We start from the raw sequence: 55,333 nt of genomic DNA on the forward strand, positions 1-55,333 counted from the left end.
GACGAAGTTTGGGTATCCAAGCCACAAAAGCAGGAAGCCTGCCAGGGCGGAATCGCCGGCAGGCTTCTTGAACCGTTGGTGCAAGCAGGTGACGCTTCAGGCGGAAGCCTTGGCCTTCCTGCCCCTCTTGACCGGCTCGGCTTCCGCCTTGCGGCCGAGGCCGATCGACTTAGCCAATTGCGAACGCGAAGCCGCATAGTTGGGCGCGACCATCGGGTAGTCCACGGGGAGGCCCCATTTGGTGCGGTAGGCCTCGGGCGACAGCCCGAAATGCACGCCGATATGGCGCTTCAGCGATTTGAACTTCTTCCCGTCCTCGAGGCAGATGATGTAGTCCGGCGTCACCGAGCGGCGGGGGTTGACGGCGGGGACGGGCGGGGGTGCCGGCGGCACCAGCGGCTGGCTGAGCCCGCCGATCGAAGAGGCGACGCTGGCGATGAGCCCGCCCAGGTCCGAAGCGGGCAGCCGGTTCTTGGCGACATAGGCCGACACGATGTGAGCGGTGAGCTCGAGCAGGTCGACTTCTTCATTGGCTGTGTTGGTGTCCTCGTCCACGTAATTCCTCCTCTATGCCGCATGGCCGCGAAAATCGGGATGTATGAGCAACTGCCGCGTTCTTCGTACGCCGGGGGAGACGCATGGCGCGGCAGGCCGGCGAATTCCTAGTCGGCAAATGTGCAGGGCGCAACGATCAGTCGCGCGGGTACACGTTATTTTGAACAATTATACTGAAATGTAACAATATCAGACGACCAGCGCCTTGTCGCGCCACAGTCGAAATCCACCTTCGAAGGCGCGAGTGTTGTCGCCGCGCCTGGATTTCTCGGGCAATTCATCGAGCTTGTCGACATTGCCGCCACCGATGACCACATAATCGGGCTGCAAGGCGGCGCGAAGCCTGTTGACGACGTCGAAAACGTATTTGCGCCATTTTTTCTTCCCGTGCTTTTCCAAGCCGCGCTCGCCGACATAGTCCTCGAAGCTCAAGCCTTTCCGGTAGGGAAGGTGGGCAAGCTCCATCGGCTGCCCGACATTGTCGAGGATCATCGCGGCGCCCAGGCCGGTGCCCAGGCCGAGGAAGAGCATACGGCCGCCCTCGTAGCTGCCGATCGCCTGCATCAGCGCGTCGTTGACGAGTTTCACCGGTTTGCCGAAAGCGGCGCTGAAATCGTAGCCCTTCCAGCCTTTGCCGAGATTGAAGGGATCGAGCGAAGGCCTGTTGTCCCGCACCGGACCGGGATAGCCCATCGAGATGACGTCGTAGTTCAGCCCCTCGGCCAATTTCGTCACCGAAGCGACCACCTGCTGCGGCGTCAGGCCCGGTCCGGATTCGGCGCGGCGCATCTCACCGCCGGCGCTGGTGAGGATCTTCACATGCGAGCCGCCGACGTCGATGGTGAGCACGACCTGATCGCCCTTCGCCGCAGCCGGTTTTGCCGCCTTCGCCATTTCGTTGCCTCCGAAACTATTTCGTCGGGTTGATCCAGCCATTGGGCGGGCCGAAGCCGTTCATGGCATCGGCCGGCCCCCAGGTCTTCGGCGCATAGATCTGCGGCGGCGTGGTGTCGCCAAGCACCGGACCGACGATGCGCCAGGCCAGCTCGGCCGCATCCTGGCGGGTGAAGAGCTGGCCGTTGCCGTTCATCGCATCGCCGATCAATCGCTCATAGGGCGGCATGTCGCCCTTGGTGTCGTCGAGCGCGGTGAGCTCCACCTGCTCGCCGATCATGTCGTCGCCGGCGACCTTGCGCTGCGCGCCGATCGAGATCGCCACCTGCGGATCGATGCGGAAACGGACATAGTTGGCGTCGCCCGGCTTGATCGGGTCGAAGACGTCGAGCGGCGGCCGCTTCAGCCGCACGATCACTTCGGTGGCGTGCACCGGCATGTTCTTGCCGGCGCGGATGAAGAAGGGCACGTCCCGCCAGCGCCAGGTGTCGACGAAGAAGCGCACCGCTGCGAAGGTCTCGACCGGCGAGTTGGGCTTGACGCCCGGCTCCGCCAGATAGCCGTCGAACTGGCCGCGCACGACATCGTCCTTGGTAAGCGTGCGGATGGCGCGGAGCACCTGCACCTTCTCGTCGATCAGATCGTCGGCCGAGCGGCCGACCGGCGGCTCCATGGCTAAAAGCAACAGGATGTTGAGCAGATGGTTCTCGATGACGTCGCGGATGCAGCCGACGTCGTCATAGAAGCGGCCGCGGCCGTCGATGCCGAAGTCCTCGGCCATGGTGATCTGCACGCTCTCGACGAAGTTGCGGTTCCAGATCGGCTCGAGGAAGGCGTTGGCGAAGCGGAAATAGAGCAGGTTCTGGATCGCTTCCTTGCCGAGATAATGGTCGATGCGGAAGATCGACTGTTCGTCGAACACCAGGTGCAGCACCCGGTTCAGCCAGCGCGCCGACTGCAGGTCGTGGCCGAAGGGTTTTTCCACCATGAGCCGCGCGCCACGCGCGGTGCCGGACTGCTCCAACCCTTGCACGACGATCTCGAACATCGTGGGCGGCACGGCCATGTAGTGCAGCGGCCGCTGCGCCGAGCCGAGGGCCGTCTTCAGCTTCTCGAAGGTGGCCGGGTCGCGATAGTCGCCGCTGACATAGCGCAGCAACGAGGCAAGCTTGGCGAACACCTTGTCGTCAACGGCGCCCAGCGTATTGACGACGCCGTCGCGGGCACGGTCCACCAGCTTGCCGATGTCCCAGGGGTCGAAGGCGACGCCGATCACCGGCTCGGTCAACGTCCCTTTGGCGACCATATGGTACAGCGCCGGAAATATCTTCTTGTGGGCAAGGTCGCCGGTCGCCCCGAAAAGCACCAGCGTGTCGGACCTCTCCTGGCTCATGCCGTCTCTCCCCTCAGGCGCCGGTCTTCGGCTTCTCGACATGGCCGCCGAAGGCATAGCGCATGGCGGACAAAAGCTTGTCGGCGAAGGCGGATTCGCCTTGCGAGGAGAAGCGGTCGAACAGCGCCGAGGACAGCACCGGCGCCGGAACGCCGGTGTCGATCGCCGCTTTCAGGGTCCAGCGGCCTTCGCCCGAGTCCGACACCCGGCCGCCGAATTGCGTGAGCGCGGGGTCGTTCTTCAGCGCGCCGGCGGTGAGGTCGAGCAGCCAGGAGCCGATGACGCTGCCGTGCCGCCAGACCTCGGCCACTTGGGCGAGGTCGATATCGAATTGGTAATATTGCGGATTTTCCAGCGGGCTGGTCTCGGCATCCGCCGTGCGGCCGCGCTTGCCGGCATTGGCCGACTTCAGGATGTTGATGCCCTCGGCATAGGCGGCCATGACGCCGTATTCGATACCGTTATGCACCATCTTGACGAAATGGCCGGCGCCGCTCGGCCCGCAATGCAGATAGCCGAAAGCCGCGGTTCCGGCGTCCTTCGGCGGGTTGGAGCCCGGATCGGCGCCCGGCGCCAGCGTGGCGAAGACCGTATCGAGATGCTGCACGGCTTCATCGGGGCCGCCGATCATCAGGCAGTAGCCGCGCTCGAGACCCCAGACGCCGCCGCTGGTGCCGACATCGACAAAGTTGATGCCCTTGGTTGCGAGCTTCGCGGCCTGGTCGACGGCGTCGTGATAATAGGAATTGCCGCCGTCGATGATGACGTCGCCGGGCTCCATCAGTGCTGCCACCTGGTCGACGATCCTGCCGGTGATCGCCGCCGGCAGCATCAGCCAGGCGCAGCGCGGCTTGGCGAGCTTGGCGACGAATTCTTCCAGCGAGGCGGCGCCAATGGCGCCGTCCTTGACCATGCCGGCGACGCTTGCCGAATTGATGTCGTAGACGACGCATTCATGACCGTCGCGCATCAGGCGCCGCACCATGTTGGCGCCCATCCTGCCCAGTCCCATCATTCCGATCTGCATGGTGTCATCCCGATTGCTTGAGGAAAGAAAGAATCTACTGGCCCTGTCGTTTTGATCATGATCTTTTCCGAAAACCGGTCCCCACTTTTCGGGATCATGATTGAGCTTCAACGCCGACGGTGAAGTCGACATTCTCCCAACGGCTGGCTTCGGGCCAGAAAAAAGTGAAGACGATCGTCGATCCCGGCGGCAGGCCGGCAACAGCCAGATCGACCAGATGGACGCCGAAGGCGTTCTCGCTCGTCTTGTCGTCCTGCACCGTCAGCCATTTGTCGCTGCTCCAGTGAACCACACCGCGGGCCGTTAGTTCGACGCGCAGGACCTTGCCGGCGGGAATGGAGCGGATCTTGTCGTTGAAGCGCCATAGCCGGAAGGCCGAAACGGTCTTTCGCTTGACGTAGCGTTCGACGCCCTGCGGCGGCATGTCGAAGACCTTACCGTCGCGCAGCGAACGCAAGAGCTTGATGTGCTCGGCATGCGCCCAGACCAGCGGCATGGCGCTGCCGGACGGCGCGCCGAGCCGCAATTCGCGCTCCGGCACGTCAGGCCTGTCCCAGACCTGTTCCGGCAGAAGGCTGCCCACACCGGCGGAGCGCTCGAAGGTTTCCAGCAGTTCGGCTGCTTTCCCCGGCCGTCCCGCCGCCAGCTCGTAATGGGCGCGCTCGCCGGTGAGTAGGGGCCACGCACGACCCTTGCCGGTACCGTCGAAAGGCGAGCCGTCTTCGTGCTCGCCATAGCCGTCGCCACTATAGCGATACCAGACCGGTCCTTGCGGCAACTCACATCGCAGCTCGGCATCGATGGCTTTGATGGTGTTCAGGATGCGCGGATCGTCCGCGGCCCTCAGGCCAAAGCGCACCAGCGCCAGCGCGTCCGGGCTCACGATTGCTTCGGCCGGCCGGTTGGTGTCGGCGGGAGGCCGGTTCTTGATCGGCACGAAGCCGTCCTTCGGCGAAGCGGCGCCGGCTCCGTCCGGAGGCGCGATGCGGACATAATAGCCTTCGATGCCTTCCCTGGCGCAGAGTTCGGTGCCGGTGACATAGGTCCAGCGCTCGATCTCTCCGTTCCAGCAATCGGCGGTTTCGCGCAAATACTTTGCCGGCTCATTTTTGCCGCAGGCGTCCAGCATGTCGGCGGCGGCGAGCAGTCCCGCAATCTCGACGGCCAGGGTGAACGGGCTGTAGCCGGCATCCTCTTCCCAGCGGTCCTCGCCGGTGATGGGGCCGTTGCGCACCACATAAGAGGCCGCACTCTCGATCATGGCTAAGAAATCGTCGAGCTTCGCGCGCGGCAGATGGCCGGCGCGGCGGAGCGCATCGGCAAGCAGCAGCGGAAAGGCGCATTCGTCCATCTGGATGCCCGGCCAGTAAGGCGCTCCGCTCGACCAGCAATTTTGCGGCCAATGGCCGTCGGGCTGCTGGATCGAGCGCAGGTAGGTGAGGATCTGCAGCGCCTGCCTGGCGTCGCCGGTGGCGAGGAAACCGCCCGCCGTCTCGACCAGGTCGCGCGGCCAGACCAGGTGATAACCGCCAAGATCGTCATCGCCCTTGTTGAAGCCCCAAGGGATCGAGAGGCTGGCGACCGCGGCGCCCGGCCTGGCGACCGACAAATGCGAGGCGAGCACCGCAGTGCTGATGCGGTAGGTGTTCAGGCCAGAGGCAGCCTGCCGGTCGAGCTTCTCAAGCCCGGCCTGGAATTTCCGCCAGTTGGCGGCGTAGGTTTCGGCGGCCGCCTCGAAACCCTGCTTGAGACTGGCCAGCGCGACCTCCGCCGCCTCTCCCGGCCGGGCGCCGAAGCCAAGCGCCAGCAAGGCCGTGCTCTTGCCCGCCGAGAAGCCGATCTCGCCGGTCAGCGCAACATTGCCGTCCTCCGCGCGCCCAAAGGCAGGATCGAGCCGGCCGCCGTTGTGGAGCTGCTGCCAGCCGTCGGAGAAGCCGACGTAGCCGGCCGAGCAAGCGCCCCAGGGCAGGGAGCAGGCCAGCGCGACCGAGACGCCGCGACCCGATGCAAACAGCACGCGCTGCCCCTTGTGCTCGCCAACCCAGGCCGTGTTACCCATGCCGGCATTGACCAGATGCGGCGCGAGCAGCGCGTAGACGCGATAGTCCGAGCTTGAGCCCTTGAGCGCCGCGAATGTGATTTCCTGCAGCAGGACAGGCTGTTTCGGATCCGTAATGATGCGCTTTTCTATGCGGTAGGAACCATCGGCCGCCGTGTTGACCAGGCGGTAGGCCGGCACGCCGTCCTCGAACGGCTCGATCACGTGGGCGGCATCGCGCTTTTCTTCCGAGAAGGAGCCGCCGGGGCCGATAACGATCAGCCCGATGTCGCGCGTGCAGGCGCTGTCGAGGCGCGGATAATAGATCTCGTTCAATATGCCGTGGCTGACGGTGAACCAGAGCGGGCTTTTCGCCGAAAGCGCGGTGCCGACGCCGCTCTTGGCGCTTGACGTCCAGCGCGCCGGTATTCCCGGGGCGCCCTGTGCAACCGTCGGCGTCGCTGCCATGCATTGGTCTCCTGCCGCCGTTCCTAAAGCGCGTCGCGATCTTTCAGATTCGCTCCGTGCGCTTTAGGTTATTGATTTTACGCATGTCTTTGTCCCGAAACCGGCTCCCACTTTCGGGAGACATGCTTAGACCAGGAGCTGGCGGCTTTTCAATCGTCGCACCTGAAGTTGATCGCCCTGCCGCCGCTGGAGCCCTCGTTGACAGCGGCACCGTCAAGCGCTCACTATTTCGCCAGCAGGGAGGACTGCTGCAAACAAGGCTTGAAGCCGCGCCATAGGGTTGGCGTCGCACGTCTTTCTGCGGCGTTCATCCAGTGGCAAGGGAGGAGACATGTCGGAGGTATCTCCCCAGCTGATCGACCGGCTGCTCGCGATCTCGCGGGCTTTGGCCGGGCATATCGATCCGGGTTCGGCGTTCCGGGCGACAGCGATTGAGATCGGCACGCTCATCCCGCACGACCATATCGATCTGGCGGTGCTGTCGCTCGATGGGCGCATGCATGCCTGCTATGAGGCCGGCTTCCACACCAGCTGGAGCGACCTGGCGCAGCATCCGGTCGAGGGCAGCCCGATCCGCCGCGTGCTGTGGGGCGAGACGCCTTATCTCCTGACCGACAATGCGCTCGTCGACGATCGCTTCCACTTCGAGGGCGCGTTCGACGGGCCGATCTTCGCCGCCAAGCTGCGCAGCCGCATCATCGTGCCGCTGCGGGCACGCGGCAGCGTCATCGGCGCGCTCAACATCAGCCGGCACGAGGCCGGCTGCTACGACCAAGAGGACGTCGACGTCGCCCAGCAATGCGCCGATCTGATCGGGCCTTATATCTTCGCGCTGATCCAGACCGAGGAAGCGCGTCGCGCCATGCTCGCCGAGAGCGAGGCGCGCAACCGGGCGGAATTGCTCAGAGTCGGCGCCTCGCAGCTGACCGAAGGCATGGAGCGAGAGCGCCGCCGCATGGCCATGGACCTGCACGACCAGACGCTTGCCGACCTCGCCCGCATCGCGCGCCAGGTCTCGGCTTTCCGCAGCCGCGGCGTGGCGCGGACCGCGCAGCTTGCCGATCTCGAGCAGGAGGTGGCGGGTTGCCTGGCGGAGCTGCGCCACATCGTCGACGACATGCGGCCAAGCGTGCTCGAACTGTTCGGCCTGCGCGATGCCGTCGAGGCGCATCTCAACCGCAGCGTCGCCAGGGCCAAACCGCCGATCGCGGTGCGCATCGCCGACACCAGCGACGGCAGCGCCGACAGCCTGTCGGAAACGCTGCGCACGGCGCTCTACCGCATCGTGCAGGAAGCCATCAACAATGCCGTGCGCCATGCCGGACCGAGCCGTATCGAGGTGCAGCTGGCGTCGACCGAGAGCACGTTCAGCGTGACCGTGACCGATGACGGGCATGGCTGCGGCGCGGTCGACCCCGCGGCTCAAGGCGGCATCGGCCATATGCACACGCGTGCCGCCCTTGTCGGGGCGCGGCTGCGTTTCGAGCCGGCCAGCCGCAAGGGCGGCACGCGGGTCGTCATCGAGATCGATCGCGAGCCCGCGGCCGGCAAGGTTTTGGCACGCGGCACCGCGGAAGGTCAGCCGGTGGCGGAGGCGGTGTGATGTTGGTCATGATCGCGGAAAATGACGGCCTGCACCGCAGCTTCGCGCGGCGGACCGTCGAGCAATTGTGGCCGGGCGACGTCGAGGTGATCGAAGCCGGCGACGGCGAGGACGCCATCAACCTTGCCGCCGAACGGCAGCCGCCGCATGTCGTGCTCGACCTGCAGCTGCCCAAGGCGACCGGCATCGAGGTGGCCCGCGCCATCTGGAGCCGGCGCGCCGGCACGCATATCCTGTTCTGGTCGAACTTCGCCGACGAGGCCTATGTACGGGGCGTGGCGCGCATCGTGCCGCCGGGGTCGGTCTATGGCTATGTGCTGAAATCGGCGACGGAAGAAGGCATGCGCTCGGCGCTGCGCGGCGTGTTCCGCGAGGGGCATTGCATCATCGACCGCGAGATCCGCGGCATCCAGCACCGCGTCCAGGACCGGTTCGAGGGCATCACCGACGGCGAGTATGAAAGCCTGATCGACATTGCGCTCGGCCTGACCGACAGGGCGATCGCGGCGCGGCGCGGCCTGTCGATCCGCGGCGCGCAGAGCCGCATCAAGCATGTCTACGACAAGCTGGGCATCGTGCCGCCGGAAGACGGCGCCGGCGAAGCGTCGGTGTTCAATTCGCGCACCCGCGCCATCTACCTCGCCATGGCGCGCGGGCTGGTCAACATCGATGCCCTGCGGCGCGAGCAGGAACAGCTCGACGCCTGGCTCGCGCAGGCGACGCCGTTGCAGGATCAATAACCCTTGGCGCCTGCCGACTGTGCAAAACCACAGTCGGTGCTGCGCTTAGACCCGTATCGCCCGGTCGGCGTCCCGATTACGCTTTTGTCCTACAAAAAAGATGCCGGGGAAGCGCCATGCCGTTCGTCAGCATTCGGATACTCGAAGGCCATTCGCAAAAGCGCAAGAACGAGATCTCGCGCCGTGTCACCGAAGCGATCAGCGAGGTCGCCGAGTTGCCCATGGACGCGATCTGGGTGGTGATCGAGGATGTGCCAGGCAGCGACTGGTTCGTCGCCGGCAAGCCGGTGCGGGAGCCAAAGGTCTCGTAATGTCGAACCCGGCGCGCGCCCGTCATTCCGGCTTTGACGATGTCGTCGGCAACGCGGCGATGGAGCGGCTCGCCACCGGCTACGGCTTCATCGAAGGGCCGGTGTGGCATCCTTACGAGAAATGGCTGGTCTTTTCCGACATTCCGCAAAGCCGCATGTATCGGCTCGGCACTTCGGGCGAGATCGAGCTGTTCCGCGATCCCAGCCAGATGGCCAATGGCAACACGCTCGACCGCCGGGGCCGGCTGCTGACCTGCGAGCATGCGACCAGCCGCGTCACCCGCGCCGAACCGAATGGCACGACGACGGTTCTCGCCACCCATCATCAGGGCAAGCAGCTCAACAGCCCGAACGACATCGTCGTCGCCACCGGAGGATCGATCTATTTCACCGACCCGACATACGGACGGGCGGAATTCTATGGCGTGCCGAGGGCGCAGGAGCTGCCGTTCCAGGGCGTCTACCGCATCGATGGCGACGGCGCGCGGCTGACGCTGTTGGCCGACGACTTCGTCCAGCCCAATGGGCTCTGCTTCTCGCTCGATGAATCGAGGCTGTTCGTCAATGACACCAAGCGCGGCCACATCCGCGTGTTTGGCGTGGAAGCCGACGGCGACCTCAATGGCGGCGCGGTTTGGGCGGTGACGGAAGGCGACGCGCCGGGGTCCCCCGACGGGATGAAGATCGACAGCCGCGGCAACCTCTATTGCACCGGCCCCGGCGGCATCCATGTCTTCGATGCTTCAGGCGATCTTCTCGGCGTCATTGCGACGCCGGAAGATTGTGCCAATTTCACCTTCGGCGATGAGGATCTGAGAAGCCTCTACATCACCGCCTCGACGTCGCTTTACCGGCTGAGGGTGCGGGTGCCGGGGCTGAGGCTGTTTTGAGCGTGAGCGCTCGGATCGGATTGGAGTGAAACCGGCTCGGAGGAGCCGATAGAAGTGCAACAGTCAACACATCGGGAGGATAATGACATGAAGAAACTACTCGTCTTGAGCGCTTTTGCGGCCATGCTCGCCTCGGGCACGGCGCTTGCCGACACAAGCGGCAAGAAGATCGCCTTCTCCAACAATTACGCCGGCAATTCGTGGCGCCAGGCGATGCTCGACAGCTACGGCATCGTCACCAAAAAAGCGGTCGACGACAAGGTGGTGGCGGCGGCGGATGTCTTCACCACAGCCGACAAGGAAGTGCCGACGCAGGCAGCGCAGGTGCAGAATCTGATCCTGCAGGGCTATGACGCCATCGTCATCAACGCCGCCTCGCCGGATGCGCTCAACGGCGCCATCAAGCAGGCCTGCGACGCCAACATCGTCGTCGTCTCCTTCGACGGCACCGTCACCGAGCCTTGCGCTTACCGCGTCGTTGTCGACTTCAAGGACATGGGCAAGCAGGAAGTCGAGCAGATGGCCAAGTTCCAGCCGAAGGGCGGCAACCTGCTGGAGATCCGCGGCCTTGCCGGCACTTCGATTGACGATGCCATCCATGCAGGCATCCTCGAAGGCGTCGCCGCCCATCCCGAGTTCAAGATCGTCGGCTCGGTAACCGGCGACTGGGATCAGACCACGGCGCAGAAGGCGGTGGCGACCATCCTGCCGTCGCTGCCCGATGTCATCGGCATCGTTGACCAGGGCGGTGACGGCTATGGCGCCGCGCAAGCCTTCGCCGCCGCCGGCAAGCCGCGCCCGACCATCATCATGGGCAACCGCCAGGACGAGCTGAAGTGGTGGAAGGAGCAGAAGGAGAAGGACGGCTACACGACCTGGTCGGCCTCGATCGCCCCCGGCGTGTCGACGCTTGCCTTCTGGGTGGCGCAGCAGGTGCTCGACGGCCGCAAGGATATTCCGCACGATCTCCTGGTGCCCTATCTCGCCTTCACCCAGGACGATTTCGAGGCAGCGCTGCCGAAGATCAAGGAAGGCGGCGTCGCCACCCACGAATACACCCAGGACGACGCCATCGCGGCCATCAAGGCCAACATCAAGCAGTAGCGGCGTGACGTTGCCAGCCGCATCGCCAACCGGATAAAAGTTGAGGATGCTCCAGGCTATTGCAGACATCGTCAGGCTGGACGGCGCCGAAAAACATTTCGGCGCCGTCCGGGCGCTCAACGGCGTCGACTTTCATGTCGGCGCCGGCGAATGCGTCGGGCTGGTCGGGCACAACGGCGCCGGCAAGTCGACGCTGATGCATATGGTGGCGGGCACGCTGCGGCCCGATGGCGGGCAGATCGCCGTGCGCGGCAATCAGGAAGCGAGCTATTCCGTGGCGCGCGCGCTCGAGCTCGGCATACGTTGCGTCTTCCAGGAGCTGTCGCTCTGCCCCAACCTCAGCGTCGCCGAAAACACCCGCATCAATCATCCCTCGCTCGCCGGTTTCGGCTGGCGGCGCAAGGCAGCCGACCTCATCCAGACCAAGCTCGACGAGATCTTTCCCGACCACGGCATTGCGGCGGACGACATTGCCGGCGACCTCTCGATCGGACGGCGGCAGATGGTCGAGGTGGCGCGCGCCTTCACGCTGACACGCGAGCCGCTGCACCTGGTCATCCTCGACGAGCCGACCTCGTCGCTCGACGCGCATACGGCGGGCCAGCTGCTCGCTTTCGTGCGCCGCTTCGTCGAAGCGGGCGGCAGCTGCATCCTGATCTCGCATGTGCTGGGCGAGGTGCTGCAGAACGCCGACCGCATCGTGGTGATGCGCGACGGCAAGGTCGTCGCCGCTGACGCGGCAAGCGCGTTCGATCGCGACAAGCTGGTCGCCGCCATGGGCGGCGCCGAAGGGCACCAAAAGGCCGCCGCCGAGGCCCGGAAGATCGAGACTGGTGCTCTGCGGGTCAAAGCGCGTCCGGTACGGCAGCAGGACGGCAAGGAGCTTGTCGCCCGCGCGGGCGAGATCATCGGCCTTGCCGGTCTTGCCGGCCATGGCCAGACGGACCTGTTGCTCGCGATCTTCTCGGCGGCGTCCCGTGCCAAAACCGGCATCGAGGTGACCGCGCCGGTGGCGCTGGTTGCCGGCGACCGCCAGTCGGACGGCATCTTCGCGCAATGGTCGATCGCGCAGAACATCGGCGTCCGTTCGCTGGCGCGGCTGCGCAGCGGCCTGCTGATTTCTCCGCAGCAAGAGGCGGAGCTCGCCGAATTCTGGAAGCAGAAGATCGGCATCCGCACGCCCGACATGAACAACAACATCTATTCGCTGTCGGGCGGCAACCAGCAGAAGGCGCTGTTTGCCCGCGCGCTCGGCTCGGATGCCGAGATCGTGCTGATGGACGATCCGATGCGCGGGGTAGACATCGGCACCAAGCTGGAAGTCTACGACCTCGTGCGCGAGGAGGCCGCCAAGGGCCGGACCTTCCTCTGGTACACCACCGAAACCGAAGAGCTCGACAATTGCGACCACGTCTATGTCTTCAAGAATGGGCGGATCGTCGCCGATCTCGGCCGCGACGAGCTGACGGAAGAAAAGATCATCCAGTCCTCGTTCGGCGATGCGGCCTGAGATGACGGCGATCGCTCCAGGCACGCTCCCGAAATCCTCGCCGCGCGGCGGCGCGGCCAGGGCGCGCATGCTGCGCAGCCTTTTGCCGGCGCTGTCGCTGGCGCTGGTGCTGATGGCCATCGCCTGGCTCAACCCGCGCGCCATCAGCTATTTCGGCTTCAATTTGATGCTCAATCTGGCGATCCCGATCGCGCTGGCGACGATCGCGCAGATGTTCGTCATCGCCGGCAATGAGCTGGACCTCTCGATCGGCACTTTCGTCGGCTTCGTCGGCTGCGTCACCGCGACATGGCTGAGGGACGCGCCGCTCATCGGCATCGCGGTGCTTCTCGGCTCGATCGGCGTCTACGCGCTGCTCGGCGCGCTGATCCATCTGCGCAACCTGCCCTCGATCGTGGTGACGCTCGGCATGAGCTTCGTCTGGCAGGGGCTCGCCATCCTCATCCTGCCGAAGCCGGGCGGCAAGGCGCCGGACTGGCTGCTTTCGATCATGTCGTTCAAGCCGCCCTACATCCCGTTCCCGATCCTTGCGGCGCTGCTGATCGCGGCCGTGGTGCATTTCGGCCTGATGCGCACTTCCTATGGCGTCATCCTGCGCGGCTCCGGCGGCAATGCCGCGGCGCTCAGGCGCGCCGGCTGGTCGCTGCTCCGGACCAAGATCGTGCTCTTCGCGCTGACCGGCCTGTTCGGCGTGCTCTCCGGCATGGCGCTGATCGGCATCACCACCTCGGCCGACGCCAATATCGGCAACGGCTACACGCTGCTTTCGATCGCCGGCGTCATCCTCGGCGGCGGCGAGTTCGTCGGCGGCCGCGTGTCGCCGATCGGCGCCGTCATCGGCGCGCTGACCTTGGCGCTGGCCGCGTCGCCGCTTCTCACCTTCATGCGCATCCCGCCCGACTGGCAGGTGGCCGCCAACGGCGCGATCCTGATCATCGTGCTGGCGGCGCGGGTGCTGATCAGCCGCAGGGAGAGGTGAGCCATGACGTCTGTGCGGACGCTGCTCGAAAAACCCTGGCTCTGGTCCTTCGTCGGCGCGCTTGTGGTGTGGCTGGCGACGGTCGCCTTCACCGGCGGCTACGGCGCCGGCGGCATGGTCACGGCGGCACTTTCGCTGGCGGTCTTCACCGTCATCGTCGGCGTCGGGCAGATGTTCGTCATCACGCTCGGGCCCGGCAATGTCGACCTGTCGCTGCCGGCCAATATCGGACTCGCCAGCGCGGTGGCGATGAAAGTGATGGGCGGCAGCGATTCGATGATCGTCGTCGGGCTGCTTGCCGCGCTCGCCTGCGGCGCGGCCATCGGCGCGATCAACTATCTGCTGATCTGGGCGCTCAGGATCCCGCCGATCATCGCGACGCTGTCGGCGAGCTTCATCATCCAGTCGGTCGACATCAGCTATGGCCGCGGCCTGCAGATCAAGCCGCCGCCGGGTTTTGCCGATTTCACCAACTGGCAGGTCCTCGGCATTCCGGTGCTGGCGATGCTGACGGTGGTCTTCACAGTCGGCGCGGCACTGGCGCTTCAGCGCATGATCTATGGCCGCTCGGTGCTGGCGATCGGCCAGAACATCCGCGCCGCCTGGCTCGCCGGCGTCAATGTCGGCCGCATCCGCTTCCTCACCTACACGCTGTGCGGCGCGCTGGGCGGCATCGACGGCGCGCTGCTCGCCGGCTATTTCCGCGGCGCCAATGTCGACATCGGCAACGAATACCTGCTCGCCTCGATCGCGGTCGTCGTCATCGGCGGCACGTCGGTCGCCGGCGGCAAGGCCAATGTGCCCGGCGTCTGGGGCGCCGGCCTGTTCCTGGTACTGTTGCTCACCATGCTCAACACTTTTGGCGTCAGCGCCGGGGTGCGGCTGGTGCTGACCGGGCTGATCATCGTCGGGGTGATTACGGCGGCGGGTGGGGAGCAGGCAGTGCGGTAATCGTGAGAGGCTGGTGTGAAGGATCGCGACGTCTCCCGCTAAGCTTTCGGACAAGCATTGAGCCAGCGTCGGGCCGGGTTCCCATTCGCGCCGCGGCCTAGTAAACCCATCCGCGATCATGATCGGTCTCGGGAGGTTCCGCTTGTCCAATTTCGTCAGCGTCGCGAACGAGAACGGCGTCGCGGTTGTCACGATCGACAATCCGTCGGTCAATGCGCTGAGCTTTCATGTCCGCAAGCCGCTCTACGAGGCGTTTGCGGCCTTGCGCGACGATCCCTCCGCCAAGGCCATCGTTATCACCTGCGCCGGGCGGACCTTTGTCGCCGGCGCCGACATCACCGAATTCGGCAAGCCGGTCGAGCAGCCGGAGCTGCGCGCCATCGTTGCGCTGCTGGAAACCATCGCCAAGCCGACGGTCGCCGCTATACACGGCACGGCGCTTGGCGGCGGGCTGGAGCTGGCGCTCGGTTGCCATTTCCGCGTCGCCGATCGAGGCGCCAAGCTCGGCCTGCCGGAAGTGAAGCTCGGCCTGCTGCCGGGCGGCGGCGGCACGGTGCGCCTGCCGCGCCTTATCGGTGCCGCGAAGGCGCTCGGCATGATCGTTTCGGGAACGCCGATTTCGGCCGGCGAGGCCAAGGCGGCAGGCCTTGTCGATGCGACCTTCGATGGCGATCTGTTGGCGAACGCGGTTCGTTTCGCAAACGAAATGGTCGCCGACGGTGGACCATTCGTGCCCGTGCGCGATTGCAACGAGCGTCTTGCCGAAACCGATCTCGGCGCCTTCGACGTCCAGGCGGTTGAACTCGCCAAAAAGGCGCGTGGGCTGGAAGCGCCGCTTGCCTGTGCCGAGGCGGTGCGCAACGCGATCACACTGCCATTCGACGATGCGCTGGCCGCCGAGCGGCAGCTCTTCGCAAAACTCGTTTCCGGCGACCAGTCGCGGGCGCAGCGGCATCTGTTCTTCGCCGAGCGCGAGGCGGCGAAGGTGCCGGGCACGGATCTGCAAAAGCGCAAGATCGCCCGCGTCGGCATCATCGGCGCCGGCACGATGGGCGGCGGCATCGCCATGGCTTTCGCCAATGGCGGTTTTCCGGTGACCTTGCTGGAAACCGGCGAGGAAGCGCTGCAGCGCGGACTGGCGATGATCGAGAAGAATTATGCCGTCTCGGTCAGCCGTGGCTCGCTGACCGAGGAGGCGCAACGGCAACGGCTGGCGCTGTTCAAGGGCAGCACCGATTATGCCGATCTCGCGGACTGCGACCTGATCGTCGAAGCCGTGTTCGAGGACATGGCGGTCAAGAAAGAAGTGTTCGGCAAGCTGGATGCCGTCGCCAAGTCCGGCGCCATCCTGGCCACCAACACCTCCTATCTTGACGTCGACGCGATCGCAGCCTCGACCTCGCGGCCGCAGGACGTGCTCGGCATGCATTTCTTCTCGCCGGCCAACGTCATGAAGCTGCTTGAGATCGTGCGCGCCGACAAGACCTCGCCGGACGTTCTAGCGACAGTGGCCGATCTCGCCCGACGCATCGGCAAGGTGGCGGTCGTCGTCGGCGTCTGCCACGGTTTTGTGGGCAACCGCATGCTGTCCGCGCGGGGTGCGGAGAACGAAGCGTTGCTGCTGGAAGGCGCGACATCTGCCCAGGTCGACAAGGCGTTCACCGATTTCGGCTGGCCGATGGGACCGTTCCAGATGGGCGATCTCGCCGGCCTCGACATCGGCTGGCGCAACCGAAAGGCGCGCGGCCAGACGGCGGCGATTGCCGACACGCTGTGCGAAGAGGGGCGTTTCGGCCAGAAGACCGGGCGCGGCTGGTATCGCTATGAGAGCGGCTCGCGTGAGCCGCTTGCCGATCCGGAGGTAGAGACGCTCATCCGGGCCAAGGCAACCGAGCTGGGTATCGAGCCGCGTGTGATCGGCGCGGAAGAGATCATCGAGCGCACGCTCTATCCGCTGATCAATGAGGGCGCGAAGATTCTCGAGGAAGGCATCGCGGCGCGCGCTTCCGATATCGATGTCGTCTGGGTCAATGGCTACGGCTTCCCGGTCGGCAAGGGCGGGCCGATGTTCTGGGCTGGGCTTGAAGGGGCTGGCAGGATCGTCGAGCGGTTGGAGTATTGGCACGAGCACGCCGGTCGGGCGATCTTTGAGCCGGCGCCGGCGCTGAGGCGATTTGCTGAGACGAGGCGCTGGGAGGTTGTGGGCGGATAGTGCGGTTACGCCGAGTTCCTTCGCGCCCCCCTCTGTCCTGCCGGCGCCTCCAATTTCCGAGCCGCCAACCAAATTTGACCATGTGGACAAATCTCGGGCGCCGTTCCATAGTCCTGGTGTCTGACATTTTTTGAACGGCCGGCTCGACACGGCCGTCGAACCGAGGGGAACTTCAATGGAAAACGAACGTAGCAAAACCCATCGCGCCAGCCTGTCGCGGCGCAACGTGCTGGAACTCGGCGCGCTCGGCCTCGCGGCGGCGGCGCTGCCGAGCGTGGCCTTCGCCAAGGACAAGAAGCTGAAGGTGGCGGCGATCTTCGCCACGCCGATCGAGGAGCCGTGGGACAACCAGATCCACGTCGCCCTGCAGAAGGCCGACAAGGAACTGGGCATCGAATACAAATGGTCGGAAAAGGTGCAGACCGCCGACTTCAGCCGCGTCATGCGCGAATACGCGCAGGGCGGCTACCAGCTGGTGCTGGGCGACGCCTTCGCCGCCGAGCGCGAATCGCGCCGCACGGCAAAACAGTTCCCGAAGACAGCCTGGCTGTTCGGCTCGGGCGCCGGCCCGGCGGAACCCAATTTTGGCGTCTTCGACAACTGGATCCACGAGCCCGCCTATCTCTCCGGCATGATCGCCGGCAAGATGTCGAAGTCGGGCACGGTCGGCGCCGTCGCGGCGATGGGCATTCCGGAAGTGAACCGGCTGGTCAACGCCTTCTTTGCCGGCGCCAAGGAGGTCAACCCGAACGTCAAGAAGAAGGTCGCCTTCATCGGCTCCTTCTTCGATCCGCCGAAGGCCAAGGAAGCGGCGGTGGCGCAGATCGATGCCGGCGTCGACGTCATCTACGCCGAGCGTTTCGGCGTCATCGAGGCGGCGGTCGAGAAGAAGATTCTTGCCATCTCCAACATGTCCGACCAGTCGAGCCTCGGTCCCGACACGGTCATCACCGGCCCGGTTTGGGACATGTACCCGACCGTCGAGCAGGCGATCAAGCTGGTCAAGGCTGGCGTGTTCACCGCGCAGGACTATGGCGACTTCTCGCGCATGGCCAAGGGCGGCTCGTATCTGGCGCCCTACCACAAGTTTGACAAGACGCTGCCGGCCGAGGTGAAGGATCTGGTCGAGAAGAAGAAGGCCGAGATCCTGGAAGGCAATTTCCGTGTCGACGTCGACGAGAACACGCCGGTTTCGGATTAGGCGCGGCATAACCCCTCCCCCTTGAGGGGAGGGTGGCCCGCAGGGCCGGGAGGGGTCGCCCGCGACGCGCTCCGTCTTCCAACGTCAACGTCGAGGCGGTTGAGGTGACCCCTCCCGCCTCGCTTCGCTCGGCACCCTCCCCTCGAGGGGGAGGGGTATCAGCGCAGGAGCTATCTTGTCCGCCCCTCTGATCGAAATGCGCGGCATCACCAAGAGCTTCGGCGCCGTCAAGGCCAACGAGGCCGTCGATCTCAGCGTCGCCCCCGGCGAGATACTCGGCCTTTTGGGCGAGAACGGCGCCGGCAAGACGACGCTGATGAATGTGCTGTTCGGTGCCTATGCGCCCGATGCCGGCGAGATCCTGGTCGAGGGCAGGCCGGTCGCCATCCATAATTCCGCCGACGCCTTGGCCGCCGGCATCGGCATGGTGCACCAGCATTTCCATCTCGCGCCGCGGTTGACGGTGCTGGAAAACCTCCTGATCGGCATCCCGGGCAAATCCGGTCGCATCGATCGCGCGGGTGGGCTCGCCCGGCTCAAGGAGATCGGGCGCCAGCATGGGCTGAGCCTCGATCCAGACCTGCCGGTCGCGACGCTTTCGGTCGGCGAGCAGCAGCGGCTGGAAATCATCAAGGCACTGTTTCGCGGCGCGAAGCTCTTGATCCTCGATGAGCCGACGGCGGTGCTGGCGCCGAGCGAGGTCGACGGCCTGTTCGCCGCCTTACGCTCGATGGCGGGCCAGGGGCTCGGCATCATCTTCATCTCGCACAAGCTCAACGAAGTCCGGGCGCTCACCCATCGCTGCGTCGTGCTGCGCCACGGCAAAGTCGCCGGCCGCGTCGATCATCCCGCAAGCACGACCTCGGCCGAAATGGCCAAACTGATGTGCGGCCACGAGATCGTGCCGCCCACCAAGGAGGCCTCGACGCCCGGCGCCTGCGTGCTGACGCTCGACGGCATTTCCACCTCCGGCCATGCCGGCACGCCGCTGCGCGATGTCTCGCTTTTCGTCCGGGCGGGCGAGATACTGGGCATCGCCGGCGTCTCCGGCAACGGCCAGCGGGCACTCGCCGACGTCATCTCCGGCATGCTGTCGCCTCTGGCCGGAACAATGACGATAGCCGGCAAAGAGGTCGCGCAATTTTCGCCGCGCGCGCTGCAGGCGCTCGGGCTCGGGCGCATTCCCGAGGACCGGATGACGACCGGGTTGGTCACCAACCTGCCGCTTGCCGATTCCATGGTGCTGCCGCGCATCGGCACGGAGGCCTTCAGCCGCAAGGGACTGCTCAGTCCCGCCGCGATCCGCGCCTTCGCCGAAGAGCAGATCAAGGCTTACGACATACGCTGTCCCGGACCGATGGTGCGCGCCGGCGCGCTGTCCGGCGGCAATCTGCAAAAGGCATTGCTGGCACGCGAGCTCGCCTTCGATCCGAAGGTGTTGATCGTGTCGCAGCCGACGCGCGGCCTCGACATAGGTGCTGCCCGTTTCATCCACGAGAAGTTCCTCGCCATGCGCGCCAAAGGCTGCGGCATCATCGTTATCGGCGAGGACCTCGAGGAACTTTTGATGCTCTCGGACCGCATCGCGGTGATGTATGAGGGCCGTATCGCCGGCACGCTTTCCGGTGCCGGGGCCACCGTCGCAAGGCTTGGCCTGATGATGACCGGCGCGGAGGGGCACGCCTGATGTTTCGTCTCGAAGCCCGCACGTCGACGCCCGCCTGGTTCAATCTCGCGCTGCCGTTGTTGGCCATCGCCGTCGCGCTGGTGCTGTGCAGCGGGCTGATCGCGGTCGCCGGCGCCGGCGTGATCGACGCCTATGGCGTGATGCTCTCGGCCTCGCTCGGCGACAGCTACGCCATCACCGAGACATTGGTGCGCGCCGCGCCGATGATCTTCACCGGCCTCGCGGTGGCGATCGCCTTCCGCGCCAAATTCTGGAACATCGGCGCCGAGGGCCAGTTGCTGGCTGGCGCGGTGGCAAGCTGCGCCGTCGGCGCGATCCCGATGCCGGGTTACCTCGCCATGCTGTTGATGGCGCTGGCGGGCGCCGCCGCGGGTGCGGTCGTCGCGCTGGTGCCGGCGACGCTGCGCGTGAAGTTCAAGGTCGACGACGTGGTGAGCTCGCTGCTGCTCAACTCGGTCATCTACTATGCGCTGATGGCGCTGATCGAGGGGCCGTGGAAGGATACATTCAGCGGCTACCCGATCTCGCCGCCGATCGAGGATTCGGCCAATTTCCCGGTGCTGATCGAAGGCACGCGGCTGCATCTCGGCGTCATCGTGGCGCTGATCGCAGCACCCCTTTGCTGGTTCCTGATCGCGCGCACCACGCTCGGCTTCCGCATCCGCGTCACCGGCGAGAATCCGGAGGCGGCGCGCTATGGCGGCATCAATGTGCAGCGTGTGCTGCTTTCCACCGCGCTGCTCTCCGGCGCGCTGGCCGGGCTCGCCGGTGTCGGCGAGGTCGGCGGCGTCCATTTCCAGGTGATGAGCGACATCTCGCCGGGCTATGGCTATTCCGGCATCGTCGTCGCGATGCTCGCCCGGCTCAACCCGCTCGGCGTGGTGCCGGCGGCGATCTTCCTTGCCGCGGTCATGACCGGGGCCGAGGCAATGTCGCGCGCAACCGGCGTGCCGGCTTTCCTCAGTGATGTCATCCAGGGCACGGCGCTGCTTGCCATGCTGGTGGCGCTGCTCTTCACCGCCTACCGCATCCGCCATGTGGGAGCATCCTGATGAGCGCGGTGTTCGAGCAGATTTTCCAGGTCGGCTTCCTTGCCGCGATCATCCGCATCGCCACGCCTTTAGCCTTCGCCACGCTCGGCGAGATGTTTTCCGAACGCGCCGGCGTGCTCAATCTCGGCATCGAAGGCATCATGCTTTTGTCGGCCATGGCCGGCTTCACCGCCGCCAGCCTCAGCGGCAGCCTGTGGCTGGGCGTGCTGGTGGCCGTGCTCGTCGGCGCGCTGATGGGGGCGCTGCATGCGCTGTTTACCGTGGCGCTGGGCCTCAGCCAGCATGTCTGCGGCATCGGCGTGACTTTGTTCTCATCCGGCCTTGCCTATTTCCTCTACCGGCTGATCTTCGGCCAGCAATCGGTGCCGCCGAGCATCGATGGTTTCAAGCCGGCGCCGATCCCGCTGCTTTCGGAGATCCCGATCCTCGGCCCGGCGGTGTTCAACCAGTTCACGCTGGTTTACCTAGCGATCATCGCCATCCCGCTTGCCGCCTTCGTGCTCTACCGCACGCCATGGGGGCTTTCGGTGCGCATGGTCGGCGAGAACCCGCGTGCCGCCGACTCGGCCGGCGTCAGCGTGATCGCAACGCGCTTCCAGGCCGTCATCCTCGGCGGCGCGCTGATGGGGCTCGCCGGCGCCTTTCTCACCATGGCGCAGTTCAACGCCTTCACCTTCGGCGTGGTGTCGGGCCGCGGCTGGGTGGCGATCGCGCTGGTCGTGTTCGGCCGCTGGGATCCGTGGCGGTCCGCAGGGGCTGCGCTGCTCTTCGCCTTTGTCGATGCGCTGCAATTGCGCATGCAGGCCAGCGGACTCGGGCACATTCCTTACGAAGCGTTCCTGATGCTGCCCTTCATCTTCACCATCGTCGCCATGGCGTTCATGTCGCGCAACGCGGTGGCGCCGTCTGCGCTGCTGAAGCCGTTCCGGAGGGAAGAGCGGTAGCCTGGTGTTCTTTCCTCTCCCTCCGGAGGGCAGGGTAATCGCATATGGCGCTCCCCCACTCCGTCTCGGCTTCGCCGAGCCACCTCTCCCCCCACATTCGTGGAGGGAGAGGAAACGCCAACCGCGAAGGGGTCGCGGCCTTGAAAAGCTTGGGTTCCTCTCCCCCATGAACATGGGGGCGAGGTGGCCGCGCAGCGGACGGAGTGGGGGGCTGGCGCCGCCATATGCGATTACCCTGCTCCGGAGGGGGAGAGGTGGCGCTGCGAAGCAGCGACGGAGTGGGGGAACCACTTGGCAACCGTCGCCAACGAATATTGAAAGGGGACCAAGTCGCAAGAATCTTCCTGCGCCGCGCCGAGGGTCGACCCCCACACCGTCGAGCTGCGCTCGACACCTCTCCCCCGATCGACGGGGTAGAGGAAGGGTGACGCCTCAAATTGCCGTGAACGCGTTGTCGACAAACAGATGCGCGCCGTTGACGAAGCTCGATTCGTCGCTGGCGAGGAATAGCGCTGCCTTTGCCACTTCCTCCGGCTCGCCGATGCGGCCTTGCTGCGCGGCCATCGCCGCATCCGAAACGTCGACGCCGAGCTTGCCGAGGTCGGCGACCTCACGCATTCCGTGCGGCGTGCGGATGAAGCCAGGGCAGACGGCGTTGCAGCGGATGTTGCGGTCGCGGAACTCGACCGCGATGGCGCGCGCGAACATGTGGCAGGCGCCTTTGGTGGTGTCGTAGAGCACTTCGTTCGGCGTTGCCGCCACCGCCGAGATCGACGAGGTGCAGACGATCGAGCCGCCGCCGGCGGCGATCATGCCGGGCAGCACCGCGCGCGTCATCAGGAACATCGAGCGCACGTTGACGGCGTGCAGCCAGTCCCATTCCTTGAGCGTCGTTTCCAGGAAGGGCTTTATCACGATGGTGCCGGCGTGGTTGAACAGCACGGTCACCGGCCCGAACTTTTCGGCCGCCGCCTTCGCTGCCGCTTCGACTTGCGCCTCGTCGGAAACATCGGCGACGAAATGCTCGGCGACATGGCCGCGGGCGCGGATCGCCGCCGCCGTCGCGCCCGCCGCCTCGCCGTTGCGGTCGATGATCGCCACCTTGGCGCCTTCGGCGGCGAACAGCTCGGAAGCCGCTCCGCCCATGCCCGTCGCGCCGCCCGAAATGATGGCGACCTTGCCCGCCAGCCTTCCACCCATGTCTTTCTCCGTCCGATTCCGAGGGTTTCTGTTTGCTCGAAGCCGATGCTATCCCTGACGCTCCGGATGGCCAAGCGCTTGTCGAACAAAGGGCTTTTGGCTTTGAAAGGCCGCTTCGACCGAGTGATCGCAGCTCCGTTCAAAGTCAGCGTCGCATGCTTTGACGGCCGGAATCGCCCCTTCAGAAGGGTAAGAAAAACCATCAAACCCCAGACTCTGAGAATATCGTTTCAAAAACGTCTCAAAAATAGCAATCGACAAAGTCTACTAACTTTATAGATTAATGGCTGAGACGGAGGCTCGACCATGTCCTACATCCAGAACGCTCAGCGCAAGGGCCAAAGGCTGACCGCCGACCAGAGCTGGAGGCCCGCCTATGGCGGCACCTTCGCCTATCTCGTCTTCGCGCTGGCATTCGTGTTCACCGGCGCGGTGGTGCTGGGTCTCATTCCGTAATCGCATCGGGGCCTGAGCCCCGCTGCCCAAGAATCTGAGTTGAGTAGTCGGAGCAGATGACTGGCCGCGCGCCAGGGCGCTGTCGCGCGCCTTGTTCGCGGGTTTTTCAAGAGCGGGGCGATCCAACGTGATGGAGGAGATGGCAATGCCGATCGAGTTCACGCATGTTCCCGGTAAGCCTGCCAATGGCAGCTTCTTCTACGATTTTGCCGAGACCGCGACCAAGCTGTCGCTGATCGAGGATGCCGGTTTCCGCAAGCTGGTGGTCGACGACCCGGCCGGCCTGCTCACCAATATGGACATCGCCGCCCAGACGCTCGACCGCACGGCCTCGCTGGAAGTGGTGCTGACGCATTGGGCCGGCGTGATCGAGCCGACGGTGGCGGCAAGGCAGCTCGCGGCGCTCGATCGCAAAAGCGGCGGCCGCCTGTCGCTTCGCATGTTGAGCGAACCGCTGGAGGACAGCGATGCCGAGGCGCGGCCTGTCGGTCACAGCGTGGTCTGGCAGCGCATCGACGAATATCTGGTGCTGTTGAAGCGGCTGTGGTCGAACGACAAGCCTTTCGATCACGAAGGCGCCTTCTACAGCGTGAGAGGCGGCTATGTACCGCGCAAGGGCCCGCATGGCGCAGACCTCGCCATCCGCCTCGGCGGACAATCGGGCACAGCGCTGAAAGTCGCCGGCCGGCATGCCGATGTCTTCGAGCTGGCCGCCGGCGCGCCGGACGAGGTTGCGCAATTGATGCAGCGGGCGCGCAGCGCCGCCGCCGAGCATGGCCGCGCCCGCAGGCTGCGCTTCGCCCTGCCGGTCCGCATTCGCCCCGAGGGCTGGTCGGGCACCTTCGACCACAAGGCGGTTGACGTTTCCGGGCCACCGGCGCGGCTCGCCTTGACTCTTTTGCCCTATGCCACGCTCGGCATCGAGGAATTCATGATCAGCGGTATCGACCGGCCGAGCGAGATTGCCCGGATCGGGCGCGAGACGGTCACGCTGATCGCGAATTCGTTGGCGCGGCGCGAGGCCGAGGTTCCGCAGCCCAGAATGCTTGCGCCTCATTCCTTCGCCGAGATCCGCGCAGGCTGAGCGGGCCGGATCCGGTGGCAGTCCGCTTACGGGTCGGTGATTTCCAGGGAACTTCTGTTCGACGTTCCTCTATGGCTGGCAGGCAGTCGCATATGGCGCTCCCCCACTCCGTCTCGGCTTCGCCGAGCCACCTCTCCCCCATGAACATGGGGGAGAGGTGGCCGCGCAGCGGCCGGAGTGGGGGGCTGGCGCCGCCATATGCGATTATCCTGCTATGGCTGGGATGAGTAATCCACACCGTCCATGACATAGTCCGCGAACAGGAAATCGCGGATGCCGGCGATCCGGCCGTTCTGCCAATCGATGAGGATGAAGTAGCGCGGCGGCCCGTCCGGACGATCCGGGCTGGTGACCAGGATGGCGGGGCGGCCTTCGACGAGGCCGGTGGTGAAATGCCAATGCGTCTCGTCGGCATAACGGCCAAAATAATTGCCGACATAGTCCTTGCCTTCGGCGCGCAGCCGATTGACCAGTTCCAGCTTCACGTCGTCGGCAAGCAGGCCGCGCAAGGCGTCGAAATCCCGGGCATTGAAGGCGGCGACATAGTCGCCGAGGCGCCGCATGTCCTGTGGGTTGAGCGTCGGGCGTGGGGTTGCTGCCCGAGGTGCTGCCGCCAGCTTGCGCAGGCTCTCGCGGCCCCGCTGCAGCGCGCCCTTGATCGCCGTTTCGGTGGTTTCGAGGATATCGCCGATCTCTTCCAGGCTGTGGCCCAGCACGTCCTTCAGCACGACGGTGCATCTTTGCGCCGGCGGTAGCTGCATCAGCTCGGCAAGGCTCGCCTCGGCAGCGATACGCGCGTCGATGGGCGAGTCCCCGTCGGCGATCGTGTCGAGCTCGACGTCACTCTCACGTGCCTTGGAGCGGCTCCGCTTGCGCAGGAAATCGAGCGCTGAATTATGCGCGATGCGAAACAGCCAGGACTCGGTCTTGTCGGGCATGTCGCCATTCCTGATCGCCACGAAAGCTTTGGCCAAAGCCTCCTGGACGATGTCTTCGCCATCGATGACCGATCCCACCATGCGCGAGCAGTAGCGGTGCAGCTTGGCCCTCAGGCCTGCGGCTTCGCGCTCGAAGGCGCGAAGCCTGGTTTCGATCGTCGCAACATGCTCCGAGCCGGTCACGAAGCCTCGTTCCCTTTGTTTTGACGCAATTCCGGACGGGAAACCGTTTCACACTTTTCCTGGAATTGCTTCAGTTTTCCATTCCGCCGGTATGGGAATAGCTGGTGTGCCCCATCACGCTCTCGCCGGTTCCATGCTCCATGATCGTCTTCATATATTCGGCCAAGCGGGGATCGCTGCGGAAGGCGGCGATGTCTTCGGCCGAGCGCCATTGCGAGATGTTGACGACCTTGCTGCCGTCGCTACCGACGACCACGGATGACGCCAGCGAGCCCGGTTGCTTGCTGAAGAAGCTCCGCGTCCCTTCGGCAAGCACCTTGGCGAGGTCCTGCTGCTTGCCGGGCTTGGCGGTGAAGACATTGATCAAGGTCACTGCGGTCGACATGGCTTGGCTCCGTTTGTCCTAGAGCGTTTCACCGTTTCACGGAAACGGCGAACCGCTCTGTCTCTTTGTTTTGAGGCAATTCTGGACGGAAAACCGTTTCACACTTTTCCTGGAATTGCCCCAGTGGCGGAGGCCGCCTTGGCTTCCGCGATCGTCACGACCATCAAGACGAACGCGCTGCCGGGAACGGAACGGCGCATGCAAAAAAATTTGGCCCTCGACGAAGAGTGGCCAGCAAATGCCTGTCGATCGGCAATGCAGAGGTCATTTTCAGAAAAATTCCCTGCCTCCGTTCCGAAACGCGCCGGTCGTTCGTCCTGGTGGGTGCCGATGCTTCGACGCCGGCATCAACCAAGGGAGAGAAAAATGTCGATCCTGTCATCCATCAGGCGCCTGGCGACCGAATACGCCGCTGTCCATGCCCGCTACCGGGCGGCCAGAGCACTCTATTTGCTGCCGATGGATATCCGCAAGGATATCGGCTGGCCGGAGGTCGGCGATCCACGCGATCCCGAAATCGTCAGCTCGCCGCACCGGCGAGCCGTGACAGCGCGGTGATGACGGCCTCCGTATCCGCCAGCGCGCCGAAAACGCCATCCTCGACGGTCACCATGTGCAGGGCGGCTTCGTGCGCCTTCTGGTCGCCGCTGGCGCAGGCGTCGGAAATTGTCAGGCACTGGAAATTGCGGTCGCAGGCCTCACGCAAGGTGGTGTGCACGCAGACATCGGTGGTGCAGCCGGTGAAGAGCAGGTGGGTTATGTCCCGCGCGCGCAGCACGAGCTCCAGGTCGGTATAGGTGAAGGCGCCGTTGCAGGTCTTGTCGACGACGATGTCTTCGGGCCTGACTTCTATGTCGGCGACGATCTGGAAGCCCGGGCTGGAGCGCAGCAGGATGTCGGTACCCTCCAGTCCTGCCCGCTTGCGGCGCCATTTCTCGTAAGGCGTCATGTCGGCCATGTCGGCGCGATAGCCTTGCCTGGTGTGGATGATGGTCAGGCCGGCGGCGCGGGCGGCGGCAATCAGCCGGTTCACGGCCGGCAGGATCGCCCTCAGCGGCGAGGGGTCATAGCCTTTCCGGGCGAAGTATCCTGTCGGCGACAGGAAATCCTCCTGCAGGTCGATCACCAGCAGCGCGGTGTGTTGCGGCACCAGCCGGCCGTCATAGGGGAAGTCGAAAGGTCTCGCCGTGATCATCGCCTATCGCCTCGATTGCCGACCGGCATCGTGGCTCAGCGACGGCGTCGCCGTCCAGACCTCACAGCGCTCAGGCGTTGCACCAGAGCGACGTGTCGATTTGTTGATAAGAAAAATCACCTTTAGAGTTGACTAGTAAACTCATGTTTTCTAGTCAACCGGCGTTGGCCGCCTGGCGACAGCCCCGAGGCAGCGGCCGCTTGGGAGACGGATGTTGACCGGAGCAGATATCCAGACAGCTTTTCATGTCGAGGCGGTGCGCTTTGCCGTCGGCGAGCGCACGCTGCTTGGGCCGGTCTCGCTCGAGCTGCAACGCGCGCGCGTCTACGGGCTGATCGGCCACAATGGTTCGGGCAAGTCGACGCTGGTCAAGCTTCTGGCGCGCCAGCAGCCGGCAAGCTCAGGCGATATCCGCTTCGCCGAGCGCCCGCTTACCGGCTGGGGCGCGCGCGAGCTGGCGCGGGCGCTCGCCTATCTGCCGCAGACGACGCCGGCGGCGACCGGCCTCACCGTGCGCGAGCTGGCGGCGCTCGGGCGCTATCCCTGGCATGGCGCGCTCGGCCGTTTCGGGCTGCAGGACAAAAGCCATGTCGAGGAGGCGCTGGCGCTGACCGACATGAGCGCTTTCGCCGACCGGCTGGTGGACGAGCTTTCCGGCGGCGAGCGGCAGCGCGCCTGGCTCGCCATGCTGGTGGCGCAGAATGCCGGCGTCATGCTGCTCGACGAGCCGATCTCGGCGCTCGACCTCGCGCATCAGGTCGAGGTGCTCGGCTTGGTTCGAGAGCTCAGCCGCAAGCGCGGCCTTTGCGTCGTCGTGGTGCTGCACGACCCCAACATGGCGGCGCGCTACTGCGACGAGCTGATCGCACTGAAGCAAGGCCAGCTGCTGAGGCGCGGCACGCCCGCCGAGATCATGCGGGGCGACGTGCTCAAGGACATTTTCGGCGTCGAGATGGGCGTGCTCCAGCATCCCGTCAGCGGCCAGCCCATCGGTTACGTGCAATGAAGAAGCGAGGACGAGCCTTGTCCCGGAACAGTTTCTCTGCGGCGCTGGCCGCGTCCGTCATCCTTTCGGCCGGTATTGCCGTGGCGCAGGAGCCGCCGGCAACGCCGGCGCGTGCCGCACAGATGCCTGCCCAGCAACCGGCAGCATCGCCGGCAGCCGTGCAGGCACCCGTTGAGCCGGGCCCTGCGCCGCAGACGCCGGCCGCGACAGCGCAGACGCCCGCGGCCCAGCCACCAACCACTGCCGCGCCAACCGAGCAACGGGTTCAGCCGGCGCAGAACAGTGCCGAGGGCGAAGCCGCTATTGCGCTGACGCTGCCGCATGACCTCTCGCCCTGGGGCATGTTCATGGCGGCCGACATCGTGGTGAAGGCGGTCATGGTCGGGCTTGCCTTCGCCTCGCTGGTCACCTGGACGATCTGGCTCGCCAAGTCGCTGGAAATCCTCGGCGGCAAGCTGAGAGCCCGCCGTGCGGCACAGGCAATTGGCAATGCGGCAACGCTGATGCAGGCCGGACGCGCGCTTGGCCATGGCGGCGGTCCGGGCGCGCTTCTGGTGCGGGCGGCAGAAGAAGAGCGCGCGCTTTCGGCCGGCGCGCTGGACCATGCCTCGGGCGACGGCCTTAAGGAGCGCGTCACCTCCAGGCTTTCGCGTATCGAGACCGCCGCGTCGCGGCGCATGTCGCGCGGCACCGGCCTGCTCGCCACCATCGGCTCGACGGCGCCCTTCGTCGGCCTGTTCGGCACCGTCTGGGGCATCATGAACGCCTTCATCGGCATCTCGCAGGCGCAGACCACCAATCTGGCGGTGGTGGCGCCGGGCATTGCCGAAGCGCTGCTCGCCACCGCCATGGGCCTGGTCGCGGCCATTCCCGCGGTGGTCATCTACAACGTCTTCGCGCGATCGATAGCCGGCTACCGGCAGATCCTTGCCGACGCTTCCGCCGGCGTCGAGCGGCTGGTCAGCCGCGATCTCGACTTCCGCACGGTGCCGCCGGCGACGGCCATGGCGGCGGAGTAACAGCGATGGCGGCGCGGATCCGTGAAACGGCGGGCGAGGATCTCGAGGAAAGCCACGAGATCAACGTCACGCCGTTCATCGATGTCGTCCTGGTGCTGCTGATCATCTTCATGGTCGCGGCACCGCTGGCGACCGTCGACGTCAATGTCGACCTGCCTGGATCGACGGCGACGCCGGCGCCACGGCCCGAGACGCCGCTGTTTCTGACGCTGAAAAGCGATCTCACGCTGGCGATCGGCAATGACAGTGTGCCGCGTCCCGCCTTCGCCGCGGTGCTCGATAGCCGCACCAGGGGCGACAGGCAGACCCGTATCTTCCTGCGTGCCGACAAGACGGTCGGTTACGGCGAGCTGATGGAGGTGATGAACCTGCTACGCGCCGCCGGTTATCTCAAGGTCGCGCTGGTCGGGTTGGAGACAGCATCCGGTACCGAGGGCGTGGCCCCGGCAGGGGCTCCGGCCGCCGGAGCTGCGCCGCCGACAGCCGGGACGAGCCAATGACGACCGCCGCTCTGTCCCTCCAACCACGCCTAGGCATACGCGAAGCCGGCCTGTGGACGAGTGCTGCCGCGATCATTCTCGCCGCGCATGTCGCGGTCGCCTATGCGGTGCAGAATCTCAGCTTCGCCGAGATGCCGGACGGCGGCCCGCCGCCGGCGCTGGCGGTCGAAATGGCGCCGATGGTGATTGCACCTGCGGTGCCGGAAGACATAGCCATGCTGGACACGGTGACACCTGATCGGCCGGACTCGGTCGAGCAGACGGAAACACCCAGCGAAGTGAAGCCGGTGACCGACCCGGCGCCGGTCGTGGAAGAGACCGAGCCGGTCACCGAGCAGCCGGTCGAGGCCGACAAAGCGGAAGAGGCCGAGCCGACGGAGCCGACCGTGGCAGCGCTGAGCGAACAGCAGCCGTTGGAAGAGGTCGTGCCCGACCCCGTCGAGGCCGTGGCTCCCGACGTCGTCATTCCGTTGCCGCAGCCGAAACCGGTCGACACGGAAATCAAGGCGGACAAGCCGGTCGAGGCGAAGAAGAAAGCGGAAAAGAAGCCTGTCGAAAAGCCGAAGCAGCGGCCGAAGAAGGAAAAGCCGGCGCCTCCCAAGATGGTGACGACGGCCAGCATCGACGCCAAGACGGGAGCGAAGGCAGCAGCGCCGCAATCCTCCAACGCGGCGACGCGGTCCAGCGTCAGCCCGTCGCGGTGGAATGCCAGCCTTGCGGCATGGATCAGGCGGCACACCCGCTATCCGAGCGCGGCCAAACCCAGGCGGGCTGAGGGCAGCCCCAACGTCACCTTCACCGTGGACGCCTCCGGCAGGGTGGTCTCCGCCCGGCTGGCACGCTCGTCGGGCGACGGCGATCTCGACCGCGCCGCGCTCGGCGCGCTGCAGGGTGCGACGGTGCCCACCCCACCGGCGGAGCTCGGCGCGCGCGTCACCCGCACCGCGCCCTTCGTGTTCAGCTTGCGGGATTAGTTCCTAGCGCAGAAATTTGACCGGTCGGCTCTATTGGCCTTGGCAGGCGGCATGCCTTGGAGATTGGCCGAAACGCCCACCCCGTCGTCGTCCTTGGGCGGAGCGGGAAGCGAAGCTTACCGCGTAGACCCAAGGATCCATTCCGTGACTTCCGAGCGTTGCTGCGGTGCAGAATTCTGCTCCGCTGCATTCCGCGGCTCAGGTCACGGAATGGATCCCAGGGTCTCCGCGACGCCGCTTCGCGGCTGCTCCGCCCTGGGATGACGAGGTTGAGGGGCTTCCGCCAATCCCCAGCGTTTGCGCCGATTTCACGAAAATGAACGGTGAAAATTTTGCTGGATGGCGCGTCCGGCCATTCAACTTTCAGGCTTGACTGGCGGGCGCTACGGAATAGGGTAGCCCGCGAACATACCGGCCTCGGTTGCCGGACGGCAAGAATGCCTCGTATGCCTCGCCTGCTGGCGGTGGCTGCGAGGCTTTTTCATTTTTGGGGCATGGTTTGAAGCGGCGTATCGAGATCGGCGTCCTCTATTCGCGGTCCGGGAGCTACCAGCTCGTCTCGGATGCCTGCCGTACCGGCGCGATGCGGGCGATCGCCGACATCAATGCCGATCGCCAGCAGGGCATCGAGCTGGTGCCGGTCGAGCGCGATCCGCAAAGCAATGCCGACCGCTATGCCACCCTTTGCGAGGATATCTTCCGGACCAGCAGCGCCCGCCACGTGATCGGCTGCATCACCTCCTGGAGCCGCAAGGAGACGATCCCTGTGCTGGAGAAGGTTGGCGGCATGCTGTGGTATGCCTGCCCCTACGAGGGGTTCGAGGCGAATGAGCATGTCGTCTACATGCATGCCTGCCCGAACCAGCATCTGGTGCCGCTGATGGCCCATGTCGCGCCGCGTTTCGGCGCCAACGGCTTCCTGCTCGGGTCGAACTATATCTGGGGCTGGGAGATGAACCGCGTCGCGCGTGACCTGATCGCGGACGCCGGCGGCAAGGTGCTCGGCGAACGCTATCTGCGCATCGGCGATGCGGATGTCGCGCGCCTGATCGATGAAATCCGCGTCACGCGGCCGAATTTCATCCTCAACAACCTGATCGGCACCTCGTCCTATGCCTTCCTGGCGGCATATCGCGACCTGGGACGCGAGGATGCAGCCTTCAAGCCCGATGTCTGCCCGGTCATTTCCTGCAATCTCACCGAAGGCGAGCTGCCGGCGCTCGGCGAAACGGGCAAGGGCCATCTCTCGGCCGGACCGTACTTCGCGCCGCGCCCGGCCGCCTTCGCCTCGTCCCTCGAGGCGTCCGCCTATGCCTCGGTGCAGGTGATGGCGGATGTGCTTTCGAGCGATCCCGACGCCGGCCCGGCGGCGTTCTCGAAAGCCTTCGCCGAACGCCGCTTCGCGACGCGCCTCGGGCCGATCGCCATCGACCCGCATACGCAGCACGCGACCTTGCCGGTGATCATCGGACGCATTGCCGACGGCTTCTTCGAGGTGGTGAGCCGCGAGGAAGAGGTCGCACCCGATCCCTACCTTTCGCGCTACGATCCGGCGAAGGTTTTCGGCCGGCCGCGGCTGAGGGTGGTGTCGTGAGCAGGGCCGCGCGCATCCCCAATCTCGGCGGCGCCAGGGCCTTCGTCCTGCACCGTCCGCACACCACGGTGCAGGCGATCACCAGGCAGTTGTCGGCCATCGGTCTCGAGGCGGTCGAGTGCTGGCCGCAGCTGCCGGCGGAGGCGCTGGCGGCCGATTTCGTCTTCTTCGACGCCGACCTCGGTTTCGACGAGCAGTTCCCGTGGCAGCCGGGCGAGGCGCCGATGCCGCTGGTGGCGCTGATCGGCTCGGAAGCGCCGGGCCGTATCGAATGGACGCTCTCGCACAAGGCCGATGCGCAGTTGCTGAAGCCGGTCGGCACTGCCGGTGTCTACAGCGCGCTGCTGATCGCCAGGCAGAGTTTCGAGGCGCGCAAGCGGCTTGCCGGCGAGATCGCGTCGCTGCGCCAGCGGGTCGGCGAGCGCCAGACAATCGTGCGCGCGGTCGCGGCGTTGTCGAAAGGCAGCGACGACGACCGCGCCTATGCGCAGCTGAGATCGCTGGCGATGAGCTGGCAAATCAGCGTCGAGGAAGCGGCGCGGCGGATCGTGGCGATGACGGAAGACGAGGACGGCGATGGCCAATCCCATCGCGCCTGACCTTCCGGCGGTGGGCCGGATGCCAGCCAAGCCGCGCGCCGGCGTCTGGCGCCGGCTGGTCAAGCGGCCGCTGGCGCTGCTCGGCCTGGTCGTCGTCGCCGTCGTGCTCGCCGGCGCCATCCTGGCGCCGTGGCTGACGGGCTACGACCCGAACGAACAGATGTTCGACGGGCTGACGCTGGAAGGCGCGCCGTTGCCGCCCGACGCCAAGTTCTGGCTGGGCACCGACCTGCTCGGCCGGGATCTGTTGACCCGCATCCTGTTTGGCGCCCGCACCTCGCTGATCATCGGCATCGTCGCCAATGGCGTGGCGCTTTTGATCGGCACGCTGGTCGGCGTCACGGCCGGCTATTTCCGCGGCTGGGTCGGCGGCGCGCTGATGCGCTTCACCGACCTGATGATGGCCTTTCCGGCGCTGCTGCTGGCCATCTGCCTGGCGGCGGTGTTCCAGCCGAGCCTGTGGATCGTCGCCATGGTGATCGCACTGGTCAACTGGGTGCAGACCGCGCGCGTCATCTTCACCGAGACCTCCTCGCTGTCCGAGCGCGAGTTCATCGATGCCGAGCGCACGATAGGAGCGAGCGCCCCGCGCATCCTCATCCGCCACATCCTGCCGCATCTTTTGCCGACGATCATCGTCTGGGGCACGCTCGGCATCTCGACGACGGTGCTGCTCGAAGCCACGCTCAGCTATCTCGGCATCGGCGTGCAGCCGCCGACGGCGTCCTGGGGCAACATCATCTTCGAGAACCAGACCTATTTCCAGGCAGCGCCCTGGCTGGTGTTCTTCCCGGGCGCGGCGATCCTGGCGCTGGCGCTGGCCTTCAACCTGATCGGCGACGCGCTGCGCGACATCCTCGACCCGACGCAGCGAGGGCGGGAATAATGGGAGGCCGGTCATGATCGCCTATCTCGGCCGACGCCTCATCCAGTCGCTGCTCATCCTGATCGGTGTCTCGCTGATCACCTTCGCGCTGCTTTATCTGCTGCCCGCCGATCCGGTGCGCCAGATCGCCGGGCGGAGCGCGACGCCCGAGACCGTGGAAAACATCCGCCGGCAGCTCGGCCTCGACCAGCCCTTCATCGTCCAGTACTGGCACTACCTCACCAGGCTGGTCTCCGGCGATCTCGGCCGTTCCTACATCCAGCGCTCGGAAGTCACCGAGCTCATCGTTTCGCGGCTGCCGGCGAGCCTGCTGCTGATGGTCGGGGCAATCTTCTGCGAGCTGGCGATCGGGCTCACCATGGGGCTGATCGCCGCCGTCAAGCGCGGCAGCGCCACCGACCAGACGCTGATGGTCGCTTCCTTCGTCGGCGTCTCGGCGCCGCAATTCGTCGTCGGCCTGCTGCTGCTCTACGTCTTCGCGGTCAGGCTGGGCTGGTTCCCGATCGGCGGCTACGGCAGCTGGCGCCACCTCGTCCTGCCGTCGCTGACCATGGGCATTCTCGGCGCCGGCTGGTACGCGCGCATGATGCGCTCGTCGATGATCGACGTGCTGCGCCAGGACTATATGCGCACCGCCCGCGCCAAGGGCCTGGCGCGCGGCGCCATCCTGTTCCGCCATGCGCTGCCCAACGCCATCCTGCCGGTCGTCGCCATGATCGGCATCGACATCGGCGTGTTCATGGGTGGGATCGTGGTGGTCGAGAGCGTGTTCGGCTGGCCGGGTATCGGCCAGCTCGCCTGGCAGGCCATCCAGCGCGTCGACATCCCGATCATCATGGGCGTCACCCTGGTCTCGGCCTTCGCCATCGTGCTCGGCAACCTTCTCGCCGACATCATCGCGCCCTTCATCGATCCCCGAATCAAACTGAGATGAGCATCAAGCTCGGATGAAAACGGCAACAACCAGAGAAAGGGAACAGTGACATGAGACGATTCCTGGCATCCACCGTGGCGGCGTCGGCGCTTGCGCTGATGCTCGGCATGGCAAGCGCGCGCGCCGAAGACGCCGTCGACCCGAACGCCAAGCAGGGCGGCGCCATCACCATCACCTACAAGGACGACGTTGCGACCCTCGATCCCGCGATCGGCTACGACTGGCAGAACTGGTCGATGATCAAGAGCCTGTTCGACGGGCTGATGGACTATGAGCCCGGCACGACCAAGCTCAAGCCCGACCTTGCCGAGAGCTATGAGATCTCGCCGGATGGCAAGACCTTCACCTTCAAGCTGCGCCATGGCGTCAAATTCCACAACGGCCGCGAGATGACGGCCGACGACGTGAAGTACTCGCTCGACCGCGTCACCAATCCGAAGACGCAGAGCCCCGGCGCCGGCTTCTTCGGCTCGATCAAGGGCTATGACGACGTCGCCGCCGGCAAGGCCGAAAGCCTCGCCGGCGTCACTGTCGTCGACCCCCAAACGATCAAGTTCGAGCTGACCCGGCCGGACGCCACCTTCCTGCATGTCATGGCCATCAACTTCTCGCATGTGGTGCCGAAGGAGGAAGTCGAGAAATACGGCGCCGATTTCGGCAAGCATCCGGTCGGCACCGGCGCCTTCAAGCTTGCCGAGTGGACGCTCGGCCAGCGCATCGTCTTCGAGCGCAATCCCGACTATTGGCACAAGGGCCTGCCGCATCTCGACAAGATCACCTTCGAGATCGGCCAGGAGCCGATCGTGGCGCTGCTGCGCCTGCAGAAGGGCGAGATCGACGTGCCCGGCGACGGCATTCCGCCGGCCAAGTTCCAGGAGGTGATGAACGATCCGGAGCAGAAGGCGCGTGTCGTGGTGGGCGGGCAATTGCACACCGGCTACATCACCATGAACACCACCATGGCGCCTTTCGACAACGTGAAGGTGCGTCAGGCGGTCAACATGGCAATCAACAAGGACCGTATCGTCCAGATGATCAACAACCGCGCGGTGCCGGCCAACCAGCCGCTGCCGCCGTCGATGCCGGGCTACGACAAGGCCTTCAAGGGCTATGGCTATGACGTCGCCAAGGCCAGGGCCCTGCTTGCCGAGGCCGGCCACCCCGACGGCTTCGAGACGCAGCTCTTCGCTATGAACACCGACCCCAATCCGCGCATCGCGCAGGCGATCCAGCAGGATCTGGCGGCAATCGGCATCAAGGCCAGCATCCAATCGCTGGCGCAGGCCAATGTGATCGCCGCCGGCGGCGACAAGGCCGGCGCGCCGATGATCTGGTCGGGCGGCATGGCCTGGATCGCCGACTTCCCGGATCCGTCCAACTTCTACGGACCGATCCTGGGCTGCGCCGGCGCGGTGCCGGGCGGCTGGAACTGGTCCTGGTATTGCAGCAAGGATCTCGACGCCAAGGCGGCCGAGGCCGATTCCGTCGTCGATCCGGCCAAGTCCGCCGACCGCGAAAAGATGTGGAGCGCGATCTACGACAAGATCATGGGGGACGCGCCCTGGGCTCCGGTCTTCAACGAGCAGCGCTTCACGCTGAAATCGGCCCGCATGGGCGGCGCCGACAACCTCTATGTCGACCCGGTCCATATCCCGATCAACTACGACAATGTGTATGTGAAAGATGTGCAGTAACTGCGACTACACCATCCACGGGCGCCATCACCATTTCGGCTGGGACAATTCCTTTGCCCCGGCCGAGCGGGTGGCGCCCGGCTCGACGATCGAGTTCCAATGCCTTGATGCCGGGGGCGGCCAGTTGAAAACCGACAGCACGGCCGCCGACATCGCCGGGCTCGACTTCGGCCAAATCAACCCGGTGACCGGGCCGATCTTCGTCGACGGAGCCGAGCCCGGCGACGCGCTGAAGGTGACGATCGAGATGTTCAAACCGTCCGGCTTCGGCTGGACGGCGAACATTCCGGGCTTCGGCCTGCTCGCCGACGACTTCAAGGAGCCGGCGCTGACTATCTGGAAATACGATGCCGCCTCGCTCGAGCCGGCGCTGTTCGGCAAAAACGGCCGCGTGCCGCTGAAACCGTTCGCCGGCACGATCGGCAACGCGCCGGGCGAGAAGGGCCACCATTCGGTGGTGCCGCCGCGGCGCGTCGGCGGCAATCTCGACATACGCGACCTCGCCGCCGGCACCACGCTCTATCTGCCGGTCGAAGTGGTGGGCGCGCTGTTTTCGGTCGGCGACACGCATGCCGCGCAAGGCGACGGCGAAGTGTGCGGCACGGCGATCGAAAGCCCGATGGATGTCGTGTTGAAACTCGACCTGGTCAAGGATGCGCGGCTGAAGACGCCGCGCTTCACCACTCCGGGTCCGGTGACAAGGCATCTCGACGCCAAGGGTTATGAGGTGACCACCGGCATCGGGCCCGACCTGATGACCGGGGCCAAGGAGGCCGTCAGTCAGATGGTCGACCTGCTTGCCGCCCGTTACAAGCTCGACCCGGTCGATGCCTATATGCTGGTCTCGGTCTGCGGCGATCTTCGCATAAGCGAGATCGTCGACATGCCGAACTGGGTGGTATCGTTCTACTTCCCGCGCTGCGTGTTTGAATGAGCGCAGGCGTGGTCGAGAAACGCGCGGAAGCCGCCGATAAGGCGGCCGCTGGGCCGGTGCTCGAAATCGCCGGCCTCAGCGTCAGCGTGCGCGGCGAGGACGGCGAGCGCGAGGTGGTGTCCGGCCTGTCGCTGTCGCTCAAACGCGGCGAGACGCTGTGCATTGCCGGCGAGTCCGGTTCCGGCAAGTCGATGACGGCGCTGGCGATCATGCAGCTCCTGCCGCAGCCGGCCGGCCGCATTGCGGCGGGCATGATCCGGCTCCATGACAAGGATCGCGGCGCGATCGAGCTGACTGGGCTCGACGAGCGGCGCATGCGCGACATTCGCGGCGACCGCATCGCCATGATCTTCCAGGAGCCGATGACCTCGCTCAATCCGGTGCTGTCGATCGGCCGGCAGCTCACCGAATCGATCGAGGCGCATACCGGACTTTCCCAGGCCGACGCCAGGCTGCGCGCCGTCAAGGCGCTGAAGGCGGTGCGCATCTCCGAGGCCGAGAGCCGGCTAACACAGTTTCCGCACGAGCTGTCAGGCGGCATGCGCCAGAGGGTGATGATCGCCATGGCGCTGGCGTTGGAACCCGACGTGCTGATCGCCGACGAGCCGACGACGGCGCTCGACGTCACCGTGCAGGGCGAGGTGCTGGAGCTGCTGCGCGACCTGCAGCGCCAGCATGGCACCAGTGTCATCCTGATCACCCACGACATGGGCGTCGTCGCCGAAATGGCCGATCGCGTCATCGTCATGCGCAACGGCCGCATGGTCGAGGAAGGCACGACCGCCGATATTTTCGCCAGGCCGCAGGCCGCCTATACGAAAGAATTGCTCGCGGCCGTTCCGCGCATCGGCTCGGGGGCAGGACGCCGCGCGGCAGGCGGAACGAGCGAAGCGGCCGCGCCGGGCAAGGTGGCGGTCGTGAACGATCTCCATGTCCGCTTCGACCTGCGCGGCGGCTTCTTCGGCCGGGTCAACCGGCGGGTGCACGCCGTCGAAGGCGTCAGCTTCTCGATCGGACAGAACGAGACGCTGGCGCTGGTCGGCGAATCCGGCTGCGGCAAATCGACCACGGCCAAGGCGCTGGCCGGCCTGGTGCCCTATAGCGGCGGGGTGACGATCGGCGGGCGCGAGCTCTCCGGGCTCAGCGCGGGTGAGCGCAAGGCGGTCCGGCGCGACGTGCAGATGGTCTTCCAGGATCCTTACGCCTCGCTCGACCCGCGCATGCGCGTCGGCGATCTGGTTGCCGAGCCGCTGCTGATCCACGGCATCGGGTCGAAAGAGGAGCGCCGCGAGAGCGTGGCGGCATTGTTCGAGCGAGTCGGCCTGTCGTCTGAGCAGATGGAGCTCTATCCGCACGAATTCTCCGGCGGTCAGCGCCAGCGCATCTGCATCGCCCGCGCGCTGGCGCTCAGGCCAAAGCTGATCATCGCCGACGAGAGCGTCTCGGCGCTCGACGTGTCGGTGCAGGCGCGCGTGCTCGATCTCCTGAAGGAGCTGCAGCGCGAATTCGGCGTCGCCTATCTGTTCATCTCGCATGACATGGCGGTGGTCGAGAACATCTCGGATCGCGTCGCCGTCATGTATCTCGGCCAGATCGTCGAGATCGGCAGCCGCGACCAGGTCTTTTCCAATCCGAGACATCCCTATACGCGGCGGCTCATCGAGGCGGTGCCGGTTCCCGATCCGTCACGGCGCCGGACCCGCTTTGCCCGTCTCGACCGCGAAATTCCAAGCGCGACGCGGCGCATCGGCGAGAGCGTGCCGAAATTGGTGCTGCGGGATTTCGGCAGCGGACATTTCGCGGCCGTTGTGGATTGAGCGGCCCGCATAGCGGCGTCCTGTCCAGCTTGAGCGGTGAGATTTTTGCCCGAGGCGACGATGTGCCCGTATCGGGCCTGCCGCGATGATGCTAAACCCTGACGCAATTACTCATCTATTGTGGAACTCGAATGACGGTTCTCACACGCCGCCAACTCGTGAAAGGCACTGCCGCCGCCGGCGCGGCCGGCATCGGTATCTCGGCCGCGGGCCGATTTGCCGGCTGGGCGGCGGCGAAGCCCGAGCCGCTTGTCCTGAAGACCGCGAGCATCGAGGCAAAGCTGACGGAGGCCGGCCCGACCAAGAACGTGCTGACCTACGGCCAGGCGGGCATGCCGCCGGTCATCAGGATGCGCAAGGGCGAGCCCTTCGCCGCGCGGCTGGTCAACGGCATCGACGATCCGACGACGATCCACTGGCATGGCATCCGCGTGCCGAACAAGATGGACGGCGTGCCGTTCCTGGTGCAGCCCTATGTCTACCAGGGCGATCATTTCGACTATGCTTTCACGCCGCCCGACGCCGGCACCTTCTGGTATCACCCGCATTGCAACACGCTTGAGCAGATGGGCCATGGACTGACCGGCGTCGTCGTGGTGGAGAACCCCAACGATCCTGCTTTCGATGCCGAAGTGGTGGTCAATTTGCGCGACTGGCGGCTCGGCGACGACGGCCAGTTCATCGAGCCGTTCCGGCCGCGCGACGCGGCGAGAAGCGGCACCTATGGAACGGTGCGCACCGCCAATTGGCTCGACCAGCCGCAATATGACGCTCCGGCCGGCGGCCTGGTGCGGCTGCGGGCCGCCATCACCGATGTCACCCGCATCTATGCCTTCCGCGTCGACGGCGCCGAGGCGGCGGTCATCGCGCTCGACGGCAATGCGGTGCCGCGGCGTTTTGCGCCCGACGCCTTGCAACTCGGGCCCGGTCAGCGGCTGGAGCTTGCCATCCGCATGCCCGACGACGAAGGCGCGATCGTCAGCCTGCGCGACGTCAGGGGCACCAAGCCAAAAATCCTGGCGACGCTGCGCGCGGTCGGCAAATCGCTCAAGCGCGACCTTCGCGATGTCGGCCCCTTGGAAGCCAATCCGGTGGCGGAGGTGGACCTCGCCGGCGCCAGGCGCATTCCGCTGGCGCTGAGCGCGACCGCCGAAAATGTGCCTGGCAACGGCATCTGCGGCTCGCTCGGCTACAGTTTCTGGGCGATCAACAAGGTGCCGTGGCCGGGCGACACGCCGGACCCGACCGCGCCGCTCGCGGAGTTGAAGCTCGGCAAGAGCTACGTCATCGACATGGAAAACCTCACGCCGCATTCGCATCCGATCCATCTGCACGGTATGAGTTTCAAAGTGCTGTCGTCTTCGACGCGCGCGGTCCAGCCGCTGGTCTCCGACACCTATCTCATCCAGCCCGATGAGAAGGTTCAGCTGGGCTTCGTCGCCGACAACCCCGGCGACTGGCTGCTCCACTGCCACATCATCGAGCACCAGAAGACCGGGATGACGAGCTACTTGCGAGTGGTGTGAGGCGGCGCCTTCCGATCGCGCCCGACAAATGCGCCCGGTCTGTTTCGTGGGGATGGCACGGAAGGTCGCGGCACGTTTCCAAACGTGTCGGCTTGGAAACATTTGCATGCGAATGGCTGCGGCGTGATGCAGCGGACCTGTGGAGCCGCCCGAAATTCGTCCGTGTGAAGTTTTGGGAAATGTGGCTGTGGAGATCCACCCACCCGCAGGAATTCAGTCGGACGCTCGAAGCATGTATGCTGACGATACTGATTCTTCCGATCATGTTGGCGGGTCGATGTGAGAAAAATCGTCGCTGCACTCACCGTGACTGGGGTTCTTTTCGTCGGGCTGCTCTTCCTTTTGCCCGCCCTGATTTCAATTGACTGGGTTCGTGTCGAGTTGAGCCGGCAATTGTCATCCGCTACCGGAATGACCATTCGGCTGGATGGACCAGTCAGATTGTCGCTCTTGCCCAAACTGGCGGTGGTCGCGGAAAATATTTCCCTGTCGACCGACACGGGCGACCTCGCGATATCCGCTCCGCGGTTTTCGACATCGATAACGCTGTCGTCGCTGTGGTCGGAAAAGCTTGAGATACAGTCCGTAGCGCTGACGGATCCGACAATCGCGGTCAAGGCTTCAGCGAACGTGGATTCACCCCCGGCACCCAAGGAGATTCAGGCCGATCCGTTCGCATCGATTGTCGACACGCTCGATCGACTCGCGATCAACCAGCTGACCATAAGGAATGGCACCCTTGCCTCCGGCGCTACAGCCGGCAATGCCGTTACCGTGACGGCGATCGACGCCGACCTGAGCGTTCCGGACCTCGACCGGGAAGCCTCGTTTTCACTGGCCGGTACCAGCAACGGCCGTCGCGTTGAAATGAGCGGTAGTCTTTCCGCGCTGAGGCCGATCCTGAGGCGGCTCCCGGCCCAAATCGCCATCGAGGCGCGCCTCGATCCGGCGCCGGTTCCCAAATTCTCGTCATTGCATGCAAGCGGAGAGGTCCAGCTCAACGGGAATGGCAGTTATCAGATCAAGGGCGGAAAGTTCGACGTCGGCGATCAAAGCTTCCAGATGGATGCGCTCTTTCAGCCTGGGGCGCGGCATCGCTTCTTCGCCGACCTGGCGGCGCAGCGCGTCGATATCGACGCTTTGAGCGATATCGGAAAGGGTGGTTCCAGCGGGGGCAAGCCTTCGACGGATTCCGGAGAATCCGACCTGGCAATGCTGTCGGCTTTCGATGCCGACATCAGCGTTGCCATCGATGAATTGGTCGGCGGCAAGATACGGGCGTCCGATGTCCAGCTCACCGCAACGCTGCGCGACGGGCACCTGGAGGCAAAACTGGAGCACTTCGGGCTCGACGCGGGAAGCGTCACCGCGAAGGCCTCGACGAATGTCGGTGAAACACCTCCCACCATACGGGGCAACGTTGCCAGCTCAGGGCTGGACATAGGCTCAATGGCGAAGCTGGCCGGACAAACGGTGCCGTTGTCCGGCAAACTGACGGCCGATATGGGGTTCGCTTTTCGCGGGCTGACTGCGGAACGCATTCGCAGCAGCGCCAATCTGCAAGGAACCGTCGGGATCCGAGACGGCAAGCTTCCGCTCGCGAACCGAAAAGGCGACGACATCACCGGGCTGAACGTGGACGTGAAAGTTCACGACGTGGGCAAGCCGGTCGATGCGGCGGGCAAGCTCGCCTGGCGGGGACAGGCCGTGACGTTCCAGTCCCAGATCGCGCCTGCATCATTTCTTGCCGGTGCCTTTGTTGCGGATGCGTCCGGACCGATCAGCCTCTCGGTTTCCTCCAAATATCTCGAAGGCAGCGTCAACGGCATTGCCGGGGGTGGCGGCAGGTTCAAGGGCCAGGTTTCGGTCACATCGCCTTCGGTCGACAAGCTCATGCAATGGCTGGGGCAAGGCGCTTCCCGCAGTCTGCAAGGCTTTGCCTTCAAAGGTGACGTCGATGCCGGCCCGGGGCAGCTTTCCTTTCAGAAGGCCGCCATCGCCCTGAATGGCGTCAAGGCGTCAGGACAAGGTTCGATGAAACTGGGGGAGCCCCTCAACATCCGAACGTCACTCAAGTTTGCGAAACTTGATTTTGCAGCGCTCACCGGCGGCGGTGGGACGGCAGCGGCCGGCAAACAGAAACCGGGCGGCGTCGCCGACACCCCAATCGATCTCTCCTTTCTCAAGGGAATTGACGCCAGGGTCGAGATCCAGGCGGACAGGCTCGGATATGGAAAGGTCTTCGCGGGGCCGGTGGCAACCACGCTGACGGTGGCCGACGGGAAGGCTCGTCTGAGCGTGCCGCAAAGTCCTTTCTACGGCGGCACGATTGCCGCGGAAATGACCGCCGACGGCGCCGGCGACGCCCCTTCGGTGGAGTTGAACACTGCAATCGCCGGCGCGGCCGCGGCTCCCTTGCTTCACGATGCGACGGATTTCGACCGCATCGAGGGAACACTCAATGCAACTGTCGCGATTTCCGGCTCGGGAAAGACCACCAGGTCGCTTGCTCGTTCCTTCGGCGGCAAGGCAGCGGCGAAGTTCAGCGACGGCGCATTCCGCGGCATCGACATAGCGGAGGTCTACAACAACCTGGTCGGACTGCTGTCCAGTGGCTTCAAGCAGGATCAGGCCAAGAAGACGACGTTCACCGAACTCGGGGCTTCATTCGCGATCGAGAACGGCGTCGCGCAGACGACGGACATCAACCTGCTCGGCCCGCTGGTGCGGATGGACGGTTCGGGCAAGATGGACCTCGCCGACCAGACGCTCGACATCCATCTCAACCCCCGTGTCGTCGCGTCGCTTGACGGGCAGGGCGGCGACGTTGCCGTAAAGGGCATCGGGGTGCCGATTGTGGTCGACGGCTCCTTGTCCGCGCCCCGCGTCTATCCGGACTTGAGCGCATTGGCCAAGGACCCGAAGGGCGCGCTGGATATGTTAGGCCGGCTTGGGCTGCCGACCGGAAAACTCAATCTCGACAAGCTCATCTCCGGCCAAACAGGCGCGACCGGCGATAGTTCCGGCAAGGGAGCGGCGGATCTGATTGGCGATCTTTTACGGAACGCAGCGCCCCGGCCGAAATCGCCGCCCGCCACCCCGGCGGCGGCCACACCGCCGGACAGCGGCAATACGGAAACCCCCGCACCGCCGCCAAGTCCAAATCCGGATGGCGAGGCCCTCGCCGAGACTCCCGCGCCAGCGGCGGAACCCGCCGCTGCTGACCCGCAAACCACTCCCGCTTCGCCCGAAACGCCGAAGAAAGGGGAAATAGACACGCTTCTCGATCAGCTGGCGAACTAGCGGGGAGGGTGCACCCGGTCTGCTTTGCGGGGTGGCGGGAAGGATCACCGACTGATCGCATGGACCGCAGGCCCAAAAGTGGGCTTCGGGCATGCCGGGCAGAAACATGATCTAACGCTCATATGTGCAGCGGAAAATCAAAGTGATCGCTGGCCGCCCCAAATCGTCCCCAATCCAGAGGTTTTTCCGGCCTCGACTCGAGACGATGGAGAGGTCGATGAAATTACCTGTTCTTGCCCTTGCCGGCGCCATGCTGGCACCGATATCCGCGGTCCAGGCCGCGCCCATGATCGCTGCGCCGGATAGGGACAGCCTGATTCAGGAGGCGCACGTGTCATGCGCGTACCTGACCGAGGACGGCTACTGCGTGCGGCCGCACAAGAAGCATACGTACTGGAAGCCCAAGCACCACTACCGGCAAATCTATCGCACCTATGAGCCGCAACAGCCGGACGAGTACTACTGGCGCTATCAGCGTCCGCGGCCGATTATCCGGGTCATTCCCAACTATCCGCCGCAGGACGAAGACAATTGGGATGACTGGGACGATTGAGGCCGAAAGCTGCCCTTGCTGGCCGCATGGGCTGTAGCGACGGATACGTGGCCGGACAGCCGTCCACGTATCGTATCTGCAAGCAGGCGACTTCTCGCCTACCAGCCGAACAGCAGGGCTGCTCCGCTTTGCCCGTCGCCGGCCTGAGCGACGTTGGCGTCGGTGTTTCTGCCGAACTGGAAAATGCCGTAGGAATTGTCGTTGCCGTCCTGCCGCAGGGCAGCGGAGTGTCCGCTGCCCTCCTGTCGAATTATGCCGAGATTGCCGGCCCCGTCCTGACCTATGCCGGCACGGTTGTTCCGCCCTAGCTGCCTGATATGGGCGCCGCTGCGCAGCCCGTTGTAGAGCGAATAGGCGCGCAGGCCGAGATCCAGCGCCCGCGCATCGCGGGCCGTCCGGGGCGAGTAGTAAAATCCGATCGACCCGCCCGCTTTTGCCGGAGCTGCGACAAGGGGCAGGCCGATCGCCGCGGCGAGCGCGGTGGCTTGGACGAGCTTTGTGATCTGGCGGTTCATGTTACAACTCCTGGCGGGTTCGACCGTTGATGAGGAACAGTCGCATAGCCAGGCTGAACCGTGACGGAAGGGTTCGTTCAGGAGCGGTTCAAGACCTGGGGCGTTCACCTTTCAGGAATCACCCCAGGGCGTGGTGGAAATGGCGAAGGGCTCCGGTTGCCCGGAGCCCTTTCTTTCGATCGGTTGGATAGCCGGCGTTCAGGTCGCGCCGGACACCTGCTTGACGCAGCTGACGCTCGTGCCGCCTGCGGTCACTTTCAGCTTTACGTCGTAGGCAGCGCCATTCGTCCCGACGCTCATCCGGCCAAGCGATGCGGGAATGCCCGGGCCGGCTTCGAAAGCGCCGCCCTGCTGGATGTTGACGGAGCCGGACGCGCCGCCTCCCGAGACGCTGACCGTGTAAGTGCCGCTGATGCTCGTGTCGGCATAAACCACGGGCTCCAGCAGGATGGCGTCGCCTTGAACCGTATCTCGTATCTCGCAGCGCAGCGGCCCGGAATTCGAGCCATCCTTGCCGGCCGTTGCGCCGGCCGCACCGGCGGCGATCACAGCCAGGAGCGCGGCCGATGCCGCTGTTCGTTTGCCCAGTTTGGTCATGGATGATCTCCTTGCCATTTCAGGATGGCGGGCCGGCAACACCGTTGCCGGCCGTCCATTGTTCAGGGGCAGTCCTGGACGAAGGCGGCGACGTTGCCGCTGCCACCCTGGCCGACGTCGGCATTGCACCCGTGGCCGACCTGGACGCCGGCGGCGATGTTGCCGTTGCCGTCCTGCGTCAGGATCGCGGTGTGGTTCGAGCCGAACTGGCCAATGCCCGCGGCGTTGCGGTTGCCGTACTGATAGGTCGCACCGTGGTTGTTGACGCCCTGCTGCCCGATCACCGACAGGTTGCGATGACCATATTGCTGGCCGATCGCGGTGTTGAAGCGGCCATCCTGGTGGAAATGGATGCGGTTGCGGTAGCCGTGCTGGGCGCCGCCGGCGGAATTGCGCCAGCCATATTGTTCGATGTTGACGTCATTGGCCATGGCGGGCGCGACCGCGGTCAAGCCGACGACGGCGGCAAAGGCTGTGGTGATGATTGATATGCGGGTCATTGGACTTCTCCTTCTACGCGGCAGGGGACCGCTGAACGGCCCCTTTGTAGGAGGGTGGCCCGGAACGGAGGCTGAAGGCTCCATTCAGCGAAAATTCATGACCGCTCCGTTCGGACGTTTCGGGGCTGGAGCAATCCCGCCATTCGGTTTGGCGAGGTCACAATTCAGGACGTCTTGCTGCCGAGGAGTTTTGACCGAAAATCAGCGCTGGAGAGGTGGCGCTGCGGGCGCGCCGAATCTCGTGCGACGGAAAACAAAAAGTGATTTTCGGGCTGGCCTAAAAATGCAGAGGTTGTTCGGTTAGCTATGGGCTTGCGACCGCGGGCAGGCCGGCACGACGGCGGCTCACAAAATCCGGCTGGTGGAGCTGAGGGGGATCGAACCCCTGACCTCATCATTGCGAACGATGCGCTCTCCCAGCTGAGCTACAGCCCCGTTCCAGCGGATCGGCTTGTATCGGTCGCGGCCGTTTGATGTCAAGGCGAAACGGCAGCCCGGCGTCGATGCGCTGTGGGCGGCGGGCCTTGCCGGTTCGCCAAGCAATGGCTACATGTCGGCGACAATTTGGAGACCGGCATGATCGCCCTCATTCAAACCATCGTCATGGCGCTCGACCTCTATTGGTGGGTCATCATCGCCTCGGCGATCTTTTCCTGGCTTTATGCCTTCAACGTCGTCAACTCGCGCAACCAGTTCGTCGGCACCATCGGCAACATGCTCTACCGGCTGACCGAGCCGGCGCTCAGGCCAATCCGCCGCTTCATGCCGGATCTCGGCGGCATCGACATCTCGCCGATCATCCTGCTTTTGATCATTTTCTTCATCCGGCAGTTCCTGCTGACGACCGTGCTGTCACTGGTCGCCTGAGGTCCGGCCCAGTCGATGAGCGCGCCGTTTCGCCCGCGCGAAGATGGCATCGACCTCTACGTGCGGCTGACGCCGAAGGCGGCGCTCGACCGGATCGAAGGCGTCGAGACGGCCGCGGACGGACGCAGCCATCTGAAGGCGCGCGTGCGCGCAGTGCCGGAGAACGGCTTGGCCAACAAGGCGCTGGAGCGGATGGTGGCGAAGGCGCTGGGTGTGCCTGGCTCCGCGGTGTCGGTGGTTGCCGGGGGTACGTCGCGGCTGAAGACATTGCGGATACAAGGTGAGGTGGCGGCGTTGGTGAGGCGTATCGAGGCGCTTTCCACGTAATCCAAAAATTGAGATGCAGGCGGGACAGCGCCCCCCTCTGTCCTGCCGGACATCTCCCCCACAAGGCCCACAAGGGGGAGATCGACTGTCACCGCGGCTTTCGCCAATTACTGACGTTTCAGGATTGAGCGGAGCGCCGAAACTGCCAATCTCCCCCCAAGCGGGGGAGATGGCCGGCAGGCCAGAGGGGGGCGCGAAGGATCGCCAACGCCGACGGCGCAAGCCGCTGCAATCTTCAATCCCCCAGCGGCAGCCTGGGGTCGTCTACCTTCAGCGTGTTCACGCTCTGCTTGATGCGGCGCAGGTTCTCCAGCACCTTCGGCCCGCGCGATTCCGCCACCGTGGTGGCGATCATGTCGACGATGGCGAGCAACGCGTAGCGCGATGAGGTCGGCTTGTAGATGTTGCCGTCCTCGAAGGGCTGCAGAAGGATCACCGTGTCGGCGACCTTGGCCAAGGCCGAATCCGGCGCGGTGATAGCGACGGTGGCGGCGCCGTATTGCTGCGCGACCTCCACCGCCTCGATCACCGAGCGCGCATAGCCCGAGACCGAGAAGGCGACCAGCGTCGTCTCCGGCGTCGCGACGGCGGCATACATGCGCTGCAGCTGGCCATCGATCTGCGCGAGCGCCGAAAGCCCCAGCCGGAACAACCGGTTCTGCATCTCGGTCGCCATCATCGAGGAAATACCGCCGGAGCCGATGCACAGCACATTGCCGGAGCTGGCGATGCGGGCGGCGACGTCCATCAGCGTCGTCATGTCGAGGTTTTCGCTGGCGCGCTGGATGGCGGCGATCGCCGCCTCGGTGATGGCTGAGGCGATGCGCTGCTCGCGCGCATCGCGGCTCAGCGGCTCCGGCGACAGATACTGGCCGCCGATGGCGATGGCCTGCGCCAGATAGAACTTGAAGTCGCGCAGGCCCTCGCAGCCGAGATTGCGGCAGAAGCGGGTGACTGTCGGCTCGCTGACGCCGACGCGCGCGGCAATTTCCGAGATCGCGGCCTTGGAAGCGAAATCGAGATCGGAAAGCACCAGCCCCGCCAGCCGGCGGTCCGACTTGGTGCCGTCCTGCGACATCAGTTGCAGGCGGGTGATGATGTCGGCCGGCGTCTTCATAGGGGGAGGCCGGTCGCCTTGTCGAAGAGATGGATGTTGCGCGGGTCGACGGTCACCGGTAGCCGGTCGCCCGGCTTCACCTGCAACCGGTCGCGGAACACGGCGCGTACCGTGTCGCCGTCGATCGAGCCATAGACATGGGTCTCCGAGCCGGTCGGCTCGACGACATCGACGTTGATGGCGATTGCATCATCCGCTGTGCCGATGACGAAATGCTCGGGCCGGATACCGGCTTCGACGGTGTCGCTGCCGGAGGCAGCCTTGCCGGCAAGCGCCAGCCGGCCGCCCTTGGTCTCGAACCATGATTTGCCGTCCGTCGATTTGAGCGCGCCGGAAACAAAGCTCATCGAAGGCGAGCCGATGAAGCCGGCGACGAATTTGTTGGCCGGCCTGTCGTAGAGTTCCAGCGGCTGCCCGACCTGCTGGATGCGGCCGCGATCCATCACCACGATGCGGTCGGCCATGGTCATGGCCTCGATCTGGTCGTGGGTGACGTAGACGATGGTCGATCTCAGCCGCTGGTGCAGCGCCTTGATCTCGGTGCGCATCTGCACGCGTAACTGCGCGTCGAGGTTGGAGAGCGGCTCGTCGAACAGGAACACCGAAGGCTCGCGCACGATGGCGCGGCCCATGGCGACGCGCTGGCGCTGGCCGCCGGACAACTGCCTCGGATAGCGGTCGAGATAGGAGAAGAGATTCAGCACGCCGGAGGCCTTCTTCACCTTGTCGTCGATCGCCGCGCGGGTTTCGCCGCGGATCTTCGGGCCGAAGCCGATATTGTCGGCGGCCTTCAGATGCGGAAACAGCGCGTAGGATTGGAACACCATGGCGATGTTGCGCTTCTGCGGCGGCAGGTCGTTGGCGCGAATGCCGCCGATGACGAGGTCGCCGGAGCTGATCGTCTCCAGTCCCGCCAGCATGCGCAGCAGGGTCGACTTGCCGCAGCCGGATGGGCCGACCAGCACGACGAACTCGCCGCTTTTGATGTCGAGGTTGATGTCCTCGAGGATTTTGTGCTGGCCGAAGGATTTCGACAGGTTGCGAAACAGGACGTCGGTCATGGTCACGCTCCCAATATGTTGTCGATGAAAGGCAGGTAGCCGGCCGTCAGTCCGGCGTCCACCGGCACCACCGCGCCTGTTATGCCGGAAGCCCGGTCGGAGGCAAGGAAGGCAACGGCTTCGGCGACTTCCGACGCATTGACGATGCGGCCGAGCGGATAGAGCCGCTTCAACCGGCCGAGGATTTCCGGGTCCTTGGCGAGCCGATGGTCCCAGGCGGCGGTGCGGATCGAGCCGGGGCAGACGACATTGGCGCGCACGCCGCTGCGGCCGAGCTCGACGGCGACCGACTTGGCGTAGGCGTTGATGCCGGCCTTTGCGGCGGCATAGGCGGGGTTGCCGAAATGGGCGATGGCGTTGACCGAGGAGATGAAGACGACGCTGCCCGCGCCGCGCCCCGCCATCGCCTTGATCAGCGGGTCGGCGAACGTCATTACCCCGGTGAGATTGAGGTCGAGTTCCTGCTCGATCCTGTCCGCGGTCAGCGCATCAAGCGTCTCCGCGCGCGTCCAGCCGGCGTTGTTGATCAGAATGTCGGGGACGCCGTCCTTGTCGAGCAAAGCGGGAACCGCAGCTTCGATCGAGGCGCGGTCGAGCAGGTCGAAGACGTGGCGCGAGGCGATGTGCGGACTGGCGAGTGCCTCGGCCGACTGGTCGCAGCCGACGATGCGGGCGCCACGTTCGGCCATAAGCGTCACGATCGCCGAGCCGAGGCCGCCGCCAGCGCCGGTGACGACAATTGTCTTGCCCTCGAAATCGGCCTTTGACACCACGATGCGCGCTCCTCCGCCACGTCAAACAGCGACAGAACGCTACTCAACGAAATGTAATTTAGCAACATAATAAACTGCTTGCATCGGGCAAAACCATCGATAATGTAGGAAAGTCACATAAATCCTGTGCCTCAAGGGCCAGGCGCGAATGCGCATCATGGGAGGAAATCAGATGAGCCTTGCGAAATGGACTGTCGGCCTGTTGGCCGGAATGAGCATGCTGGCGCTGGCAGCGCCCGCCGATGCCGGCGAGGTGCGCGTCACCGTCGCCGAATACAGCGCCAAGACCGGCCCCTATTTCGAAGCGGTGAAGAAGGAATTCGAGGCGGCCAATCCCGGCATCACGATCAAGTACGAGGTCGTGCCTTGGGATGTGCTGCTGCAAAAACTCACCACCGACATCACCGCCGGCACCAATGCCGACCTTTCGATCATCGGCACGCGCTGGCTGATCGATTTCGTGCAGCAGGATGTCGCCGAGCCGCTCGACAGCTACATCACGCCCGAGTTCAAGGACCGCTTCATCGACACCTTCCTGCAGCCCTCGATCATGGGCGGCCACACCTATGGCCTGCCGATCGCCGCCTCGGCGCGCGCCATGTATTACAACAAGGAACTGTTCGAGAAAGCCGGCATCGCCAAGCCGCCGGCCACCTGGACCGAGCTGCAGGAGGATGCACGCAAGATCAAGGCGCAAGGCGCCTTCGGGTTCGGCCTGCAGGGCAAGGAGATCGAGACCGACGTCTATTACTACTACGCGATGTGGTCGCAGGGCACCGAGATCCTCAACAAGGACGGCACGTCAGGCCTCGGCACGCCTGGCGCGCTCGAGGCCGCCAAGCTTTACAAGTCGATGATCGACGAGGGCCTGACGGAGCCCGGCGTCACCTCCAACAACCGCGAGGACGTGCAGAACCTGTTCAAGCAGGGCAAGGTCGGCATGATGATCACCGCGCCCTTCCTGTCCAACCAGATCAAGGAAGAAGCCCCGAGCCTGAAATACGGCGTTGCCGCCATTCCGGCCGGACCGACCGGCGCGCGCGGCACCTATGGCGTGACCGACTCCATCATCATGTTCAAGAACTCCAAGAACAAGGACGAGGCCTGGAAGCTGCTCGACTTCCTGTTCACCAAGGAGCAGCGCGCCAAGTTCACCCAGGGCGAAGGCTTCCTGCCGGTGAACAAGGAAGAGGCGAAGATGGACTATTACGTCAACAATGCCGATCTCGCCGCCTTTACAGCGCTTCTGCCCGACGCCCGTTTCGCGCCGGTCATTCCGGGCTGGGAGGAAATCGCCCAGATCACGTCGGACGCCATGCAGAAGATCTATCTCGGCAGCGCCGAGCCGGAAGCCGCCCTGAAGGAGGCGGCGGACAAGGCCAATGGCGTGCTGAAGAAATAGGGCGTATCTCCCTGCGCCCGTGGCGCGCCCCACCCGTCGGGGCGCGCCACATCCTTTTCCCGGTCTTCAGCAGAAAGACAGAATCATCGATGTCAGCGCCGCCCCAGCTAGCCTCCTTCCTCTCCCTCCGGAGGGGGGAGAGGTGGCTCGGCGAAGCCGAGACGGAGTGGGGGAACCACCTGGCAACCGCCGCGAACGGACTTACGAAGGGCACTCGGCGCAAGCATCGCCTCGCCTTGTGCCAAGGGCCCACTCCGTCGAGCTTCGCTCGACACCTCTCCCCCGATCGACGGGGGGAGAGGAAGGGCTCTCTTCCGCAACCGCCGCGAAGGACGGCCAGAAAGGTGAGGAACAGCGCCGCCACTCGCTAGGAATCCTGAAGCGGTGTCCTGAGAAGAACGAGGCGGGATTAAGTCAATCTGTTAAGCCAGCGCAATCCAATCTCCAGCCGCAACGCAGTACAAACCGGTCGATGCAAAATCGTTTTTTGCCCTATCTGCTGACCTTGCCCAGCCTGTTCCTGGCGGCCGTGGTCATCTTCTGGCCGGTCTGGGATCTCGTGCAGATCTCGACGCATGACGTGAACCGCTTTGGCCAGCTGCGCGACTTCAGCGGCCTGGCCAATTTCTGGGCGCTCGCCGCCGATCCTGACTTTGTCGCCGCCCTCTGGCGCACGGGTCTATGGACCGTGCTTGTGGTGGGCGGCGCGCTGCTTCTGTCGATCCCGGTGGCGATGATCCTCAACAGCGATTTCTACGGCCGCGGCCTTGCCCGCGTCATCATCATGCTGCCCTGGGCGGTGTCGCTGACGATGACGGCGGTGGTCTGGCGCTGGGCGCTCAACGGTGAAAGCGGCATGCTGAATTCGGCACTGATGAAGCTCGGGCTGATCAGCCAGAACATCCAGTGGCTGGCGAGCGCCGAGACCGCGTTCCCGATGCAGGTGCTGATCGGCATATTGGTGACGGTGCCGTTCACCACCACGATCTTCCTCGGCGGCCTGTCCTCGATCCCCGACGACCTCTACGAGGCGGCAGCACTCGAGGGCGCAACGCACTTCCAGCAATTCCGCGAGATCACCTTTCCGTTGCTGAAACCCTTCATCAACATCGCGATCGTGCTGAACACCATCTATGTGTTCAACTCGTTCCCGATCATCTGGGTGATGACGCAGGGCGGGCCGGCCAACTCCACCGACATATTGGTCACGCATCTCTACAAGCTCGCCTTCCGCATCGGCAAACTCGGCGAGGCGTCAGCGGTGTCGCTGGTGATGTTCGCCATCCTGCTCGTCTTCACCATGATCTATGTGCGGCTCGCCATGCGGGAGCAGCGCGCATGAGGAACGGCAAGCTCAAACGCACGATCATCGCCTGGCTGCTGCTCGCGCCGTTGATCGTGGTGACGATCTTTCCCTTCGCGGTGATGTTTCTCACCGCCGTCAAGCCTCGTCCGGAGGTGCTGACGCCAACCTGGTGGCCGAGCGAATTCCGCTGGTCGAATTTTGCCGACATGTGGGTGGCGACAGGCTTCGGCCAGGCGCTTCTCAATTCGCTCTATGTCTCGGCGCTGGCCACGATCGGCGCGATTCTGATCTCGGTGCCGGCGGCCTACGCCATGTCGCGCTTCCGCTTTGCCGGCTATGGCGCCTTCCGCCAATTCCTTCTGATCTCGCAGATGATCTCGCCGATCGTGCTGGTGCTCGGTCTGTTTAGGCTGATGGCCGCCTGGGGCCTGGTCGAGAGCACCACCGCGCTCGGCTTCATCTATATGGCGTTCAACGTGGCCTTCACGGTCTGGATGCTGCAGAGCTATTTCGACACCATTCCGCGCGATCTCGAGGAGGCGGCGTGGATGGAAGGCGCCGGCCGCTGGCCGACGTTGCGCAAAGTGTTCCTGCCGCTTTGTTTGCCGGCGATTGCGGTGACGGCGATCTTCACCTTCATCAACGCCTGGAACGAGTTCGTCGTCGCGCTCACCATGCTGCGCAGCCAGGAAAGCTACACGCTGCCGATCCAGGTTTTCTCGCTGGTCGCCGGCCGCTATACGATCGAATGGCACCATGTGATGGCGGCGACGCTGCTTGCCACCCTGCCGGTAGCGATCCTGTTCATCTGGCTGCAGCGCTACCTGGTCCGGGGCCTGGCGCTCGGGGCCGTAAAATAGCAATCCCAGCAATTCCAGGAAAAGTGTGTAGCGGTTTTCCGCCCGGAATTGCGAAAAACAGAAAGTCCCACGGAGTTTTGATGCGCATTTTCACCGCCTCGCTAGCGACGGAAACCAACACCTTCTCGCCGGTTCCGACCGACCGGGCTTCGTTCGAGATGGCCTTCTATGCCGGGCCGGGCAAGCATCCGGAGACGCCGACGCTGTGCTCCTCGCCGATCGTGGCGCTGCGCCGGCGTGCAGCCAAGGAGGGGCTCACCGTCATCGAAGGCACTGCTACCTGGGCCGAGCCCGGCGGGTTGGTGCAGCGGCAGACTTTCGAGACGCTGCGCGACGAGATCCTCGACCAGCTCAAAGCCGCCCTGCCTGTCGATGCCGTCATCCTCGGCCTGCATGGCGCGATGGTGGCGCAGGGCTATGACGACTGCGAGGGCGATCTGCTGGAGCGTGTGCGCGCCATCGTCGGGCCGAAAGTGGTGATCGCCTCGGAATTCGATCCGCACAGCCATCTGACGCCGAAGCGCGTCGCGGCCTCCGACATCATGGCCTATTTCCTCGAATTCCCGCACACCGACTTCTACGAACGCGGCGAGCATGTCGTCGAGCTCGGCCTTGCCGCGGCGCGCGGCGAGATCAAGCCGGTGATCTCGACCTTCGACTGCCGCATGATCCAGGTGCTGCCGACCAGCCGCGAGCCGATGCGTTCCTTCGTCGACCGCATCAAGGCGCTGCACGGCAAGGACGGCGTGCTGTCGGTGTCGGTCATCCATGGCTTCATGGCCGCCGACGTGCCGGAAATGGGCACGCGCATCCTGGTCATCACCGACAACGACAAGGAAAAGGGCGACAAGCTCGCCGAGACGCTGGGGCGCGAGCTCTATGCGCTGCGCGAAAAGACGGCGATGACGATGCTTTCCGCATCCGCCGGCATCGAGCGGGCGCTTGCCGTGCGCTCGGCGCGCCAGGACAAGCCGGCGGTGATCGCCGACATCTGGGACAATCCCGGCGGCGGCGTGCCGGGCGACGGCACCATCGTGCTGCGCGAGCTGTTGGCGCGGGGAATAAAGAGCGTGGGCGTGGCGACGATCTGGGACCCGATCGCGGTGACCTTCTGCCATGCGGCCGGCGAGGGCGCGGTCATCGACCTGCGCTTCGGCGGCAAGGCCGGACCCCAGGCCGGCGAGCCGGTCGACGCGCGCGTCACGGTGCTCAAGGCCGTCAACGAGGGCTGGCAGAGTTTCGGGCCGAGCCGGGTGACGCTCGGGCCGTCAGCGGTGGTGCGCATCGAAGGCACCGAGGTCGACGTCATCCTCAACACCAACCGCACCCAGACCTTCGAGCCGGACGTCTTTTCGAACATCGGCATCGATCCGCTGTCGAAGGACATCCTGCTGGTCAAATCGACCAACCATTTCTACGCCGGCTTCGCGCCGATCGCCGCCGAGGTGATCTATGTCGCGGCGCCGAGTTCCTATCCAAGCAATCCGGCGGTGACGGATTACAAGAAGCTGAAACGGCCGATCTGGCCACGGGTGGCGGATCCGTGGAAAGGCGCGGCTCCCCCTTCTCCCCTTGTGGGAGAAGGTGTCGCCGAAGGCGACGGATGAGGGGTGTTGCAGGGAACGCCCGCGGCTCACTCCGCTGGAACACCCCACAACCCTCTCGGCGC

General features: G+C 65.0%; 51 protein-coding genes and 1 tRNA gene. 36 read left to right on the forward strand and 16 right to left on the reverse strand.

What is annotated here, in order from left to right; all coding sequences use genetic code 11:
- Window positions 1-96: 96 nt before the first annotated feature.
- From AC4FWB_RS25145 to AC4FWB_RS25165, 5 genes are all read right to left on the reverse strand, one after another.
- Window positions 97-555, reverse strand: coding sequence for a Ros/MucR family transcriptional regulator (locus AC4FWB_RS25145; protein WP_491028928.1), 459 nt, complete (start codon window positions 553-555; stop codon window positions 97-99).
- 189 nt (window positions 556-744) lie between these two features.
- Window positions 745-1,449 (reverse strand): ROK family protein, encoded by a 705-nt coding sequence (locus AC4FWB_RS25150; protein WP_491028929.1) that lies wholly within the window; start codon window positions 1,447-1,449, stop codon window positions 745-747.
- A 16-nt stretch (window positions 1,450-1,465) separates the two neighbouring features.
- Complete coding sequence (gene zwf, locus AC4FWB_RS25155) at window positions 1,466-2,842, reverse strand: glucose-6-phosphate dehydrogenase (RefSeq protein WP_491028930.1); 1,377 nt, start codon at window positions 2,840-2,842, stop codon at window positions 1,466-1,468.
- 13 nt (window positions 2,843-2,855) lie between these two features.
- Window positions 2,856-3,869: a phosphogluconate dehydrogenase (NAD(+)-dependent, decarboxylating) gene (gene gnd / locus AC4FWB_RS25160; RefSeq protein WP_491028931.1), complete on the reverse strand. Its 1,014-nt coding sequence runs from the start codon at window positions 3,867-3,869 to the stop codon at window positions 2,856-2,858.
- Window positions 3,870-3,963: 94 nt separating this feature from the next.
- Window positions 3,964-6,375 carry a glucan 1,4-alpha-glucosidase gene (locus AC4FWB_RS25165; RefSeq protein WP_491028932.1) on the reverse strand — a complete coding sequence of 804 codons (2,412 nt, stop codon included), beginning with the start codon at window positions 6,373-6,375 and terminating at the stop codon, window positions 3,964-3,966.
- 331 nt (window positions 6,376-6,706) lie between these two features.
- Between AC4FWB_RS25165 and AC4FWB_RS25170 the strand changes: the two genes are divergently transcribed.
- The 13 genes from AC4FWB_RS25170 (at window position 6,707) to AC4FWB_RS25230 (ending at window position 21,559) form a co-directional block, all read left to right on the forward strand.
- Window positions 6,707-7,978, forward strand: a complete 1,272-nt coding sequence (locus AC4FWB_RS25170) for an ATP-binding protein (RefSeq protein ID WP_491028933.1) — start codon at window positions 6,707-6,709, stop codon at window positions 7,976-7,978.
- Window positions 7,978-8,718, forward strand: a complete 741-nt coding sequence (locus tag AC4FWB_RS25175; RefSeq protein WP_491028934.1) for a response regulator transcription factor — start codon at window positions 7,978-7,980, stop codon at window positions 8,716-8,718. The genes AC4FWB_RS25170 and AC4FWB_RS25175 overlap by 1 nt, the downstream gene beginning before the upstream one ends.
- A gap of 116 nt (window positions 8,719-8,834) precedes the next feature.
- Window positions 8,835-9,029, forward strand: a complete 195-nt coding sequence (locus AC4FWB_RS25180) for a tautomerase family protein (RefSeq protein ID WP_491028935.1) — start codon at window positions 8,835-8,837, stop codon at window positions 9,027-9,029.
- Window positions 9,029-9,919 (forward strand): SMP-30/gluconolactonase/LRE family protein, encoded by an 891-nt coding sequence (locus AC4FWB_RS25185; protein WP_491028936.1) that lies wholly within the window; start codon window positions 9,029-9,031, stop codon window positions 9,917-9,919. The genes AC4FWB_RS25180 and AC4FWB_RS25185 overlap by 1 nt, the downstream gene beginning before the upstream one ends.
- 87 nt (window positions 9,920-10,006) lie before the next feature.
- Window positions 10,007-11,023: an ABC transporter substrate-binding protein gene (locus AC4FWB_RS25190; RefSeq protein ID WP_491028937.1), complete on the forward strand. Its 1,017-nt coding sequence runs from the start codon at window positions 10,007-10,009 to the stop codon at window positions 11,021-11,023.
- Between the two features lie 46 nt (window positions 11,024-11,069).
- Window positions 11,070-12,533, forward strand: coding sequence for a sugar ABC transporter ATP-binding protein (locus AC4FWB_RS25195; RefSeq protein WP_491028938.1), 1,464 nt, complete (start codon window positions 11,070-11,072; stop codon window positions 12,531-12,533).
- Window position 12,534: 1 nt separating this feature from the next.
- Complete coding sequence (locus tag AC4FWB_RS25200; RefSeq protein ID WP_491028939.1) at window positions 12,535-13,512, forward strand: ABC transporter permease; 978 nt, start codon at window positions 12,535-12,537, stop codon at window positions 13,510-13,512.
- Between the two features lie 3 nt (window positions 13,513-13,515).
- Window positions 13,516-14,463, forward strand: a complete 948-nt coding sequence (locus AC4FWB_RS25205; RefSeq protein ID WP_491028940.1) for an ABC transporter permease — start codon at window positions 13,516-13,518, stop codon at window positions 14,461-14,463.
- Window positions 14,464-14,605: 142 nt separating this feature from the next.
- Window positions 14,606-16,675 carry a 3-hydroxyacyl-CoA dehydrogenase NAD-binding domain-containing protein gene (locus tag AC4FWB_RS25210; RefSeq protein ID WP_491028941.1) on the forward strand — a complete coding sequence of 690 codons (2,070 nt, stop codon included), beginning with the start codon at window positions 14,606-14,608 and terminating at the stop codon, window positions 16,673-16,675.
- A gap of 175 nt (window positions 16,676-16,850) precedes the next feature.
- Window positions 16,851-17,876: a BMP family protein gene (locus AC4FWB_RS25215; protein ID WP_491028942.1), complete on the forward strand. Its 1,026-nt coding sequence runs from the start codon at window positions 16,851-16,853 to the stop codon at window positions 17,874-17,876.
- 175 nt (window positions 17,877-18,051) lie between these two features.
- Window positions 18,052-19,563 carry an ABC transporter ATP-binding protein gene (locus AC4FWB_RS25220; protein ID WP_491028943.1) on the forward strand — a complete coding sequence of 504 codons (1,512 nt, stop codon included), beginning with the start codon at window positions 18,052-18,054 and terminating at the stop codon, window positions 19,561-19,563.
- Window positions 19,563-20,615 (forward strand): ABC transporter permease, encoded by a 1,053-nt coding sequence (locus AC4FWB_RS25225; protein WP_491028944.1) that lies wholly within the window; start codon window positions 19,563-19,565, stop codon window positions 20,613-20,615. The genes AC4FWB_RS25220 and AC4FWB_RS25225 overlap by 1 nt, the downstream gene beginning before the upstream one ends.
- The gene (locus tag AC4FWB_RS25230; protein ID WP_491028945.1) at window positions 20,615-21,559 is read left to right on the forward strand and encodes an ABC transporter permease; all 945 of its coding nucleotides are present in this window, start codon (window positions 20,615-20,617) and stop codon (window positions 21,557-21,559) included. The genes AC4FWB_RS25225 and AC4FWB_RS25230 overlap by 1 nt, the downstream gene beginning before the upstream one ends.
- Before the next feature lie 432 nt (window positions 21,560-21,991).
- Here the strand turns inward: AC4FWB_RS25230 and AC4FWB_RS25235 are convergent, their stop codons facing one another.
- On the reverse strand, window positions 21,992-22,759 hold the full coding sequence (locus tag AC4FWB_RS25235) for an SDR family NAD(P)-dependent oxidoreductase (protein WP_491028946.1): 768 nt from the start codon (window positions 22,757-22,759) through the stop codon (window positions 21,992-21,994).
- Window positions 22,760-23,065: 306 nt separating this feature from the next.
- On the opposite strand from AC4FWB_RS25235, the gene AC4FWB_RS25240 reads away from it, so the two are divergent.
- Together AC4FWB_RS25240 and AC4FWB_RS25245 are read left to right on the forward strand one after the other, a co-directional pair.
- The gene (locus tag AC4FWB_RS25240; protein ID WP_125004176.1) at window positions 23,066-23,215 is read left to right on the forward strand and encodes a hypothetical protein; all 150 of its coding nucleotides are present in this window, start codon (window positions 23,066-23,068) and stop codon (window positions 23,213-23,215) included.
- Window positions 23,216-23,360: 145 nt separating this feature from the next.
- A complete protein-coding gene (locus AC4FWB_RS25245; protein WP_491028947.1) occupies window positions 23,361-24,299 on the forward strand; it encodes an LLM class flavin-dependent oxidoreductase in 939 nt (312 codons plus the stop codon).
- Window positions 24,300-24,511: 212 nt separating this feature from the next.
- Here the strand turns inward: AC4FWB_RS25245 and AC4FWB_RS25250 are convergent, their stop codons facing one another.
- Both AC4FWB_RS25250 and AC4FWB_RS25255 read right to left on the reverse strand, forming a co-directional pair.
- Window positions 24,512-25,420 (reverse strand): sigma-70 family RNA polymerase sigma factor, encoded by a 909-nt coding sequence (locus AC4FWB_RS25250; protein WP_491028948.1) that lies wholly within the window; start codon window positions 25,418-25,420, stop codon window positions 24,512-24,514.
- 70 nt (window positions 25,421-25,490) lie between these two features.
- Window positions 25,491-25,805, reverse strand: coding sequence for an antibiotic biosynthesis monooxygenase family protein (locus AC4FWB_RS25255; RefSeq protein ID WP_491028949.1), 315 nt, complete (start codon window positions 25,803-25,805; stop codon window positions 25,491-25,493).
- A gap of 138 nt (window positions 25,806-25,943) precedes the next feature.
- Between AC4FWB_RS25255 and AC4FWB_RS25260 the strand changes: the two genes are divergently transcribed.
- Window positions 25,944-26,363: a hypothetical protein gene (locus AC4FWB_RS25260; protein WP_491028950.1), complete on the forward strand. Its 420-nt coding sequence runs from the start codon at window positions 25,944-25,946 to the stop codon at window positions 26,361-26,363.
- Here the strand turns inward: AC4FWB_RS25260 and AC4FWB_RS25265 are convergent.
- Window positions 26,326-27,000 (reverse strand): cysteine hydrolase family protein, encoded by a 675-nt coding sequence (locus AC4FWB_RS25265; protein ID WP_491028951.1) that lies wholly within the window; start codon window positions 26,998-27,000, stop codon window positions 26,326-26,328. The genes AC4FWB_RS25260 and AC4FWB_RS25265 overlap by 38 nt on opposite strands.
- Before the next feature lie 211 nt (window positions 27,001-27,211).
- Here AC4FWB_RS25265 and AC4FWB_RS25270 point away from each other — a divergent pair, with 211 nt between their 5' ends.
- The 14 genes from AC4FWB_RS25270 (at window position 27,212) to AC4FWB_RS25335 (ending at window position 44,339) form a co-directional block, all read left to right on the forward strand.
- Window positions 27,212-28,006, forward strand: coding sequence for an ATP-binding cassette domain-containing protein (locus AC4FWB_RS25270; protein WP_491028952.1), 795 nt, complete (start codon window positions 27,212-27,214; stop codon window positions 28,004-28,006).
- A gap of 17 nt (window positions 28,007-28,023) precedes the next feature.
- Window positions 28,024-29,025: a tonB-system energizer ExbB gene (exbB, locus tag AC4FWB_RS25275; protein ID WP_491028953.1), complete on the forward strand. Its 1,002-nt coding sequence runs from the start codon at window positions 28,024-28,026 to the stop codon at window positions 29,023-29,025.
- A 5-nt stretch (window positions 29,026-29,030) separates the two neighbouring features.
- Window positions 29,031-29,525, forward strand: a complete 495-nt coding sequence (gene exbD, locus AC4FWB_RS25280; RefSeq protein ID WP_491028954.1) for a TonB system transport protein ExbD — start codon at window positions 29,031-29,033, stop codon at window positions 29,523-29,525.
- Complete coding sequence (locus tag AC4FWB_RS25285) at window positions 29,522-30,499, forward strand: TonB family protein (protein WP_491028955.1); 978 nt, start codon at window positions 29,522-29,524, stop codon at window positions 30,497-30,499. Before exbD ends, AC4FWB_RS25285 begins: the two co-directional genes overlap by 4 nt.
- A 499-nt stretch (window positions 30,500-30,998) precedes the next feature.
- Entirely contained in the window at window positions 30,999-32,093 is a 1,095-nt protein-coding gene (locus AC4FWB_RS25290; protein WP_491028956.1) for a transporter substrate-binding protein, read from the forward strand.
- Window positions 32,090-32,692 (forward strand): ANTAR domain-containing response regulator, encoded by a 603-nt coding sequence (locus AC4FWB_RS25295; RefSeq protein ID WP_491028957.1) that lies wholly within the window; start codon window positions 32,090-32,092, stop codon window positions 32,690-32,692. The genes AC4FWB_RS25290 and AC4FWB_RS25295 overlap by 4 nt, the downstream gene beginning before the upstream one ends.
- A 19-nt stretch (window positions 32,693-32,711) precedes the next feature.
- Window positions 32,712-33,578 (forward strand): ABC transporter permease, encoded by an 867-nt coding sequence (locus tag AC4FWB_RS25300; RefSeq protein WP_491028979.1) that lies wholly within the window; start codon window positions 32,712-32,714, stop codon window positions 33,576-33,578.
- 13 nt (window positions 33,579-33,591) lie between these two features.
- Window positions 33,592-34,512, forward strand: a complete 921-nt coding sequence (locus AC4FWB_RS25305) for an ABC transporter permease (protein ID WP_491028958.1) — start codon at window positions 33,592-33,594, stop codon at window positions 34,510-34,512.
- Between the two features lie 50 nt (window positions 34,513-34,562).
- Window positions 34,563-36,206 (forward strand): ABC transporter substrate-binding protein, encoded by a 1,644-nt coding sequence (locus AC4FWB_RS25310; RefSeq protein ID WP_491028959.1) that lies wholly within the window; start codon window positions 34,563-34,565, stop codon window positions 36,204-36,206.
- Window positions 36,196-37,140 (forward strand): acetamidase/formamidase family protein, encoded by a 945-nt coding sequence (locus tag AC4FWB_RS25315; RefSeq protein ID WP_491028960.1) that lies wholly within the window; start codon window positions 36,196-36,198, stop codon window positions 37,138-37,140. The genes AC4FWB_RS25310 and AC4FWB_RS25315 overlap by 11 nt, the downstream gene beginning before the upstream one ends.
- A gap of 8 nt (window positions 37,141-37,148) precedes the next feature.
- Complete coding sequence (locus AC4FWB_RS25320) at window positions 37,149-38,957, forward strand: ABC transporter ATP-binding protein (protein WP_491028961.1); 1,809 nt, start codon at window positions 37,149-37,151, stop codon at window positions 38,955-38,957.
- 131 nt (window positions 38,958-39,088) lie between these two features.
- Window positions 39,089-40,483, forward strand: coding sequence for a multicopper oxidase family protein (locus tag AC4FWB_RS25325; RefSeq protein ID WP_491028962.1), 1,395 nt, complete (start codon window positions 39,089-39,091; stop codon window positions 40,481-40,483).
- Window positions 40,484-40,762: 279 nt separating this feature from the next.
- Window positions 40,763-43,786, forward strand: coding sequence for an AsmA family protein (locus AC4FWB_RS25330; protein WP_491028963.1), 3,024 nt, complete (start codon window positions 40,763-40,765; stop codon window positions 43,784-43,786).
- Window positions 43,787-44,003: 217 nt separating this feature from the next.
- Complete coding sequence (locus tag AC4FWB_RS25335) at window positions 44,004-44,339, forward strand: hypothetical protein (protein ID WP_491028964.1); 336 nt, start codon at window positions 44,004-44,006, stop codon at window positions 44,337-44,339.
- Window positions 44,340-44,437: 98 nt separating this feature from the next.
- Here the strand turns inward: AC4FWB_RS25335 and AC4FWB_RS25340 are convergent, their stop codons facing one another.
- From AC4FWB_RS25340 to AC4FWB_RS25355, 4 genes are all read right to left on the reverse strand, one after another.
- Window positions 44,438-44,854 carry a curlin gene (locus tag AC4FWB_RS25340; protein ID WP_491028965.1) on the reverse strand — a complete coding sequence of 139 codons (417 nt, stop codon included), beginning with the start codon at window positions 44,852-44,854 and terminating at the stop codon, window positions 44,438-44,440.
- A 198-nt stretch (window positions 44,855-45,052) separates the two neighbouring features.
- Window positions 45,053-45,451 carry a curli-like amyloid fiber formation chaperone CsgH gene (csgH, locus tag AC4FWB_RS25345; RefSeq protein ID WP_491028966.1) on the reverse strand — a complete coding sequence of 133 codons (399 nt, stop codon included), beginning with the start codon at window positions 45,449-45,451 and terminating at the stop codon, window positions 45,053-45,055.
- Window positions 45,452-45,513: 62 nt separating this feature from the next.
- Window positions 45,514-45,951 (reverse strand): curlin, encoded by a 438-nt coding sequence (locus AC4FWB_RS25350; protein ID WP_491028967.1) that lies wholly within the window; start codon window positions 45,949-45,951, stop codon window positions 45,514-45,516.
- A 359-nt stretch (window positions 45,952-46,310) separates the two neighbouring features.
- Window positions 46,311-46,386: transfer RNA gene (locus AC4FWB_RS25355), tRNA-Ala, on the reverse strand.
- Between the two features lie 141 nt (window positions 46,387-46,527).
- Here AC4FWB_RS25355 and AC4FWB_RS25360 point away from each other — a divergent pair.
- Window positions 46,528-46,818 carry a YggT family protein gene (locus AC4FWB_RS25360; RefSeq protein WP_059189536.1) on the forward strand — a complete coding sequence of 97 codons (291 nt, stop codon included), beginning with the start codon at window positions 46,528-46,530 and terminating at the stop codon, window positions 46,816-46,818.
- A gap of 15 nt (window positions 46,819-46,833) precedes the next feature.
- Window positions 46,834-47,145, forward strand: a complete 312-nt coding sequence (locus AC4FWB_RS25365; RefSeq protein WP_491028968.1) for a DUF167 family protein — start codon at window positions 46,834-46,836, stop codon at window positions 47,143-47,145.
- Window positions 47,146-47,380: 235 nt separating this feature from the next.
- On the opposite strand, the gene AC4FWB_RS25370 is transcribed toward AC4FWB_RS25365, so the two are convergent.
- From AC4FWB_RS25370 to AC4FWB_RS25380, 3 genes are read right to left on the reverse strand one after another with little or no spacing between them, the layout of a single operon-like run.
- On the reverse strand, window positions 47,381-48,262 hold the full coding sequence (locus AC4FWB_RS25370) for a MurR/RpiR family transcriptional regulator (RefSeq protein ID WP_491028969.1): 882 nt from the start codon (window positions 48,260-48,262) through the stop codon (window positions 47,381-47,383).
- Window positions 48,259-49,323 (reverse strand): ABC transporter ATP-binding protein, encoded by a 1,065-nt coding sequence (locus AC4FWB_RS25375; RefSeq protein WP_491028970.1) that lies wholly within the window; start codon window positions 49,321-49,323, stop codon window positions 48,259-48,261. The genes AC4FWB_RS25370 and AC4FWB_RS25375 overlap by 4 nt, the downstream gene beginning before the upstream one ends.
- Window positions 49,324-49,325: 2 nt before the next feature.
- Window positions 49,326-50,096: an SDR family NAD(P)-dependent oxidoreductase gene (locus AC4FWB_RS25380; RefSeq protein WP_491028971.1), complete on the reverse strand. Its 771-nt coding sequence runs from the start codon at window positions 50,094-50,096 to the stop codon at window positions 49,326-49,328.
- Window positions 50,097-50,268: 172 nt separating this feature from the next.
- Here AC4FWB_RS25380 and AC4FWB_RS25385 point away from each other — a divergent pair, with 172 nt between their 5' ends.
- From AC4FWB_RS25385 to AC4FWB_RS25400, 4 genes are all read left to right on the forward strand, one after another.
- On the forward strand, window positions 50,269-51,498 hold the full coding sequence (locus AC4FWB_RS25385; protein ID WP_491028972.1) for an ABC transporter substrate-binding protein: 1,230 nt from the start codon (window positions 50,269-50,271) through the stop codon (window positions 51,496-51,498).
- Between the two features lie 472 nt (window positions 51,499-51,970).
- Window positions 51,971-52,840 carry a carbohydrate ABC transporter permease gene (locus AC4FWB_RS25390; RefSeq protein ID WP_491028973.1) on the forward strand — a complete coding sequence of 290 codons (870 nt, stop codon included), beginning with the start codon at window positions 51,971-51,973 and terminating at the stop codon, window positions 52,838-52,840.
- Window positions 52,837-53,664 (forward strand): carbohydrate ABC transporter permease, encoded by an 828-nt coding sequence (locus tag AC4FWB_RS25395; RefSeq protein WP_491028974.1) that lies wholly within the window; start codon window positions 52,837-52,839, stop codon window positions 53,662-53,664. The genes AC4FWB_RS25390 and AC4FWB_RS25395 overlap by 4 nt, the downstream gene beginning before the upstream one ends.
- Before the next feature lie 80 nt (window positions 53,665-53,744).
- Entirely contained in the window at window positions 53,745-55,271 is a 1,527-nt protein-coding gene (locus AC4FWB_RS25400) for a M81 family metallopeptidase (RefSeq protein ID WP_491028975.1), read from the forward strand.
- Window positions 55,272-55,333 lie beyond the last annotated feature (62 nt).

The sequence above is a fragment of the Mesorhizobium sp. LEGMi-168a genome (genome assembly GCF_058312955.1).

Coding starts and splice junctions, on each gene's coding strand:
- AC4FWB_RS25225 (WP_491028944.1), top strand. CDS start 19,563: ATGTTTCGTCTCGAAGCCCGCACGTCGACGCCCGCCTGGTTCAATCTC.
- AC4FWB_RS25395 (WP_491028974.1), top strand. CDS start 52,837: ATGAGGAACGGCAAGCTCAAACGCACGATCATCGCCTGGCTGCTGCTC.
- AC4FWB_RS25240 (WP_125004176.1), top strand. CDS start 23,066: ATGTCCTACATCCAGAACGCTCAGCGCAAGGGCCAAAGGCTGACCGCC.
- AC4FWB_RS25230 (WP_491028945.1), top strand. CDS start 20,615: ATGAGCGCGGTGTTCGAGCAGATTTTCCAGGTCGGCTTCCTTGCCGCG.
- AC4FWB_RS25165 (WP_491028932.1), bottom strand. CDS start 6,375: ATGGCAGCGACGCCGACGGTTGCACAGGGCGCCCCGGGAATACCGGCG.
- AC4FWB_RS25235 (WP_491028946.1), bottom strand. CDS start 22,759: ATGGGTGGAAGGCTGGCGGGCAAGGTCGCCATCATTTCGGGCGGCGCG.
- AC4FWB_RS25255 (WP_491028949.1), bottom strand. CDS start 25,805: ATGTCGACCGCAGTGACCTTGATCAATGTCTTCACCGCCAAGCCCGGC.
- AC4FWB_RS25390 (WP_491028973.1), top strand. CDS start 51,971: ATGCAAAATCGTTTTTTGCCCTATCTGCTGACCTTGCCCAGCCTGTTC.
- AC4FWB_RS25365 (WP_491028968.1), top strand. CDS start 46,834: ATGAGCGCGCCGTTTCGCCCGCGCGAAGATGGCATCGACCTCTACGTG.
- AC4FWB_RS25180 (WP_491028935.1), top strand. CDS start 8,835: ATGCCGTTCGTCAGCATTCGGATACTCGAAGGCCATTCGCAAAAGCGC.
- AC4FWB_RS25305 (WP_491028958.1), top strand. CDS start 33,592: ATGATCGCCTATCTCGGCCGACGCCTCATCCAGTCGCTGCTCATCCTG.
- AC4FWB_RS25190 (WP_491028937.1), top strand. CDS start 10,007: ATGAAGAAACTACTCGTCTTGAGCGCTTTTGCGGCCATGCTCGCCTCG.
- AC4FWB_RS25215 (WP_491028942.1), top strand. CDS start 16,851: ATGGAAAACGAACGTAGCAAAACCCATCGCGCCAGCCTGTCGCGGCGC.
- AC4FWB_RS25270 (WP_491028952.1), top strand. CDS start 27,212: ATGTTGACCGGAGCAGATATCCAGACAGCTTTTCATGTCGAGGCGGTG.
- AC4FWB_RS25265 (WP_491028951.1), bottom strand. CDS start 27,000: ATGATCACGGCGAGACCTTTCGACTTCCCCTATGACGGCCGGCTGGTG.
- AC4FWB_RS25185 (WP_491028936.1), top strand. CDS start 9,029: ATGTCGAACCCGGCGCGCGCCCGTCATTCCGGCTTTGACGATGTCGTC.
- AC4FWB_RS25300 (WP_491028979.1), top strand. CDS start 32,712: ATGCCAGCCAAGCCGCGCGCCGGCGTCTGGCGCCGGCTGGTCAAGCGG.
- AC4FWB_RS25360 (WP_059189536.1), top strand. CDS start 46,528: ATGATCGCCCTCATTCAAACCATCGTCATGGCGCTCGACCTCTATTGG.
- AC4FWB_RS25175 (WP_491028934.1), top strand. CDS start 7,978: ATGTTGGTCATGATCGCGGAAAATGACGGCCTGCACCGCAGCTTCGCG.
- AC4FWB_RS25245 (WP_491028947.1), top strand. CDS start 23,361: ATGCCGATCGAGTTCACGCATGTTCCCGGTAAGCCTGCCAATGGCAGC.
- AC4FWB_RS25315 (WP_491028960.1), top strand. CDS start 36,196: ATGTGCAGTAACTGCGACTACACCATCCACGGGCGCCATCACCATTTC.
- gnd (WP_491028931.1), bottom strand. CDS start 3,869: ATGCAGATCGGAATGATGGGACTGGGCAGGATGGGCGCCAACATGGTG.
- csgH (WP_491028966.1), bottom strand. CDS start 45,451: ATGACCAAACTGGGCAAACGAACAGCGGCATCGGCCGCGCTCCTGGCT.
- AC4FWB_RS25340 (WP_491028965.1), bottom strand. CDS start 44,854: ATGAACCGCCAGATCACAAAGCTCGTCCAAGCCACCGCGCTCGCCGCG.
- AC4FWB_RS25205 (WP_491028940.1), top strand. CDS start 13,516: ATGACGTCTGTGCGGACGCTGCTCGAAAAACCCTGGCTCTGGTCCTTC.
- AC4FWB_RS25325 (WP_491028962.1), top strand. CDS start 39,089: ATGACGGTTCTCACACGCCGCCAACTCGTGAAAGGCACTGCCGCCGCC.
- AC4FWB_RS25285 (WP_491028955.1), top strand. CDS start 29,522: ATGACGACCGCCGCTCTGTCCCTCCAACCACGCCTAGGCATACGCGAA.
- AC4FWB_RS25400 (WP_491028975.1), top strand. CDS start 53,745: ATGCGCATTTTCACCGCCTCGCTAGCGACGGAAACCAACACCTTCTCG.
- AC4FWB_RS25370 (WP_491028969.1), bottom strand. CDS start 48,262: ATGAAGACGCCGGCCGACATCATCACCCGCCTGCAACTGATGTCGCAG.
- zwf (WP_491028930.1), bottom strand. CDS start 2,842: ATGAGCCAGGAGAGGTCCGACACGCTGGTGCTTTTCGGGGCGACCGGC.
- AC4FWB_RS25350 (WP_491028967.1), bottom strand. CDS start 45,951: ATGACCCGCATATCAATCATCACCACAGCCTTTGCCGCCGTCGTCGGC.
- AC4FWB_RS25195 (WP_491028938.1), top strand. CDS start 11,070: ATGCTCCAGGCTATTGCAGACATCGTCAGGCTGGACGGCGCCGAAAAA.
- AC4FWB_RS25335 (WP_491028964.1), top strand. CDS start 44,004: ATGAAATTACCTGTTCTTGCCCTTGCCGGCGCCATGCTGGCACCGATA.
- AC4FWB_RS25170 (WP_491028933.1), top strand. CDS start 6,707: ATGTCGGAGGTATCTCCCCAGCTGATCGACCGGCTGCTCGCGATCTCG.
- exbD (WP_491028954.1), top strand. CDS start 29,031: ATGGCGGCGCGGATCCGTGAAACGGCGGGCGAGGATCTCGAGGAAAGC.
- AC4FWB_RS25200 (WP_491028939.1), top strand. CDS start 12,535: ATGACGGCGATCGCTCCAGGCACGCTCCCGAAATCCTCGCCGCGCGGC.
- AC4FWB_RS25310 (WP_491028959.1), top strand. CDS start 34,563: ATGAGACGATTCCTGGCATCCACCGTGGCGGCGTCGGCGCTTGCGCTG.
- AC4FWB_RS25150 (WP_491028929.1), bottom strand. CDS start 1,449: ATGGCGAAGGCGGCAAAACCGGCTGCGGCGAAGGGCGATCAGGTCGTG.
- AC4FWB_RS25385 (WP_491028972.1), top strand. CDS start 50,269: ATGAGCCTTGCGAAATGGACTGTCGGCCTGTTGGCCGGAATGAGCATG.
- AC4FWB_RS25375 (WP_491028970.1), bottom strand. CDS start 49,323: ATGACCGACGTCCTGTTTCGCAACCTGTCGAAATCCTTCGGCCAGCAC.